This window comes from Soonwooa purpurea (genome assembly GCF_053891095.1).
Genome location: NZ_JBSSMA010000001.1, coordinates 57,672 through 115,342 on the forward strand (window position 1 = coordinate 57,672; position 57,671 = coordinate 115,342).

General features: G+C 35.5%; 52 protein-coding genes and 1 pseudogene (1 of these 53 only partly in view). 27 read left to right on the plus strand and 26 right to left on the minus strand.

Going from position 1 to position 57,671, the window contains the following annotated elements; genetic code table 11:
• Both ACVFVN_RS00225 and ACVFVN_RS00230 read right to left on the minus strand, forming a co-directional pair.
• Positions 1-325, minus strand: partial view of an argininosuccinate synthase gene (locus ACVFVN_RS00225; RefSeq protein ID WP_456233682.1) — the 5' portion only. 866 nt of this gene lie to the left of the window's left edge; the window shows 325 of its 1,191 coding nt (coding positions 1-325); the start codon lies at positions 323-325; the stop codon falls past the left edge of the window.
• Positions 297-893, minus strand: a complete 597-nt coding sequence (locus ACVFVN_RS00230) for a GNAT family N-acetyltransferase (RefSeq protein ID WP_456233683.1) — start codon at positions 891-893, stop codon at positions 297-299. Before ACVFVN_RS00230 ends, ACVFVN_RS00225 begins: the two co-directional genes overlap by 29 nt.
• A gap of 169 nt (positions 894-1,062) precedes the next feature.
• Here ACVFVN_RS00230 and ACVFVN_RS00235 point away from each other — a divergent pair, with 169 nt between their 5' ends.
• The 9 genes from ACVFVN_RS00235 to ACVFVN_RS00275 all read left to right on the plus strand — a co-directional run bounded on the left by ACVFVN_RS00235 (position 1,063) and on the right by ACVFVN_RS00275 (position 12,377).
• On the plus strand, positions 1,063-1,476 hold the full coding sequence (locus tag ACVFVN_RS00235; protein WP_456233684.1) for a transposase: 414 nt from the start codon (positions 1,063-1,065) through the stop codon (positions 1,474-1,476).
• 125 nt (positions 1,477-1,601) lie between these two features.
• On the plus strand, positions 1,602-2,921 hold the full coding sequence (locus ACVFVN_RS00240) for a hypothetical protein (protein WP_456233685.1): 1,320 nt from the start codon (positions 1,602-1,604) through the stop codon (positions 2,919-2,921).
• Between the two features lie 40 nt (positions 2,922-2,961).
• Positions 2,962-4,539 carry an MFS transporter gene (locus ACVFVN_RS00245; RefSeq protein WP_456233686.1) on the plus strand — a complete coding sequence of 526 codons (1,578 nt, stop codon included), beginning with the start codon at positions 2,962-2,964 and terminating at the stop codon, positions 4,537-4,539.
• A 53-nt stretch (positions 4,540-4,592) separates the two neighbouring features.
• On the plus strand, positions 4,593-4,820 hold the full coding sequence (locus tag ACVFVN_RS00250) for a DUF6814 family protein (RefSeq protein ID WP_456233687.1): 228 nt from the start codon (positions 4,593-4,595) through the stop codon (positions 4,818-4,820).
• 250 nt (positions 4,821-5,070) lie between these two features.
• The gene (locus tag ACVFVN_RS00255; protein WP_456233688.1) at positions 5,071-7,737 is read left to right on the plus strand and encodes an ATP-binding protein; all 2,667 of its coding nucleotides are present in this window, start codon (positions 5,071-5,073) and stop codon (positions 7,735-7,737) included.
• 18 nt (positions 7,738-7,755) lie between these two features.
• Complete coding sequence (locus ACVFVN_RS00260) at positions 7,756-8,130, plus strand: response regulator (protein WP_456233689.1); 375 nt, start codon at positions 7,756-7,758, stop codon at positions 8,128-8,130.
• A gap of 11 nt (positions 8,131-8,141) precedes the next feature.
• Complete coding sequence (locus tag ACVFVN_RS00265; RefSeq protein WP_456233690.1) at positions 8,142-10,028, plus strand: AMP-binding protein; 1,887 nt, start codon at positions 8,142-8,144, stop codon at positions 10,026-10,028.
• 9 nt (positions 10,029-10,037) lie between these two features.
• Complete coding sequence (acs, locus tag ACVFVN_RS00270; RefSeq protein WP_165132438.1) at positions 10,038-11,945, plus strand: acetate--CoA ligase; 1,908 nt, start codon at positions 10,038-10,040, stop codon at positions 11,943-11,945.
• 66 nt (positions 11,946-12,011) lie between these two features.
• Positions 12,012-12,377, plus strand: coding sequence for a hypothetical protein (locus tag ACVFVN_RS00275; protein ID WP_456233691.1), 366 nt, complete (start codon positions 12,012-12,014; stop codon positions 12,375-12,377).
• A gap of 63 nt (positions 12,378-12,440) precedes the next feature.
• Here ACVFVN_RS00275 and pheT read toward each other — a convergent pair whose 3' ends face one another.
• The gene (pheT, locus tag ACVFVN_RS00280; RefSeq protein WP_456233692.1) at positions 12,441-14,840 is read right to left on the minus strand and encodes a phenylalanine--tRNA ligase subunit beta; all 2,400 of its coding nucleotides are present in this window, start codon (positions 14,838-14,840) and stop codon (positions 12,441-12,443) included.
• 149 nt (positions 14,841-14,989) lie between these two features.
• The gene (gene dnaN, locus ACVFVN_RS00285; protein ID WP_456233693.1) at positions 14,990-16,120 is read right to left on the minus strand and encodes a DNA polymerase III subunit beta; all 1,131 of its coding nucleotides are present in this window, start codon (positions 16,118-16,120) and stop codon (positions 14,990-14,992) included.
• Positions 16,121-16,261: 141 nt separating this feature from the next.
• Between dnaN and ACVFVN_RS00290 the strand changes: the two genes are divergently transcribed.
• The gene (locus tag ACVFVN_RS00290) at positions 16,262-16,618 is read left to right on the plus strand and encodes a diacylglycerol kinase (protein WP_456233694.1); all 357 of its coding nucleotides are present in this window, start codon (positions 16,262-16,264) and stop codon (positions 16,616-16,618) included.
• Between the two features lie 8 nt (positions 16,619-16,626).
• On the opposite strand, the gene ACVFVN_RS00295 is transcribed toward ACVFVN_RS00290, so the two are convergent.
• Positions 16,627-17,520, minus strand: a complete 894-nt coding sequence (locus ACVFVN_RS00295; RefSeq protein ID WP_456233695.1) for a T9SS type A sorting domain-containing protein — start codon at positions 17,518-17,520, stop codon at positions 16,627-16,629.
• 154 nt (positions 17,521-17,674) lie between these two features.
• Here ACVFVN_RS00295 and ACVFVN_RS00300 point away from each other — a divergent pair, with 154 nt between their 5' ends.
• The 5 genes from ACVFVN_RS00300 (at position 17,675) to ACVFVN_RS00320 (ending at position 21,766) form a co-directional block, all read left to right on the plus strand.
• Positions 17,675-18,229 carry a phosphoribosyltransferase gene (locus ACVFVN_RS00300; RefSeq protein ID WP_165132455.1) on the plus strand — a complete coding sequence of 185 codons (555 nt, stop codon included), beginning with the start codon at positions 17,675-17,677 and terminating at the stop codon, positions 18,227-18,229.
• A 51-nt stretch (positions 18,230-18,280) separates the two neighbouring features.
• Positions 18,281-18,859 carry an adenylate kinase gene (locus tag ACVFVN_RS00305; RefSeq protein ID WP_165132458.1) on the plus strand — a complete coding sequence of 193 codons (579 nt, stop codon included), beginning with the start codon at positions 18,281-18,283 and terminating at the stop codon, positions 18,857-18,859.
• 78 nt (positions 18,860-18,937) lie between these two features.
• On the plus strand, positions 18,938-19,921 hold the full coding sequence (gene obgE / locus ACVFVN_RS00310) for a GTPase ObgE (protein WP_165132461.1): 984 nt from the start codon (positions 18,938-18,940) through the stop codon (positions 19,919-19,921).
• 7 nt (positions 19,922-19,928) lie between these two features.
• The gene (locus ACVFVN_RS00315) at positions 19,929-20,417 is read left to right on the plus strand and encodes a DUF6438 domain-containing protein (RefSeq protein WP_456233696.1); all 489 of its coding nucleotides are present in this window, start codon (positions 19,929-19,931) and stop codon (positions 20,415-20,417) included.
• A gap of 86 nt (positions 20,418-20,503) precedes the next feature.
• Positions 20,504-21,766 (plus strand): DEAD/DEAH box helicase, encoded by a 1,263-nt coding sequence (locus ACVFVN_RS00320; protein WP_456233697.1) that lies wholly within the window; start codon positions 20,504-20,506, stop codon positions 21,764-21,766.
• 47 nt (positions 21,767-21,813) lie between these two features.
• Here ACVFVN_RS00320 and ACVFVN_RS00325 read toward each other — a convergent pair whose 3' ends face one another.
• From ACVFVN_RS00325 to ACVFVN_RS00355, 7 genes are all read right to left on the minus strand, one after another.
• Complete coding sequence (locus tag ACVFVN_RS00325) at positions 21,814-22,953, minus strand: 1-acyl-sn-glycerol-3-phosphate acyltransferase (RefSeq protein ID WP_456233698.1); 1,140 nt, start codon at positions 22,951-22,953, stop codon at positions 21,814-21,816.
• A 2-nt stretch (positions 22,954-22,955) separates the two neighbouring features.
• Positions 22,956-23,726, minus strand: a complete 771-nt coding sequence (locus tag ACVFVN_RS00330; protein WP_456233699.1) for a TatD family hydrolase — start codon at positions 23,724-23,726, stop codon at positions 22,956-22,958.
• Positions 23,727-23,877: 151 nt separating this feature from the next.
• Positions 23,878-24,843 carry a GSCFA domain-containing protein gene (locus ACVFVN_RS00335; protein ID WP_165132477.1) on the minus strand — a complete coding sequence of 322 codons (966 nt, stop codon included), beginning with the start codon at positions 24,841-24,843 and terminating at the stop codon, positions 23,878-23,880.
• A gap of 3 nt (positions 24,844-24,846) precedes the next feature.
• Positions 24,847-25,818, minus strand: coding sequence for a polyprenyl synthetase family protein (locus tag ACVFVN_RS00340; protein WP_456233700.1), 972 nt, complete (start codon positions 25,816-25,818; stop codon positions 24,847-24,849).
• Positions 25,819-25,952: 134 nt separating this feature from the next.
• Positions 25,953-27,089, minus strand: coding sequence for an anion permease (locus tag ACVFVN_RS00345; protein WP_456233701.1), 1,137 nt, complete (start codon positions 27,087-27,089; stop codon positions 25,953-25,955).
• 28 nt (positions 27,090-27,117) lie between these two features.
• A complete protein-coding gene (locus ACVFVN_RS00350) occupies positions 27,118-27,756 on the minus strand; it encodes a DUF47 domain-containing protein (protein ID WP_165132486.1) in 639 nt (212 codons plus the stop codon).
• Between the two features lie 141 nt (positions 27,757-27,897).
• On the minus strand, positions 27,898-29,583 hold the full coding sequence (locus ACVFVN_RS00355) for a DEAD/DEAH box helicase (RefSeq protein WP_165132489.1): 1,686 nt from the start codon (positions 29,581-29,583) through the stop codon (positions 27,898-27,900).
• 193 nt (positions 29,584-29,776) lie between these two features.
• Between ACVFVN_RS00355 and ACVFVN_RS00360 the strand changes: the two genes are divergently transcribed.
• Both ACVFVN_RS00360 and ACVFVN_RS00365 read left to right on the plus strand, forming a co-directional pair.
• On the plus strand, positions 29,777-30,562 hold the full coding sequence (locus tag ACVFVN_RS00360) for an FkbM family methyltransferase (RefSeq protein ID WP_456233702.1): 786 nt from the start codon (positions 29,777-29,779) through the stop codon (positions 30,560-30,562).
• Positions 30,563-30,574: 12 nt separating this feature from the next.
• Positions 30,575-32,056 carry a lipopolysaccharide biosynthesis protein gene (locus ACVFVN_RS00365; RefSeq protein ID WP_165132495.1) on the plus strand — a complete coding sequence of 494 codons (1,482 nt, stop codon included), beginning with the start codon at positions 30,575-30,577 and terminating at the stop codon, positions 32,054-32,056.
• A gap of 173 nt (positions 32,057-32,229) precedes the next feature.
• On the opposite strand, the gene ACVFVN_RS00370 is transcribed toward ACVFVN_RS00365, so the two are convergent.
• The gene (locus ACVFVN_RS00370; RefSeq protein ID WP_456233703.1) at positions 32,230-33,168 is read right to left on the minus strand and encodes a sulfate/molybdate ABC transporter ATP-binding protein; all 939 of its coding nucleotides are present in this window, start codon (positions 33,166-33,168) and stop codon (positions 32,230-32,232) included.
• Between the two features lie 77 nt (positions 33,169-33,245).
• Here ACVFVN_RS00370 and ACVFVN_RS00375 point away from each other — a divergent pair, with 77 nt between their 5' ends.
• The gene (locus ACVFVN_RS00375; protein WP_456233930.1) at positions 33,246-33,905 is read left to right on the plus strand and encodes a YceI family protein; all 660 of its coding nucleotides are present in this window, start codon (positions 33,246-33,248) and stop codon (positions 33,903-33,905) included.
• A gap of 105 nt (positions 33,906-34,010) precedes the next feature.
• Positions 34,011-35,021, plus strand: coding sequence for a phenylalanine--tRNA ligase subunit alpha (pheS, locus tag ACVFVN_RS00380; protein WP_165132501.1), 1,011 nt, complete (start codon positions 34,011-34,013; stop codon positions 35,019-35,021).
• A 166-nt stretch (positions 35,022-35,187) separates the two neighbouring features.
• Here pheS and ACVFVN_RS00385 read toward each other — a convergent pair whose 3' ends face one another.
• The 5 genes and pseudogenes from ACVFVN_RS00385 to glgB form a co-directional block, all read right to left on the minus strand.
• Positions 35,188-35,955 carry a DUF3108 domain-containing protein gene (locus ACVFVN_RS00385; RefSeq protein WP_456233704.1) on the minus strand — a complete coding sequence of 256 codons (768 nt, stop codon included), beginning with the start codon at positions 35,953-35,955 and terminating at the stop codon, positions 35,188-35,190.
• Between the two features lie 122 nt (positions 35,956-36,077).
• The gene (locus ACVFVN_RS00390; RefSeq protein WP_456233705.1) at positions 36,078-37,883 is read right to left on the minus strand and encodes a hypothetical protein; all 1,806 of its coding nucleotides are present in this window, start codon (positions 37,881-37,883) and stop codon (positions 36,078-36,080) included.
• Positions 37,884-38,064: 181 nt separating this feature from the next.
• Positions 38,065-39,323: pseudogene (locus ACVFVN_RS00395) on the minus strand (glucose-1-phosphate adenylyltransferase).
• A gap of 62 nt (positions 39,324-39,385) precedes the next feature.
• The gene (locus ACVFVN_RS00400; protein ID WP_456233706.1) at positions 39,386-40,807 is read right to left on the minus strand and encodes a glycogen synthase; all 1,422 of its coding nucleotides are present in this window, start codon (positions 40,805-40,807) and stop codon (positions 39,386-39,388) included.
• 19 nt (positions 40,808-40,826) lie between these two features.
• On the minus strand, positions 40,827-42,626 hold the full coding sequence (glgB, locus tag ACVFVN_RS00405) for a 1,4-alpha-glucan branching protein GlgB (protein ID WP_456233931.1): 1,800 nt from the start codon (positions 42,624-42,626) through the stop codon (positions 40,827-40,829).
• Positions 42,627-43,039: 413 nt separating this feature from the next.
• Here glgB and ACVFVN_RS00410 point away from each other — a divergent pair, with 413 nt between their 5' ends.
• Positions 43,040-44,221, plus strand: a complete 1,182-nt coding sequence (locus ACVFVN_RS00410; RefSeq protein ID WP_165132516.1) for a hypothetical protein — start codon at positions 43,040-43,042, stop codon at positions 44,219-44,221.
• A gap of 217 nt (positions 44,222-44,438) precedes the next feature.
• On the opposite strand, the gene ACVFVN_RS00415 is transcribed toward ACVFVN_RS00410, so the two are convergent.
• The 3 genes from ACVFVN_RS00415 to queD are packed head-to-tail and all read right to left on the minus strand — an operon-like array spanning position 44,439 to position 46,722.
• Positions 44,439-45,446 carry a LuxE/PaaK family acyltransferase gene (locus ACVFVN_RS00415; RefSeq protein WP_456233707.1) on the minus strand — a complete coding sequence of 336 codons (1,008 nt, stop codon included), beginning with the start codon at positions 45,444-45,446 and terminating at the stop codon, positions 44,439-44,441.
• A gap of 11 nt (positions 45,447-45,457) precedes the next feature.
• A complete protein-coding gene (locus ACVFVN_RS00420) occupies positions 45,458-46,222 on the minus strand; it encodes a UDP-2,3-diacylglucosamine diphosphatase (protein ID WP_456233708.1) in 765 nt (254 codons plus the stop codon).
• A 56-nt stretch (positions 46,223-46,278) separates the two neighbouring features.
• Complete coding sequence (gene queD / locus ACVFVN_RS00425) at positions 46,279-46,722, minus strand: 6-carboxytetrahydropterin synthase QueD (RefSeq protein WP_165132525.1); 444 nt, start codon at positions 46,720-46,722, stop codon at positions 46,279-46,281.
• A gap of 131 nt (positions 46,723-46,853) precedes the next feature.
• On the opposite strand from queD, the gene hppD reads away from it, so the two are divergent.
• From hppD to ACVFVN_RS00450, 5 genes are all read left to right on the plus strand, one after another.
• Positions 46,854-47,984, plus strand: a complete 1,131-nt coding sequence (gene hppD, locus ACVFVN_RS00430; RefSeq protein WP_165132528.1) for a 4-hydroxyphenylpyruvate dioxygenase — start codon at positions 46,854-46,856, stop codon at positions 47,982-47,984.
• Between the two features lie 72 nt (positions 47,985-48,056).
• Positions 48,057-48,524, plus strand: a complete 468-nt coding sequence (locus tag ACVFVN_RS00435; protein WP_456233709.1) for a hypothetical protein — start codon at positions 48,057-48,059, stop codon at positions 48,522-48,524.
• Positions 48,525-48,536: 12 nt separating this feature from the next.
• Positions 48,537-49,790 carry a fumarylacetoacetase gene (gene fahA / locus ACVFVN_RS00440; protein WP_165132534.1) on the plus strand — a complete coding sequence of 418 codons (1,254 nt, stop codon included), beginning with the start codon at positions 48,537-48,539 and terminating at the stop codon, positions 49,788-49,790.
• A gap of 63 nt (positions 49,791-49,853) precedes the next feature.
• On the plus strand, positions 49,854-50,678 hold the full coding sequence (locus ACVFVN_RS00445) for a flavin reductase family protein (RefSeq protein WP_456233710.1): 825 nt from the start codon (positions 49,854-49,856) through the stop codon (positions 50,676-50,678).
• On the plus strand, positions 50,678-51,598 hold the full coding sequence (locus tag ACVFVN_RS00450; protein ID WP_456233711.1) for a M28 family peptidase: 921 nt from the start codon (positions 50,678-50,680) through the stop codon (positions 51,596-51,598). The genes ACVFVN_RS00445 and ACVFVN_RS00450 overlap by 1 nt, the downstream gene beginning before the upstream one ends.
• A 53-nt stretch (positions 51,599-51,651) precedes the next feature.
• On the opposite strand, the gene ACVFVN_RS00455 is transcribed toward ACVFVN_RS00450, so the two are convergent.
• Together ACVFVN_RS00455 and ACVFVN_RS00460 are read right to left on the minus strand one after the other, a co-directional pair.
• Positions 51,652-52,125: a Dps family protein gene (locus tag ACVFVN_RS00455; RefSeq protein WP_456233712.1), complete on the minus strand. Its 474-nt coding sequence runs from the start codon at positions 52,123-52,125 to the stop codon at positions 51,652-51,654.
• A gap of 138 nt (positions 52,126-52,263) precedes the next feature.
• Positions 52,264-53,109, minus strand: coding sequence for an alpha/beta hydrolase family protein (locus ACVFVN_RS00460; protein WP_456233713.1), 846 nt, complete (start codon positions 53,107-53,109; stop codon positions 52,264-52,266).
• A gap of 118 nt (positions 53,110-53,227) precedes the next feature.
• On the opposite strand from ACVFVN_RS00460, the gene ACVFVN_RS00465 reads away from it, so the two are divergent.
• Complete coding sequence (locus ACVFVN_RS00465; RefSeq protein WP_456233714.1) at positions 53,228-53,905, plus strand: DUF4197 family protein; 678 nt, start codon at positions 53,228-53,230, stop codon at positions 53,903-53,905.
• 162 nt (positions 53,906-54,067) lie between these two features.
• Positions 54,068-54,373: a DUF493 family protein gene (locus ACVFVN_RS00470; protein WP_456233715.1), complete on the plus strand. Its 306-nt coding sequence runs from the start codon at positions 54,068-54,070 to the stop codon at positions 54,371-54,373.
• A 97-nt stretch (positions 54,374-54,470) separates the two neighbouring features.
• Here the strand turns inward: ACVFVN_RS00470 and ACVFVN_RS00475 are convergent, their stop codons facing one another.
• The 3 genes from ACVFVN_RS00475 to ACVFVN_RS00485 all read right to left on the minus strand — a co-directional run bounded on the left by ACVFVN_RS00475 (position 54,471) and on the right by ACVFVN_RS00485 (position 57,587).
• Positions 54,471-55,367, minus strand: a complete 897-nt coding sequence (locus tag ACVFVN_RS00475; protein WP_165132554.1) for a hypothetical protein — start codon at positions 55,365-55,367, stop codon at positions 54,471-54,473.
• A gap of 382 nt (positions 55,368-55,749) precedes the next feature.
• Complete coding sequence (locus ACVFVN_RS00480) at positions 55,750-56,406, minus strand: helix-turn-helix transcriptional regulator (protein ID WP_456233716.1); 657 nt, start codon at positions 56,404-56,406, stop codon at positions 55,750-55,752.
• A 203-nt stretch (positions 56,407-56,609) separates the two neighbouring features.
• The gene (locus tag ACVFVN_RS00485) at positions 56,610-57,587 is read right to left on the minus strand and encodes a deoxyhypusine synthase family protein (RefSeq protein WP_374329535.1); all 978 of its coding nucleotides are present in this window, start codon (positions 57,585-57,587) and stop codon (positions 56,610-56,612) included.
• Between the last annotated feature and the right edge of the window lie 84 nt (positions 57,588-57,671).

Genomic DNA, 57,671 nt, shown 5'->3' on the forward strand with positions numbered 1-57,671 from the left:
CCTTAGCATATTTTGCAATATTTTGCGCTTGTACAGTACGTTCTGCACTTACCGACAATGGATATGTATTATTTTTAAGGACATTCCCGAAGATTAAATATTTCACACAATCTTCGTAATATTCCTTTTCCGCGTTAATAAATGCATAAGTTGTAACACCTAGTTTTTCGGCGCGAGATTTTAATTCAGCTTCATCAGCTTCTGAAAAACCTCCAGTATTAACAGTAACGGCGTGAACTTCGTAACCCAAAGTTTCGCTTAAATATTTTGCACAATATGAAGTGTCTAATCCGCCACTAAACGCCAATACTACACTTTTCTTCATTTTTTGTATTTTTTTCTGTTATTGTATTAAATGGAAATGCCTCTTGTTTTGACGTGTACAACATTGCCGTACACAGACAATTTTCTCTGTTTTTACTTTGCAAAACCTTATAATTTACACAACTTTTACAACCTTCCCAAAATGTTTCATCTTTTGTAATTTCGGAATAAGTTACTGGCTTATACCCCAAATCCGAATTGATTTTCATAATCGCAAGGCCAGTTGTCAAACTAAATATTTTAGCATCAGGATATTTGGTTCGAGACAATTCAAAAATTTTATCTTTCATCATTTTTGCCAGACCTCTATTCCTGAAATTAGGAGAAACAATCATCCCAGAATTTGCCACATATTCACCATCGCTCCATGATGACAAATAACAAAATCCGGCCCAACAACCATCGTCATCAGTTGCTACAACCGCATTGCCTTCCAACATTTTATAACGCAAAAACTCTACTGTTCTTTGCGCAATACCTGTTCCTCTTTTTAAGGCCGAGTCCGCCATCTCCTGCTTGATTTCCTCCGCGTAATGCAAATGTTTTTCTGAGGAAATTTCTATCTTCATTGACTTATATCTAATTAAAGCAGCAAATTTAAAACATATTTTCTTTATAAAGCAAATTTTTCAGATATTTTTTATTGTTATTAAATTTAATTAAGGTTATTTATCTACAAATGTTAAAATATACATATTTGCTAAATTATTATATATTTGCTATATTAATATAGTTATTATGAAATCTTGTCCAAAATGCGATCAAAAGAATGTGGTAAAAAGCGGAATTATTAACAACAAACAACGCTTCTATTGCAAAAACTGCAATTATTATTTTACTGTTAAAAAATTAGGAAAACAAATTGATGATTATTATGTTACAAAGGCTTTACAGCTATATTTGGAAGGTTTAAGCTTTCGAGAGATTGAAAGAATTATTGGCGTTTCTCATGTAACAATAAGTTCGTGGATTAAGAAATACAATATCACAAGACCACCTCATTCGGATTTTCATCCTGTATACAAAATATTAAAACAAAATGAACTTATTGACTATCTTTCTAAAGAGGACAATATTAAAAATTCAGGTTTAATTATCACTGAATTTGCTGATAAATACATGCTTATTAAATGGGAGAGATTTAAAAAATAGAAAAAATAATTATTTTAAAATTTACAAAACTATACTATTAGCATAAATATATATTAAATTTTTGTGAACAGATTAATAATTTCATTTTAGCATCATCAAAAATGAAAATAAAAAATTATTAATCCATGAACAATATCCTAAAATACTTATCAATATCACTTTTAACAAGCATAAGTTCTCAGGTTTTTTCTCAAGATACCATCAGCAATGCTGATCTTCTGAAACGTATTGAAGCTTTAGAAGCTGAAAAAACCCAACCCAAAGAATGGGATATTTCGCTTTACGGCTGGGTTCGTACAGAATATAATTTTGACAGTCGACAATCTGCGTATTCTAGAGAATACAATCTAAATCTTTATCCTTTGAATGAAAAACTCGATGCCAATGGAAAAGATATCAACGGTGCTGGCGCAAGTAACTTTTTGTCAATCACAACCCGAACAGGTATCAATTTCAAAGGGCCAGATGTTTGGGGTGCTAAAGCTAGCGGAAAAATAGAAGCGGATTTCTTCGGAAACACCGAAATTAATAAAAGCTCAGCAGGTTCTGGAAGTATGGGACTTCTACGCCTAAGACACGCATACGCGACATTAGCATGGCCCCACACCTCAGTCACATTTGGTCAAACTTGGTATCCCGCATTTATCCCAGAAGTTTTTCCCGGCGTCGCCAATTTTAATACGGGAATTCTTTTCAATCCTTTTGGATGGGCAGGACAAATTAAAGTTACACAAAAACTAAGCGATCAATTCTCTTTCATAGCGGTTGCCTATAAAGATCGCGAATTTCAGACTGCAAATGCAATCGGCGCTTTTACCAACAGCGCAACAATCAACTCTTCGGTCCCTACATTCCATGGACAACTTCAGTTTAAAAATAAAAACATTATGGCTGGCATCGCCGCCGAATATCAATCCTTAAAACCAGTGATTGAAAGCAATAATCTCGCTTCTACAGAAAAACTAAATTCAGTGGCTTATTTGGCTTACTTCAAATATTCTGATGCCAAATTCAGTGCTAAACTCTACGGGATAACAGGTGAAAATCTTCATCATTTGGTTATGATTGGTGGTTTTGCAGGCTACACAGAAGCCAACGGACAAGAAAGTTACAAGCCGACCAAAACTTCATCGTTTTGGGTAGATCTTGCCAGCAACAACGACAAAATTGCGCCTGGCATTTTCTTCGGTTACACCAAAAATTCTGGTGTTGATGAAGGTTTTAAAAATTTATACATCCGTGGCACTTCCGGAACAAGAATTCTTGACCATGTTTGGCGTGCTTCTGCAAGAGTGGAATTTAAACAAAACAAATTCAATATTGCGCCAGAATTAGAATACACAGCTGCAAAATATGGCGACACACAAGCCGACGCCACAGCAGGAGGCAACATCACCAATGTCGGGAATTTCCGCGCGATGCTAAGAGTGATATATTCTTTCTAAACTCCAAATTTCAAAACACGACACCAAAAATCAAATTAATATGAGCGAATTACATCACGAAAACTATGAAAACCTGAGTGATAAGCAGAAAAACAGAACCATCTGGGGCGTTATCACAGCCTCGTCACTCGGCACACTTATCGAATGGTACGATTTCTACATCTTTGGAAGTCTTGCTGTAGTTTTGGCAACCAAATTTTTCCCAGCCGATAATCCTACCGCGGCCTTTCTTTCAACATTAGCAACTTTTGCAGCTGGTTTTGTGGTAAGACCTTTCGGGGCATTATTCTTCGGAAGATTGGGCGACATCATCGGCAGAAAATACACATTCTTGGTTACTTTATTAATCATGGGGTTCTCAACTTTTCTTATTGGTTGTGTTCCAAGTTACGAGACTATTGGCTTCATGGCGCCTGTTTTAGTTTTAATCTTAAGACTTCTACAAGGTTTGGCATTAGGCGGCGAATATGGCGGTGCCGCAACTTACGTGGCAGAATATGCGCAAGCTAATCGCCGTGGATATTGGACATCATGGATACAGACAACAGCAACAGCCGGTCTATTCATTTCTTTGATTGTAATATTAATTACAAAAACAACTTTATCAGCAGAAGAATTCGATGCTTGGGGTTGGCGTGTTCCGTTTTGGATTTCAATTCTCATGGTTGCCGTATCCTATGTTATTCGTAAAAATATGAAAGAATCTCCTTTGTTTGCTAAAGCAAAAAGCGAAGGAAAAACCTCTAAAAATCCGCTTAAAGAAAGCTTCGGAAACCGTTTTAATTTCAAATTCGTTTTGTTAGCATTATTCGGAGCGGCTATGGGGCAAGGCGTTGTGTGGTACACTGGACAGTTCTATGCGATGAGTTTCCTTCAAAAAGTTATGGAGGTTGATTCTGCGCAAGTGGATGCATTAATGGCAACCGCCTTATTTTTAGGAACGCCATTTTTCGTTCTCTTTGGTTGGCTATCCGACAAAATTGGCCGAAAAGTCATTATGATGGTCGGGATGCTGGTCGCCATATTATCTTACAGACCAATCTATGATGCCATGTACAAAAGCATCGATCTTGAATCAAAAACTGTAGCTACCAACGGAATTACTGAAAAACGCTTTGCTAAAATTCATGATAAAATCGTTACAGATAGTCTTATAAGTTTTCATAAAGAAATCACCTTTACAGATGGTACGATTTTGAAAAAAGACAGTCTTATCCACTGGACGCCAGCCGCCAATACAAATCTTGATAAAAAAATTGAAGCACCAAAAGTGTCACAACATGTCACGGTAAATGATGGTACAAAATGGAAACTGATTTTCCTCATCTTCATCCAAGTTATTTTCGTAACCATGGTATATGGCCCAATTGCAGCCTTCTTGGTGGAGATGTTCCCAGTGCGTATCCGTTACACATCGATGTCTTTACCTTACCATATCGGGAATGGCGTTTTTGGAGGATTACTCCCAGCAGTTGCCACCTATCTAGTAACCACAGGAAAAGACGCAGGTCATGCAAGTTGGTATCTGGAGGGACTTTGGTATCCTATAATTGTTGCAGGTGTCTGTCTTATTATCGGAACCATTTATTTAAAAAACAAAAACAGCATCAAAGAATAATTCAATTTTAAATATTGAAACTCAAAAATTCTTAACTTTAAAAAACAATCATTATGAACGTATTAAAAAAAATATTAGGTTTCGTGTGGATTGCTCTAGCAGTTGTAGTTGGCTATTTTGGCATCACCGAAATGGGTCTTCCAAAAATAACATCGGGCAAACAAGAAGATTTGGTATTTGGGATTATCATTTTGTTTATCCTTATGCCAATCATTTCGGGCGGATTAGCCGTATTTGGATATTATGCATTGTCGGGAGATTATGCTGACGAAAATATGTAAACATTCATTTTCATTGAAAACCATGCAAGGGCTTTTGTCTTTGTATGGTTTTATATAAAAAATATGAAAAAAAGACACGAACAAAAATTAGTTTTACTCAGCGTCGCGTTGCTCTTACTTTTTAGCGCGCCACTTTTGTTGCTATTCAATTCTGCGGATAAAATCTTCGGATTGCCGATGGTGTATATCTATTTGTTCGGCGTTTGGCTTTTCTCGATAATTTTTTCTTTAGTTGTTATAAAAAAGTACGATGAATAGTTTTATTTTGTTTGCTGTTGTTATGCTGTATTTGACTTTACTTTTTTTCGTTGCCCATCGCGCCGAGAAGAAGAAAAGTAAAATATGGATTAACAATCCTTACATCTATGCACTGTCCATCGCAGTTTATTGTACAGCATGGACGTATTATGGCAGCATTGGCGTTGCGGTCAACCAAGGTCTTAATTATCTTGCCATCTATATTGGTCCGGTGATTATCATTCCGGCTTGGATTTATATTAATACTAAAATTATTCGCATTGCAAGAGTCAACAAAATAAGCAGCATTGCAGATTTTATTTCTTTAAGATATGGCAACCGTCGAGGCTTTGCAGCCTTGATAACTTTGGTTTGTCTTTTTGCCATCATCCCTTACATTGGATTACAAATAAAAGCAATATCAGAAACCTTTCATCTTTTAACAAACACACCTGTTTCTAAAAATATACTTACAGACAACGCTACTTACGTTGTGATTCTTATAGCGGTTTTCTCAGGATATTACGGTACGCGCTATGTTGACGCTTCCGAAAAAAGACTCGGCATCATCGCTGCTGTTGCATTAGAAAGTTTATTAAAATTAATCTTTCTCGTTCTGCTAGGCATTTTTGTTACTTACTTTGTTTTTAATGGTTTTGAAGATATTTATAATCAAGCTTCAAAAATTAAAGATTTCAGTTCCAAAAATACATTTAAAGGTTTGGAAGGAAGTCTTAACTGGATTATTCTTTGTCTTATTTCCATCTCGGCATTTTTCCTTTTGCCACGACAATTCCACACAAGTATTGTTGAAAATCGTCAGGAAAAACATTTGAAAACTGCTATTTGGTTTTTGCCATTGTACCTTTTAATTTTCAATTTGTTTGTCTTTCCGATTGCTTGGGGTGGGCGCGTTATTTTTGATGGTCAAGATGTCAATCCCGAATTCTACTCGATTCTTATTCCACAGTATTTTAATAAAGAATGGATTAGCGTTTTGGTATTTTTGGGCGGACTTAGCTCCTCGATTTCAATGATCATCATTTCGTCAATCAGCTTATCGATTATGCTTTCTAACAACCTGATTATTCCATTTGGCTGGATTGGAAAATTTAAAGAAAATCAAGAAGCCGAAAACACACGAAGTATCACCAACATTAGAAAAATAAGTATTTTCATTTTGATTGTTGTATCGTTTATTTTTTACAAATATTTCATTTTAGAAACTTCTCTATACTCGGTTGGACTTATTTCGTTTGTCATTATTTCACAATTGGCACCCGCTTTTTTTGGGACTATATTTTGGAAAAGAGGCAGGTCCAAAGCAGCAGTTATTGGACTCGTTGCAGGACTGATTATTTGTTATTTTGGACTAATTCTTCCGCAATATTATTTCTCTTACAACCACGAGTTCAAAGGATTTTTGAGAGGATTGTATGAGGCTTTTGCGTTTTTCAACATTCCGTATTTTGATCGCGTTAATCAGATTTTCTTTTGGTCAATTTTGGTCAATGCTGGATTGTTCACCTTTATTTCTGTAAGTGTAAAAGGTGACTACCGCGAGCGCAATTTTGCAGAATTGTATGTTGATATTAACAAATACATTCAGAATCACGAAAACGCTTTTATCTGGCGAGGAACGGCCTATGTATCGGATATTAAAAATATTCTTGAACGATTTCTTGGCACACAAAAAACCGAACAAGCATTGCGAGTTTTTAATTTGAAATATAATATTGAAACAAATGTGGAAACGGCAGATTCTCGTTTTATAAAATTCTCCGAAAATCTTTTAGCAGGAAGAATCGGGACAGCTTCCGCAAAAATTTTGATAGAAGGCGTTACCAAGGAAGACAAAATATCTTTACCCGAAGTTCTTAACATTCTTGAAGAATCCAAGGAAAATATTAGTCTTAATAAAAAGCTAATCGAAAAATCTAATGAACTGAGATCGCTCTCTGAAAAATTACAAGTTGCGAACGAGCATCTTATTGTAAAAGACAGACAGAAAGATGACTTTCTGGACAGTGTGGCGCACGAACTTCGCACGCCGATTACAGCAATACGCGCGGCTGGAGAGATATTAGCTGACGACGACGATATGCCTATTGAGATTAAAAAAGAATTTCTTAACAACATCATCACCGAATCGGATAGGTTGAGTGAAATTATCAACGATATTCTATATCTTGACAAATTAGAACACGGCAAAACGCCATTAAACATCGGTCGTTACAACATCATCGAAACTTATCAAAAAGCGATAAAACCTTTGCTACATTTGATAAAAAATAACGATATTCATTTGAGTTTGGTCAATCTTCTTTCTGATGAATTTTTCAATTATGATGAAGCCAGAATGATACAAGTTTTTCAGAATATTTATGGCAACGCGCTAAAATTCACAGACGAGCAAGGCATGATACAAACCAAGTTTTTGACACAGCAAGAAGATTTAATTATAAAAATATTTAATACTGGAAAACATATTCCAGAAAATGATTTGGATTCAATTTTTGATAAATTTTACCAATCGAATAATCAAAATATTATTAAACCAATGGGCAGCGGACTTGGCCTTGCGATTTGTAAAAATATCATGTTCGCACATAACGGTAACATAAGTGCAGAAAATAGCGGACTGGGAGTGACATTTAATTTGACACTTCCAAGGATTTAAAAACAGAAAAGAGGAGATATGAAAACGATTTTAATTGCAGATGACGAACACAAAATATTGATGTCTTTAGAATATAGTTTCAGGAAAAATGGCTACAATGTTTACATTGCCCGAGATGGTACAGAAGTGCTGGAAATCCTAAATAATCTGACGCCAGATGTTATTCTATTGGATATTATGATGCCAAAACTAGATGGCTACTCTACTTTGGAAGAAATTAAAAAATTAGAAAAACTTAAATCAACCAAAGTCGCTTTCGTCTCCGCCAAAAACAATCCTGAAGATATTAAAAAAGCTTATGATATGGGAGCCCACGCATATTTTACCAAACCATATTCCGTAAAACAAATTATACAACAAATCGATGAACTGGTGGGTTCTACAAATAATTAATATGTAAAAAGATGAATGCAGAAACATTAACCCAAAGAAGTCTAGACAACAAAGAAGAATTCTGGAAAGAACAAGCTGAACAAATTAGCTGGTACAAATTTCCAAAAACCATAACATCTCTTGACGAAAACAACTATAACCAATGGTTTGCAGATGGCGAACTGAATATGTGTTATTTGTGCATCGACAAACATATCGAAGATGGTTATGGTGACCAAGTGGCCATCATCTATGATTCTCCAGTTACAGACCAGAAAAAAAGCTACACCTTCAACCAAGCTAAAGAAGAAATTTCTCGCCTGGCTGGCGGATTAAAATCTCTTGGATTAAAAAAAGGCGATACCGCCGTTATCTACATGCCGATGATTCCACAAACGCTTTTCTCCATGCTAGCCTGTGCAAGGATTGGCGTGATACATAATGTCGTTTTTGGAGGTTTTGCGCCACAAGAGTTGGTCGTGCGTATCGACGATTGCAAACCAAAAATTTTAATTACCGCAACGGCAGGTGTTGAGATTGCACGCCGTATCCCTTATTTGCCTTTGGTTGAAAAAGCGATTGAACTTTCTCAAGACAAAGTAGATCATATCCTCGTTTATAATCGTCAATTGGTTGAAAATAAAAACGAATATTTTGAAGGAACTTTAGATTACGAAGAACTTATCAAAAACTCTGAAGCTACAGATTGTATCGCTGTAGAATCTATCCATCCGCTCTATTTGCTTTATACATCTGGCACAACTGGAAAACCAAAAGGTATTGTCCGTGACACCGGCGGTTACGCAACAGCTCTTAAATTCTCCATGAAATATATATACGCTATAGAACCTGGAGAAACATTTTGGGCGGCATCGGATTTCGGTTGGGCTGTTGGACATAGTTACAGCGTTTATGCGCCTTTAATTAACAGAAATGCAACAGTTATTTTTGAAGGCAAACCTGTTATGACACCCGATGCAGGAACTTTTTGGCGCGTTATTTCCGAGCACAATGTCGTATCGATGTTCACAGCGCCAACTGCCATCAGAGCTATTAAAAAGGAAGATCCCAATGGCGAATTGGTGAAAAAATACGATTTATCTTGTTTAAAAAAACAATTCCTAGCTGGCGAACGTTGCGATGTTGCTACTTTGGATTGGTTTAATGAACATATCGGTGTTCCGGCAATTGACCATTGGTGGCAGACAGAATCGGGCTCACCAATGCTCGGACTTATGACTGGATTTGATGATTATAAAATTAAACGTGCTTCCGCAGGAAAACCTATTCCAGGTTATGATATCAAAATTTTTGATGAAAACGGCTACCAACTCGACGCACACCACGAAGGTTATTTAGCAATAAAACTTCCTTTACCTCCTGGCGCACTACTTGGGGTTTGGAAAGATTTTGAAAGATTTCAGGACAGTTATTTGTCTCAATTCGATGGTTATTACTTTTCGGGAGATGGTGCCATAATTGACGAAGACGGTTATGTTTTTATCACAGGTCGTGTGGATGACGTTATTAATGTTGCGGGACATCGCTTATCAACATCCGAGATGGAAGAAGTGGTATCCTCACATCCCGACGTGGCAGAATGCGCCGTTGTTGGCATTGAAGATGAACTTAAAGGCCAAATTCCATTTGCGACAGTCGTTATTAAAAACGGTTCCGAAATTACAGACGAACAAGTCGAAAAAGAAGTTGTCCAAAAGGTTCGCGAAAAAATCGGCGCTGTAGCAAGTCTTAAAAATGTAATGGTCGTAAAACGACTTCCTAAAACACGTTCTGGAAAAACACTCCGAAAACTAATACGAACTATCCTTGACGGAAAAGAATTCAGCATCCCTTCTACCATAGATGACGAAACGATTATTGAGGAAATTATAGAAAAATTTAAAACCTACAACAAATAACATTTAACAATGAATACCTACCAAATAAAAAACCTCCCAGATTATTTTAAACAATATAAAAAGTCCATTAAAAATCCTAAGAAATTCTGGGACAAAATCGCGGATGAAAATTTTGCTTGGTACCAACGTTGGAGCAAAGTGGTAGAATTTGACATGGAAGAAGCCAATATCAAATGGTTCAAAAATGCAAAAATGAACATCACAAAAAACTGCCTCGACAGACATCTTGAAACGCGTGGTGACAAAACAGCCATCATCTGGGAGCCTAACGATCCTAAAGAAGAAGCACAACACATCAGCTACCGCGACCTTCATGAACGGGTTTGTAAAATGGCAAACGTCCTCGAAGAAATGGGTGTACAACGTGGTGACCGCGTCTGCATCTATCTTCCGATGATCCCAGAATTGGCGATTACCATGTTGGCATGTGCCAAAATGGGCGCAGTACATTCGGTGATATTCGCAGGATTTTCGGCTTCTGCTATTTCTTCTAGAGCTAATGACTGCGGTGCAAAAATTATTGTTTGTTCAGACGGAAGTTATCGCGGCAATAAAGCTTTAGATCTAAAATCCATTGTGGATGAAGCTTTAATACAATGCGACACTGTTGAAAAAACTTTGGTTGTCAAAAGAACACACAATGAAGTCAACATGAAAGAAGGACGTGATTTTTGGCTAGATGACTATTTTCACAAAGCTTCTTCGGATTATGTTACTAAAATCATGGATGCCGAAGATCCATTATTCATCCTTTACACATCAGGCTCGACTGGCAAACCAAAAGGCATGTTGCACACATGCGCAGGATATATGGTCTATACAGGATATACGTTTAAAAATGTTTTTGATTATCAAGAAAATGATATCTTTTGGTGCACGGCGGACATCGGTTGGATCACTGGTCATTCCTATATTCTTTATGGTCCATTAATTAACGGTGCCACAACACTTATTTTTGAAGGTGTACCAACTTATCCAGAGCCCGATCGCTTTTGGGAAGTTATCGAAAAACACAAAGTTACGCAATTCTACACCGCACCTACAGCGATTCGTTCTCTTGCGAAGGAAAGTGTAGAATGGGTGGACAAACACGATTTATCAAGCCTTAAAGTTATTGGCTCTGTTGGAGAACCTATTAATGACGAAGCTTGGCATTGGTTCAACGATCATGTTGGACAAAAAAAATGCCCTGTCGTTGATACTTGGTGGCAAACAGAAACTGGCGGAATTTTAATTTCCCCTTTGCCATTTGTTACACCAACCAAACCTACTTATGCAACACTTCCCTTGCCTGGCGTGCAGCCTGTTTTAATGGATGACAAACGCAATGAAATTACAGGAAATCAAGTTACAGGAAATCTTTGTATCCGCTTTCCATGGCCGGGAATTGCGAGAAGTATCTGGGGTGATCATCAACGCTACAAAGAAACCTATTTTACGGCTTTTCCAGGAAAATATTTCACAGGCGATGGCGCTTTGAGAGACGAAGTTGGTTATTACAGAATTACAGGTCGTGTGGATGATGTGATTATCGTATCTGGTCACAATCTAGGCACGGCGCCAATCGAAGACAGCATCAACCAACATCCGGCTGTTGCAGAATCTGCGATTGTTGGCTACCCTCACGATATCAAAGGTAATGCACTTTATGGTTATGTGATTCTGAAAGAAACTGGAGAAGGCCGAGATCGTGAAAATCTTAAAAAAGAAATCAATCAGTTAATCTCAGACCAAATAGGACCTATCGCCAAGCTGGACAAAATCCAATTTGTATCGGCACTTCCGAAAACCAGATCTGGCAAAATTATGCGTAGAATTTTGAGAAAAATTGCAGAAGGCGACTTTAGCAATTTTGGGGATACATCAACATTATTAAACCCAGAAATTGTCGACGAAATTAAAAACGAGAAAATTTAACATTCTTTAGCTTATTGCTTGTTCGGTTTTTGATATCTCTATAGTTAAACACCAAAATATTTAATTATGTCAAGTATTATCACAGGATTGTTTACCAATCAAAGCAACTACGGAGGTCTAGAAAAAGATTTAGAAGCAAAAGGAATATCTAGCTCGCGCTACATTGTATATTTGGATAAAAATAACCTTAACAATTACGCCGCAAGTGTCGAAGTAGAAGATGATGTGGAAGCTGAAAAAGTTTCGGAAGTATTTAATAAAAACGAAGTCAAAAAGACCTATTTGTTTAATAACATGACGATTAAAGATGCGACGAACTACGACGATTTAAAAAAAACAATCGAGAGAAGAGCAGCCGCAGAAATCCCGAATACACCAGATGTCAAAATCAAAGAAACCGATTCGGGAATTGATTCTCAAGTAAAATTTTAGTCGAAAATAAATCCGCCCAAAATCTAAAGATTTTGGGCGGATTTTAATTTTATGTAAAAAAGGCTAAGCTCTCAGCTCTGCACCGAATTCTTTTTGAAAAGACTTAATCAACGCATTCATCACCTCGTTAATATCTTTATCTTCGAGAGTTTTTTCTTCGTTTAGCAAAGCAAAACTCATCGCGTAAGACTTCTTAGCTTCTGGCAAATTTTTCCCTTCGTAAACGTCAAACAAATTAATCTCTTTCAAAAAAGGCGACTTATTTTTCTTAGCAACCTCGTACAACTCCGCATACGTAATCGATTTGTCAACCAATAATGCAAGATCTCTACGGATTTTATTAAATTTAGGAATGTCAACAAATTTGAAGTTCTCGTTGCTTCTCAAAGACTGACAATTTTCTAATTCGATTTCCGCATAGAAAGCCTCTTGGTCAACATCTGCATCTTTCAATAAAGCTGGTGCAACTTTTCCGATTCTTGCTAAAGTTTTACCTTCCGAAAGGATTTCTAAGGCATCAGAAAAACGACTATCTTCTAAAGCTTTTTCTTCCAGTTTAAGATTTAATCTCTCTAAAAGAAGCATCAAATAAGCTTTTAATTTAAAGAAATCCGAAGTGCTTTTTGGTTGCAACCAATTTTCAGCAAAATCGCGTCCTGTTGTTAAAATAGCCAATTGTTTTCTTTCTTCATATTTCTCAAATTTATGATATATTTTACCCAATTCGAAAAACTTAATATCTGGATGTTTTCTGTTAATATTGTAAGCAGCATTCGCCAAAAGTCCTTCCAACAAAGACGTTCTCATTGTAGAAAGCTCGTTGCTTAAAGGATTAAGAAGTTTTACCGCATTGGTTACGTCTTTTACAGAAGTTAAAGAATTGTTCATCACCTCGTGGAAACCTTGGCTTTGCAGCGTTCTTGCCCAAGCGTTTTCTAAAGCATCTTGATCGTCTAGACTTAATCGTACCGTTGTAAAAGATGTTTTTTGAGGCGCTTCGATTTTGTTATAACCATATATTCTTAAGATTTCTTCGATGACATCAATCTCTCTGGTAACGTCTGCGCGATAAGCAGGCACCGACAATTCCAGACCATTTGTAATCTCGTTAAGAACCGTAATTTCTAGAGATTTTAAAATTTCTTTAATCTTTTCTCTATGAATTTTAACACCCAAAATTTGATCCAATTTAGAATAACGCAAAACCACATAGAAAGGTTCAATCTTAGTTGGATAAGATTCTAAAAGATCTCCAACAAGTTTTCCACCAGCAATATCCTGAAGCATTTTAACAGCATGTGTCAAAATTGTTTTTGTATTGTTAGGATCCACACCTCTCTCGAAACGGAAAGATGCATCGGTATTAAGTCCATGGAATTTTGAAGCTTTTCTTACCGCAACTGGGTTAAAGTAAGCGCTTTCCAAAAATATTTTAGTCGTCGCCACAGACACGCCGCTATTTTCACCACCCAAAACGCCTGCGATACACATTGGATTTTGGTTGCCATCTTTAATCATGATTTCGTTGCCGCTAAGCTTACGCTCTACCCCATCCAAAGTTTTGAACAAAGTTCCTTCTGGCGATGTCCCAACTACCACTTTGTGACCAGCAATTTTGTCCGCATCAAAAGCGTGCAAAGGCTGACCATAACTGTGTAAAATATAATTCGTAATATCGACAACATTGTTAATTGGTGCAAGACCAATCGCCTTGATTCTGTCTTTTAACCATGCTGGCGAATCTGTAACTTTAAGATCTTCCACAACAGCACCTAGATAACGTGGTGTTAGTGCTGTATCTTCTATTTCTATACTAAAATTATGAGTCGCTTCAGAAGTCAATGCTACGGTTTCAACTTTTGAGAATTCTGATCCTAAATTATTGGAGGACAAATAAGAATGAAGATCTCTCGCAACGCCATAATGCGACATCGCATCGGTACGGTTTGGCGTTAATCCGATTTCAAAAACTTCATCATTTATCAATTCAAAATAATCGGCGAAGTTTTCTCCGACTTTATATTTTGTTTCGTCCAAAACCATGATTCCAGCATGATCGTCTGACAGACCAAGTTCGTCCTCGGCACATATCATCCCTTCCGAAACTTCACCGCGGATTTTAGCTTTTTTAATTTCAAAAAAGTTTCCTGTTTTATCATAGATTTTGGTTCCTACAACGGCAACAGGAACAACTTGTCCTGCAGCAACATTGGGCGCACCACAAACAATGTCCAGAACTTTTCCACCTACATCTACCGTTGTTTTGCTAAGTTTATCAGCATTAGGATGTTTCTCACAAGTCAAAACTTTTCCAACAACGATACCTACTAGACTGCCTTTGATGCTTTCGTACTTGTCGATACCTTCTACTTCCAGACCGATGTCTGTTAAAAACATACCGATTTTCTCCGTAGTCAAATTGGTTTTAATGTAATCTTTAAGCCAATTATTTGAAATTTTCATTTTTCTGAATTTGAAATTTTAGAATGCTGACATTTTAATTTCTATTTTAATAAAAATTTGTCAAAAATCCTTTAGTAAAATCTTTATTTAAACAAAATTTGAGACCTGAATTTCAAATCTCAAATTATAAATTTATTATTTATCAATGCTTATAATCCGATTACCGGCATAGAAAGCATCAAAATATTTTCGTTGTCTTCCAAACCGTCGATTGGCTCAATAATACCTGGGCGATTGGGTTGTGACATTTTGAAAGTGATATCGTCTGCTCCTAAAACCGATAACATCTCTGTCAAAAATTTGGAACTGAATCCGATATTAATGTCTTCTCCATTATAATCGCACGGAATCTGCATATCTGCTTTGTTTGCAAATTCTGTATCTTCTGCATGAAGGTGAAGCACATTGCCTGATAATTTGAAACGAACTTGGTTAGTCGATTTGTTTGACATAATAGACGCTCTGCGGATAGAACTCAACAACAAGCTTCTGTTAATGGTCAATACATTTGGATTTTCTTTTGGAATAACTGCGTTGTAGTTAGGATATTTTCCATCGATCAAACGGCAAATCCAAACATTGTTACCAAATGTAAATTGCGCCATGTTTTCGTTGAACTCGATGGCTACTTCCTCCGCCGAATTGTTCAAAATATTTTTGAAAATCGCTAAAGGTTTTTTTGGCATGATGAACTCCATTGGCTCAGCATTCTGCAAATCGGTTCTTTTGTAAACCACCAATCTGTGAGAATCTGTTGATACGAAATTGGTTTCGTTTTCTGCAAACTGGAACAGAACGCCTGTCATTACTGGACGAAGCGAGTCGTTGCTTGTCGCAAACAACGTATTGCTAAGGGCATCAGCCAAAACACCGCCGGGCATTACCACTTTTTGAGACGCATCGAATTCTGGCAACTCCGGATAATCTTCTGCATTGTCTAGTGCTACAGAGAAATTATCTTTCTCGTCCAAAATTTCTAAAACGCTACCATTGCCTTCTGGCGCATCTTTCACAACCAAAGTCAAAGGCTGTTCGCCATAAGTTTTCAAAAAATCCTGAAAAATTTTAGCAGGCACAGCTATCTTTCCTGTATCATCCGACATAACCTCGATAGACGTTATCAAAGTTGTTTCTCCGTCTGACGCAGTCACTTTCAAGTTATTTTGCTCTAACTCAAAAAGATAGTTTTCCAAAATTGGTCTGGATTGCGAACCAGAAATTACACCACTAACAGTTTGTAAGGCTTTTTGCAATTCGCCACTGGCAACAATAAATCTCATAAAAGCTAATTATTTCGATTCACAAAGATAAAAAATTATGGCAAATTGGCAGTCTGATTTCTAATTAATTATCAACAATTACCGTATTAAAGTAATTTTATTTTACTTTTGGAAAGAAATTACTCAAAAATCCAAAGCTTTATGAAAAAACCGCCTTTACACCAAAGTTTCAAATATACTTTTCAAGGTTTTTTTTGGCTTTTACGTAACGAAAGAAATTTCCAAATCCATATTGCAGGATTGTTAATTAATTTGGCGTTGGTCACTATTTTACCTCTTCAGCCTTTAGAAATTATAGTTGTAATTGGCGTTTCATTTTTGGTTTTAATCACAGAAGCGCTTAATACATGCATCGAAAAAATCTGTGACTACATCCAACCTAACTTCGACTCCAGAATCGGAATTATCAAAGACATCGCTGGCGCCGCTGTTTTATTGTCTGCAATATTTGCTGTTGTAGTTGGGCTTTTGGTGTACTGGAAATATATATTTAATTAAAAATTAAATTAGTTTTTCAAAAACTTATTGATAAATTCTGATGTTTTGGTTTTAATTTTTACCACATACAAGCCAGACTTCCAGGATTTAACATCAATTGGAGAAAGCGATTGCGATTGGTAAACTAATTTTCCACTTGCATCGAAAACAGAAAGCACGTCAAGCTCTTTAACACCTTTAATATTCAAAACATCGGCAGTTGGATTTGGATACAACTGAATTTGTACTTTATCAACATTATGAATATCTAAATTGTCTAAATTTTGGATTTTAACATTATCGACTTTAAAGCCGGATTGGTAATTATCGAACTCAAAATCAAACTCTTTAATAGAAGTAACTTGACTATTGAATGTGGAGGTTAAAACTTTCACCTGATCAATAAAATACTCGATTTTTTTGGTACTAAAATCGACATTCACTTTCAGATTATACCATTTGTTTGCTTGCCAATTTTTGGTCGTTATACTGGTGAAATCTCCAACTTCGAGTGTCGAATCAAAATTATAATAAAAGCCACCAAGACGCTCATACTCCTCAACATCCATACTATATAATGTTAGCATATCATAATCCGAAGCACCAACCGAATCCATGTAAACATCTGCAGAGATGGACATTCTTGGATAGTTGGGAACATCGTAAAAAATACCGCCCCAATTTTCTTCCTGCTCCGCATTTGCGGTTATTGACACCGAGTTATTGCCCAAACTCGCAATGGTATTAACAACCTGAGAATGTGACGCATCGACATAGCCCCAATTGCTCCATCCTTTTTGACCATTGAAATTACCCAAAGTAAAGCCTTCGGAAGTTTCAAAAGAAAATTTAGTTTCTTGTGAAAAAATATGCTTTGTTGCTAAGAATACTATAAACGCGGAAAGAAGTAGTTTTTTCTTCATATTATTATTTAAAGGGGAACAAAAATAAACAATCTTTTAAAACAATGATTATATTTTTAAACAATTTACAATATTTAAGATTATTACATAAGTCATATTTTCAAATGATTGTTAATTAATTAAAATCCTTAATTTTGTACTTTCTCAAAAAATTATGGAAAGTATCAAAGTACACGACAAAACTTTTGTCCCTTATCTAAAACATGACGAAATTATTGAAATCGTAAACCGAGTAGCAGCCGATGTCTACGAAGATTACAAAGATGAAAGACCCGTTTTCATCGGTGTACTGAGTGGTGTTATTCAGTTTTTCTCAGATTTCATAAAAGCCTATCCCGGCGAATGCGAAATCGGTTTTATCAAGATGAGTTCTTATGTTGGAACAGAATCCTCCGGTATCGTTTTCAAAGAAATGGAACTTACCAAAGACATCAAAGACCGCCACATCATTCTTATGGAAGACATCGTGGACACAGGTAACACCATCGAAAATCTCTTCACTTACTTCAAAGAGACACAACGTCCAAAATCAATAAGAGTAGCCTCGTTGTTATTAAAACCTGACGTTTATAAAAAAGAATTCAAGATTGATTATGTTGGAAAAGAAATTCCAAACAAATTTGTTTTAGGCTATGGACTGGATTATGATGAATTGGGCAGAAATCTAAAAGATCTTTATCAACTAGAAGAAGGAAACATCAACCATTAATTATAAAAAGTAGAAATCCTTCAAGGTTTCTGAAAAATAAATCTATTAAAAATGATTAACATCGTATTATTTGGTCCTCCGGGAAGTGGAAAAGGGACACAAGCACAACATCTAATTGAAAAGTTCAACCTTCAACAAATTTCCACGGGCGATTTATTTCGTTTCAATATTAAAAACGAAACAGAATTGGGAAAACTCGCTAAATCTTACATCGACAAAGGCGAATTGGTACCAGACCAAGTAACTATCGACATGTTAGTTGACGAACTTAGAAAACCATCAACTGCAGCAGGTTATATATTCGACGGTTTCCCAAGAACAGCTAATCAAACACAAGCTTTGGAACAAATCGTAAAAGACGAACTAAATTCTGAAATTAGCATTTGCCTTTCTTTAGTTGTTAAAGATGAAGTTCTTGTCGAAAGATTACTAAAAAGAGGCGAAACCAGCGGTAGAACAGACGATAGCAACGAAGCTATTATCAGCAACCGTATTAAAGAATATTATGCTAAAACCGCTGAAGTTGCAGAACTATACAAGCAACAAGGCAAATATGTAGAAGTTAACGGCATCGGCGAAATTTCAGAAATTTCTGAAAAGCTTTTCGCAGAAGTCGAAAAAATAAAATAGTTGTCAGTTGTTTGTTGTTAGTTGATAGTTTAACTAAGAGCCGACAACCACCAACCAACAACCATCAACTAAAAAATTATGAGCAATTTTGTAGATTACGTTAAAATTCATTGTACATCCGGTCATGGAGGTGCTGGTTCCGCCCACCTTCGTCGCGAAAAATACATTCCAAAAGGTGGTCCCGATGGTGGCGACGGTGGACGTGGTGGTAGCATTATCATGAAAGGTAACGCACACGAATGGACCTTGCTTCCACTTCGTTACACGCGACATGTTAAAGCTGGTCGTGGCGAAAATGGAGGAAAAAACCAATTAACTGGAGCTGCGGGAGACGATATTTACATTCAGGTTCCTATTGGTACCATTGCAAAAAATGAAGAAGGCGAAATTATCGGAGAAATCCTTGAAGACAAGCAAGAAATCGTTCTTATGCAAGGTGGAAAAGGTGGACTTGGAAATGAGCATTTCAAATCAGCAACCAACCAAACGCCAAGATATGCACAACCTGGGCTTCCAGGCGAAGAAGGTTATGTTGTTTTCGAACTAAAAATCCTTGCAGATGTTGGTTTAGTAGGTTTTCCTAATGCTGGAAAATCCACACTTTTGGCATCTATTTCGGCAGCGAAACCAAAGATTGCTAATTATGCCTTCACCACATTAACACCTAATTTGGGGATTGTAGATTACAGAAATTACAAATCTTTTGTAATGGCAGATATCCCTGGAATTATCGAAGGTGCAGCCGAAGGAAAAGGTCTTGGACATCGTTTTTTACGCCATATAGAACGTAACTCTATCTTACTTTTTTTAATTCCGGCAGATTCTGAAAATCATTTTAAAGAATTCCAAATTTTGGAAAACGAACTAAAAGAATATAATCCGGAACTTTTGGAGAAAGATTATATTATTTCTGTTTCGAAAGCCGATCTTTTGGATGACGAATTAAAAACTGAAGTTTCCGCAGAATTTCCAGAAGGTAAAAAACCAATATTTTTTTCAGGCGTTACTGGTGAAGGACTTATGGAATTGAAAGATGCAATTTGGAAACAACTTCACGGTTAATAATAGTATGAAATACCTATTAAGTCTTTTTAGCATTTTGTTGCTGACGGCTTGTCAGTCTCAAAAATCGGTATCCAAATATCAGACATTAGAATATGAGACAACGCCATGTTTCGGATTTTGTCCAATATTTAAAATTACAATTAATGCCGACAAAAGTGCAACTTTCGAAGCAGAACGTTTTAATTTTGGAGAAAACCATACAAAAACAAATTTTTCAGCAGAACGTGAAGGTACTTTTAAAACCACTATTAAAGCTAAAGATTATAACAAATTGGTCGCTTTGATTGATGAGCTAGATCCAAAACAACTCAATGATTTCTATGGTGATAAAAACATCATGGATATGCCAACTTCTTTTTTAAGAATTAATTATGCCGATGGAACATCAAAAATTATTGAGGATTACGGAAAAAGAGGAACTCCAAAACTAAAAGAAGTTTATAAGTTTTTTGCGGATTTACGCTTAAATCAAACTTGGAAAAAAGTAAAATAGCAGACTTAATTTTATTTAAGCTAACTTTGCAATATCAAATTCCTTCTACATGAGGGAATTATTTTTTTTAAATATAAATCATCAATTTGAATTTCACAGACCTCCAACTTATAGAACCTATCGTTAAATCGATTCACGAATTAGGATACACCAACCCAACACCCATTCAGCAAAAAGCCATTCCAGAAGTCCTAAAAGGCTGCGACGTACTAGGTTGCGCCCAAACCGGAACGGGAAAAACAGCAGCTTTTGCGATTCCGATGTTACAAAATCTTTCGCATTCGAAGTATAAAAACAATAAAAAAATAAAAGCCTTAATCTTGACACCAACACGAGAATTGGCCATTCAGATAGAGGAAAATTTTAAAGAATACGGCAAACGTCTTCCACTGAAATCGTTGGTAATTTTTGGTGGTGTTAAACAAGGCGCACAGGAAGCTGCGATCCGAAAAGGTGTTGACATATTAATCGCCACGCCTGGACGATTGTTGGATTTTATAAATCAAAGAATCATTAATCTGCAAGATTTAGAAGTTTTCGTTTTGGACGAAGCCGACCGTATGTTGGACATGGGATTTGTACATGATGTGAAACGAATTATCAAACTTATTCCTCAAAAAAGACAAACATTATTTTTCTCGGCGACAATGCCAAAAGAAATTAGCGCCTTAGCCAACAGCATTCTTCAGAATCCTGTGAAAGTCGAAGTAACGCCCGTTTCATCAACAGCAGATACCATTCAGCAAAGTGTATTTTTGGTTGAAAAAGATGATAAACTGGAACTTTTGATTCACGTTTTACAAGACCAAAAGATTGATCAATTGTTGGTCTTTTCGAGAACCAAACACGGCGCAGACAAAATTGCAAGACGACTTCATAAAGCCAACATCTCTGCGGAAGCGATACATGGTAACAAATCTCAGAATGCCAGACAAAATGCCTTAAACAATTTTAAATCTAAAAAAACGCGTGTTCTGGTTGCAACCGATATCGCTGCGCGAGGCATTGACATTGATGAGCTAAAATACGTCCTGAACTTCGAATTGTCAGATGTTTCGGAAACTTACGTTCACCGTATCGGAAGAACGGGACGCGCAGGTAATGATGGGACGTCGTTCTCTTTCGTTGACGGTTTGGACTTGGTGAATCTTCGTAATACCGAAAAATTAATTGGTAAAAAAATCCCTATCAATCGCGATCATCCTTATCATACAGATAATCTTATCGAGCAAAAACGCGATAGCAATAATAAGGCTGCTGCCAACACAAGACCTTCCAAAACACAGGAAAAAGAAAAAGTCGCCAAAAAGAATTATTATAAAAAAAGTTCTAGACAAGGCAAAAAATAAACAAAAAAAACGTCATAAGATTGATACTTATGACGTTTTTTTATAAACTAAAACTCGAAGCCTAATTTCTCTTTATTAACCACTGGATTGGCGTAGTGACTTAGAAAATGCGTCTTGAGTTCGACATCATTTTTATCGATACTTAAAGCCATTCTACGTTCAAACAATTCCTTTTCATCTTGCGTGTAATATGCAGAATAACGATTTGCCTCGTTAAGAATATCCAACGCGATGAAACTGTTTGGGAATAATCTATAATTACTAATAATCGCTTTATCAATCGACTCTGCAATCATTTGGATTTGCTGATTATTGTTTTCAGATTTCGATTTTATCTCATCCAAAGTCTCGCTAAGCACTTCTCCAAAATGGATGTGGATTCTTTTCTTTTGTCCCAACACGCCAGCCATCACATTTTCAAAATCTTCATTTTTCGACTTTACAAGCACTTCAGAATTTTTGGACTGAATTGCTTTATAGGTTTTCAGTTTATCCGTCGGATCATATTCGTAAGAAATGCTGACAGGAACTATATTCAAGCTTTTAAAATAATCACAAACATCAGACTTTCCATTGGTCATTGCAATCATTTTGAGAACGCCAGGATGTGTGGTATCGTTACCATCTTTTGTACGACCTTCACGCTGTGCAATCCAAACCGATTGATGCCGATTTAGAATTAAATCTTTGATATAATCTGACATCAATTGACTACTTTTCAAAAGTTCGCGCGGCGAAACATCACGTTTAACCAAAAAATTTCTGTTAAGCTTCGCCAAAACCATAAAAATATCGCGCTGTACCAGATTATCACCAATAGCGGAAGCCGTCAACTGAAATCCATTTTCTAGCAAAGCCAAATTGATCAAACTCGTATCCAGAACAATATCTCTATGATTGGAAATGAAAAGATAGGTTTTATTTTTATCCAAATGTTCTAAACCTGAAATCGTCAAACCATCCGAAGATTGTTTTAAAATATTACGAATACAATGGCTGATGACTTTATCCTGAAAATCTTCGATACTATCAATTGATGCTAAAATATTTGAAATTTCGTTTTCGGACTTTCCCGGAAAAGCGAACTGTAACAAAGCCATCATCATCGGATGTTTTGCCATCGATTGTAACGCAGGATGTACTTCTTCCCTATTATAAAATCGAATTGAATCTAAACAAGAATCCATAATTAATTATTAATTCCAAAAATTTTTAATGCTGTTTCTGTTGTCCTTTTGTTAATGTCCTCAAACGAAACGCCATAGATATCTACCAGTTTTCCGGCAACCAATTCTACATAAGCACTTTCGTTACGTTTGCCACGATGAGGAACGGGCGCAAGATAAGGCGAATCTGTCTCCAAAACTATTTTATCTAAAGGAATTTGATTCAAAAACTGATCGACTTTTCCGTTTTTAAACGTTGCTACGCCGCCAATTCCTAAAACAAAACCTAAATCCAAAGCATGATTCGCTTGCTCTAGATCTCCTGAGAAACAATGAAAAACACCTCTAAGTTTCGGATGTTTTTTTCGTTCTAAAACCTCGAATGTTTCATCAAAACTGTCGCGGGTGTGGATGACAATTGGCCAATCTTTCTCAATCGCCCAATCTATTTGTTGTTCAAAAGCTTTAACCTGAATATCCAAAGTTGACTTGTCCCAATAAAGATCAATCCCAATTTCGCCAATCGCAACAAAATCGCGTTGATCGATGTATTTTTTCACCAAATTCAATTCGTTCTCCCAAGATTCTGGCTTAACAGAACATGGATGAAGTCCCATCATAGCGAACATCTTATTGGGATAATTAGATTCTAAAGCGAGCATTTTTTCATGCGTTTCCGAATCGATGGCTGGCAAGATAAATTTTTCTACGCCTTTGTCTAAAGCGCGCTGAATCATTTCTGCTCGATCGACATCGAATTGTTCCGAATATAAATGAGTATGTGTGTCTATCATTTTTAAAATTTTGTAAAACTGTTTTATAAACTCTTAATGAGGATGTATTTAACAGTTAGTGGCTGTGTTGCACAACTTTTTTCGAGATGGAAATATTCTGCACAAATATTGGTGGAAATAGCTCCTAAAAAACTACAAATCAAAAAATCTTCTAAAGATCAACATTTTCAAAAATTGAATGTTTGGCTTTTTGGCGCTGATTTTCTATTTTCTGTTTTAAGTTTTCCAAAAATTTTTGATGTTTTGGACTTTCCTCATCGGAAGATTTATGCTTGAGCGCAGCTTGGATTTTGTTATTTTCATTAATGAACAATTTGGTATCATCGGCGAAAAAAGCTTGTCCAAATTTCTCCCAAATATATTGCACCGCTTGCTCATTCGGGTGAATAAGATCGTCTTTATAAAAGCGATAATCCCGCAAATCGTCCATTAAAATTTCGTAAATCGGAAGATAATAGCAATTGTTATAATTGGGGATAACATCATGCATTGCCGATAAGAGTTTGGCTTTGCTCAGACTATTTTCGGTCATGCCATCTTTGGTGTGACGAACGGGCGATAAACTGAACAAAATCTGAACATCCTCTGGACAGATATCCTTGATGCATTCTATACTTTCCGCAATATTTTGGCGAAGTTCTTCATCTGTCAAGAATCTTTTGTTAAAAAACTTTTGTGGAATTTTATGACAGTTGGCAGCAATTTTATTTTTTGGTAAAAATTCATAAACGAAAGCACTTCCGTAGGTGATAATCACCCATTTTGTGGTTTGTAAAAAGTCGTTAGCAGCTTGTAACTGGCTATTGATTTTTTCCAAAATCTTATGTGCAAATCTGGAATCAAAAGAGGAGTGATGATCCAAACTCATGAACAAGTCATTGGCCAAAATCAAGTCAATCTCCGAGTAATCTTTCCCTTTATAAATCCTTTGCAAGGCAGTGTTAATCGCATACGGATTGAACAAAGTCCCAAACGGATTATTAAAAGTCTGGAGTTGACCCTCCTTTAATTTAGTATGAATCTCGGTTGCAAAACAAGAGCCGATCGAAAATATAGAATCTTCGATATCTATGTTTTTTTCTACAGCATTAATGTCAACTTCTGTTCTGAAAATCATAATCTATTTTTCTCTTTTCAACAAATATTCTGCAAGTTCTAAAAGGGCTTGTTTTTTCTCTGGCGCAACCTTTATTTTTTCTAAATGTTCTAAAGCTGTTTCGCTATGTTGATGTACCAGGCGAAGCACTTTTTCTTCAACTTTGGTACGTCTAAAGATTTTTTCTACACCATAGATTTTATCAACATTATCGGTTTTTTTGGAATACCAATAATCGAGTTCTGCACGTTCTTCATCATTAGCATGTTCCAAGGCTGTTAAATAGAGAATTGTTTTTTTGTTTTCGTATATATCGCCCGCATGTTTCTTACCTACTGCTTCTTGGTCGCCATAGACATCAAGATAATCATCCATAATCTGGAAAGCTATACCAATATGTTTTCCAAAGTTATAAATTGATTCGGCATCTTCATCGCTTGCGCCAGCTATTAAAGCTCCAATTTGTAAAGAAGCCGCACTTAGAGATCCTGTTTTGTAAGTAATCATCTTGATGTAATCGTCATGGCTTACATTGCTCATGCTTTCGAAATTAACATCGTATTGTTGACCTTCACAAATGACAATTCCTGTATCTGTAAATATTTTTAAACATTTTTTAAATAATATGGGCTCTAGATCCAAGAAAAACTGATAGGCTTTAAAAAGCAAATTATCCCCCGACAATATCCCTACATTAAGGCCATATAAAGTATGAATTGTTGCTTTGTTACGACGAAGTGGCGCTTCATCCATAATATCATCATGAATCAAGGTGAAGTTGTGAAAAAACTCAATGGCTAAAGCGGGTTTTATCGCATCATCCAAATTACCATCAAAAAGCTCGCAAGCCATAAGTACCATAATAGGGCGCATCCTTTTGCCACCATGCGCCATAATGTAGTTCATGGGTGTATAAAGTTCTCCTGGTTGATCATTAAAACGATAGTTTTCTACGGCTTCGGAAACGATGTTCTGGTATTTATCTAAAAAGTTCATAAACAAATTTGATTTATGCAAAAATACAATTTTTAAACGGTTTTAGTCCATCAAGAAGTTATGCAAAACCGTTTAAAAAAAAAAACTTTGTCTTAAGAAAGACAAAGTTTAATGATATTTAAAATTCTAAAATTTTAGAATGCAATAACGATAAGATAAGTAATCCCTGCAACAATGGCACTAATAGGAATTGTTAAAATCCAAGCCCAAAGAAGACTTACCGTAACACCCCAACGTACAGCAGAAATTCTTTTTGTCAAACCAACACCAATGATAGAACCTGTCACCGTGTGCGTTGTAGAAACAGGAATACCAAAGTGGTCTGTAATAAATAATGTAATTGCACCTGCTGTTTCAGCACTTACACCTTCCAAAGGCGTTACTTTTGTGATACGCGTTCCCATGGTTTTGATGATCTTCCAACCACCGCTCATCGTCCCCAAAGCAATTGCTAAGAACGATACCAAAGGCACCCAAATATAATGTTCTGTAAAGAAGTTGAAACGCTCACTAGATTCCATTAACGCATATTGGTCATTCAGGATATTAACATGGTAATAGATAACCGCTGCCCCGATGATCCCCATAACTTTTTGAGCATCATTAAGACCATGTCCAAGACTGAATAACGCTGAAGATACCAACTGCATTTTCTTAAATTGTCTTTCAGCTTTGTGAGGATTTGATCTCTTATATATCTGAATGATAATGAGGGTAATGATAATTGAAATTATCATACCGATTAAAGGCGCCAAGAAAATAAATAGAAAAATAGGAATAACAACCTTAAACTTCACAACATCTTGCGAAAAGAGTTGTTTAAAAGCTTCTCCCAAAACTTTCACCGTCGAATAATCTGGATGCGCCGCACTTACCGCTTGATAATCTAAAGCCAAAGCATGCATCAAAGCAGCTCCGATAAATCCACCAATTAAGGTATGAGACGATGAGGACGGGATCCCAAACCACCATGTTAAAAGATTCCAAGCAATTGCCGCGATAAGTCCCGCAAAAATCACTTCCAGGTTGATATAATTTTCGTTGACCGTTTTGGCAATGGTGTTACCAATTTTAAACTCGCCAATAATATAAGCTGCGATAAAGAAAGCAGCAAAGTTCCAAACTGCGGCCCATAATACGGCCTGAAACGGGGTTAATACTTTTGTGGAAACGATGGTTGCAATAGAGTTAGCTGCATCGTGAAACCCGTTGATATAATCAAATATTAAAGCTAATGCAATAATAACAATCAGTAAAATTGGAAAATCCATTCTTTTTTATTTTGTTATGTGAATAGATTTAGGCGTATTTAATGACAATACTTTCCATTGTGTTAGCAACATCTTCTGCTTTATCTGTAACCACTTCAAGATAATCAAGAATTGACTTTTGCTTGATAATTAAAATCGCATCGTTGGTCTCGAAAAGCTTAACTGTCGCTTGGCTCAATACATCGTCGGCAATATTTTCGTACGAATTAATTTTAATACACGATTCTTTAACCTCGTTTGGATTTTTGAAATCTTTGAGATTTGCTAATGCATGTTTGATCTCCACGCAAGATTTGTAAATTAATAAAGAAAATTCTGAATATACTTTGTTTTCTGGGGTTTTGTAAAGATAAATATACTTAGCCGATGCATAAATATAATCTGCAATATCGTCTAATCCTGCTGCAAGAAGGCTGATGTCTTCTCTGTCGAAAGGTGTGATAAAATTCTCTCCCAACTGCACGAAAATCTCGTGTGTTAAGTCATCCATTTTATGCTCGTAATCGCTCATTTGATTTAGCATTGACTCGTCATTTACATCAAATTCTAAAAGACCATCATGAAAGGTTTTTGACATTTCAACTAATGTGTCTGCTACTTTTTCGAACAAATCAAAGAAGATTTTGTCTTTTGGCTGGAATGCTCTGAAAATATTTCCAATTCCCATTTTATTTTTATTTACAGTTTTTGTGACCACAAATATCGTTAAATAGGTTAAGCTTAATAACAATGCAATGTTAATAAATTATTAACAATCAAAAAGCCTGCATCACTTGGATACAGGCTTTTTATTATTATTTTGAGATGTTTAGTTTGCGACTTCTGCGCGCATCTCTTTTCCTTTAAACTTCTGTGTTTGAAGGCCTTTAACAACTTCATCTTTAAAAGATTTTTCGATTTCGAAGAATGAGAATTTCTCTAAAATCTCAATATCTCCAATATCTGCTCTTTTCTTAGACTTAGAAGTGGCTTTGTTAATAATCTCTAACATATCAACTTTCTTCAACTGGTCGCGTTTTCCAAGGTTAAAGAAGAAACGCACCATATCTTCGTTATTTCTTCTTCTACCGCCTTCGCGTCTTCCGCCTTCTCTTCTCTCACGAGGTTCGCCTCTTCTTTCGCGCTCTCTACCTCTTTCTCGACGGCTTCCTCTGTCATCTCCACCATTAAATTTGGCTTCAACCAAATCGTTACGATCTTTGTAATACAAAGCCAATTCTTTCAACTGGAACTGTAACAACTTGTGCACCAATTCCTCTTTTGAGAATTGGGACAAATCTGGAATCAACGCATCATCAAAAGCGAAAATATCTTCAGAATTCTCGGTTAATAGTTTTTCAAAAACACCATTAACCTGGGCCTTCACAATATCATCACCTGTCGGGATTTTCCCTTCTGTGATTTCTATCTTTGTAGAGGCTTTTATTTGTTTTAGTTTTCTACTTTCTTCAGGTTTTATTAAAGATAGAGAAATACCATCTTTACCTGCACGTCCTGTACGACCACTTCTGTGTACAAAAACTTCTGGATCATCTGGTAAAGAGAAATGAATAACATGCGTTAAAGAATCTACGTCTAATCCTCTAGCAGCAACATCTGTCGCTACCAAAATATCGATATTCTTCAAACGGAACTTCTTCATAACCGTATCACGTTGCGCTTGTGACAAGTCGCCATGAAGTGCATCTGCTGCATAGCCGTTTTGCATTAAGAAATCTGCAACTTCTTGCGTTTCCATTCTTGTACGGCAAAAGATAATCGAATACTGATTAGGATTCGCATCGATCATTCTCTTCAAAGCTTCTTTCTTTTGACGGTAACCCACTACGAAATATTCGTGCTTGATGTTCTTTTTAACTTCGTTAATAGAACCAACCGAAATACGGTGCGGATTTGTCAAATAGTTTTTAGAAATTCTTTCTACCTCTTTGTTCATCGTTGCCGAGAACAAAAATGTCTGTTTGGTTTCTGGTGTTTCACTGATAATCGTTTCCAAATCATCTTTGAAACCCATAGACAACATTTCGTCAGCCTCATCCAACACCAACCAATGGATGCTAGAAAAATCTAAAGCTTTTCTGTTGATAAGGTCAATCACACGTCCTGGAGTCCCCACAATAATTTGTGGTTTCTCTCTCAAAGAACGGATCTGCTCCATAATACTACTACCTCCATACACCGCAGTTGTTTTGATGTTTGGTAAATACTTGGAGTAAGTTTTTATGTCTTTTGTAATTTGAAGACATAATTCTCGCGTCGGACAAAGCACCAAAAATTGGATTTTGCGACTCGTATCGTCAATCATATCCAAAATCGGAAGCGAAAACGCCGCTGTTTTGCCTGTCCCGGTCTGCGCAAGTGCGATAAGATCGCGGATATCTGATAAGATAAATGGGATAGTCTGTTTTTGGATTTCTGTAGGGCTTTCGTAGCCCATCTCGCCAATTGCCTTCTGTATGTCAGGACTTAAACTGGACTCGGAAAATAACTTCATTAAGTTGTATAAAATTTTTGCAAAGATACAATTTTATTTTTGACAATTTTTATAAACTTTTGTTAACAAATATATATTGGGATAAAAGCAATCAAAATTAAATAGAAAACTGACACTCAATTTTTTTTAAAAAAAATCTGCAAAATACGGGAGAAAAACATCATATTTACTACTTCAAATCTATTATGCTTCCATGGGTTTATATAGTGACATCGCCGAATATCTACAGTACATATCGCCTCGTTTTTATAAGTCGCGCTATTTTAAAAAACTAAAAAACCTTAGTCCAAACAATATTATCGAACGAAATGTGGAACCCGAATTTTGGTGGGTTAAAAACTATCTTAAAAAAGATGCTGTATTTATTGATATTGGGGCAAATGTTGGCGCTTATCTTTATTTATTACAAAATCATTTGAAGCCCAAAAATATATTTGGTTTCGAGCCCAATCCAGAGCTCAATTCACGTTTGAAAAGACTATTTCCAAATATGCACATTTTCTCATCAGCTTTGTCCGACGAAAACCTGAATGCGGAATTCAAAATCCCAGTGATTAATGGTCAAAAAGTACATAGCCGTGGAACCTTGCAAACACAAATTAAAGAAAAAGATGAGGAAAAAATTATTCTGCAAACAGTACAAGTGGTGAAAATGGACGACCTAAATCTCAATACTTCAAAAATTGATTTTATAAAAATTGATGTCGAAGGCAATGAAATGAAAACACTTCGAGGCGCCCAGAAAACTATTCTACAACACCGACCAACACTCATGGTGGAGATGGAACAACGCCATCATAAAGAACCAATTTGGAGTTTGATATCTGAGATTGAAAGTTGGGGATTTACAGCGAATTATCTCGACCGAGAAAGTTTGAGTTTAAAAAAATTAACAGAAGAATTCATACTTTTGCAAGATTCGACTAATGTTAAGAATTATCAATTTTACATTAATAATATTATTTTCATTCCAAATTAACAAGAACACAACATGAGCGTTGTTGCACGTCAAGGCATAAAATATTCAATTATAGGTTATCTGGGGACATTATTGGGAATTATTTCCTCAATTTTCATATTTCCACATGACATGGAGTTTTATGGGAAATTGCGATTTATCCTTCCTACAGCCGAAATGTTTATCCCAATAGTTGTTTTTGGATTGTCATTTTCTAATGTGAAATTTTTTTTAAAAACCAAGGAAGATGGCAAACATCACAATTTCCTCAGCTTATCTTTGCTTGGCGTTGTCATCAATTTCATCATTTTTTGTGCGCTATATTTTTTAGCAGCCACCCTTTTTCCAAACTTAAAAAATTCCGAAACATGGCAAATGAAAAATCTTATTTTTCCCATGATTTTGGTTTTAGCGTTATCATCGATTTTTAATAAATATATTACCAATTATAAACGGATTGTTGTCTCCAATATTTTTGAAAATCTGGTGCCAAAACTGGCTAATCTTGGTGCTTTTATCATTTTTGTATATCTATGTTTCTCCGAAAAAATAGCTTATGCCTTTTTCTTCGGAATGTTTGTATTAACACTTCTTGGTTATGCATTTTATGCTAATAAGCTCGAAAAAATCCAACCCGATTTCAGTACAAATTATATTAAAAAAGACCAATTTTGGAAACAAATTTTCTTTTACAGCTTGTTTGGATTTTTGGGAAATATCGGTAATTATCTCGCCGTAAGGATTGACAATTATATGATCGGCGAATTTATCGACTTCGAGGCCAACGGCGTTTACAGCACTATTCTCGCTATTATTGGTATTATTAATGTGCCACAAATGGGGCTTTTCAATATTTCGGCGCCGATTATCAACAAAAGTATTAGCGAACATAATTTCGAAGAACTCGACCACTTTCACAAAAAAACATCACTAAGTTTGTTTTTCTTAGGTTTGTCTTTATATTCGTGTATTTTGGTAGGATTTCCCTATTTAACAGACCTTATCAAAAATGGCGATTTGTTAAAACAAGCGGAACCTGTGGTTTGGATTCTCGGCTCCGCATTTATTTTTGATCTAGCGACAGGTTTCAACGGCCATATTATCTCGTTGTCAAAATATTATCGTTTTAATATTGTCATCATGTTAATCTTGGCAAGTTTAACTATTGGGCTTAATTTTGTTTTTTTAAAATACACCGATTTAGGAATTATTGGCATTGCGATGGCAACGGCTATTTCTCTTTCTATTTTCAACAGTATTAAAATCATTTTTAATTATCAAAAATTCAAAGTTTTCCCTTTGAGTATGCCGATGCTTTATGCGTTGGTATTAAGCTTTTGTGCGATTAACATTGCGATCCTAACACCCAACTTTTCAAACAGTTTACTGAATTTATTTTTAAAACCAAGTATTGTTATAGCCATTTTATTAATCGGAAATCACTTTATGAAAATCTACCCTTTGGATAAATATCTGAACAAAAACTTCTTCAGAAGCCTTACAAAATTCAAATAAAAAAAAGGAAAAGTTTGGCAGGGTAAACTTTCATAAAGATTTATATTGCAAATGCTAATATTAACCTCAGGAGGCAGAAAGAGAATTAACCAAAAATTTCCTTATTTGTTACTCAAATATAACAAAATTAATTCTTAACCAGCTCATTTTCAGAAGATGAAGTTATCCACATTCTATTCACAAAAGATGAACCTTTCTGGCTCCTCGAGTTTTTCTAAAGAATAGATAATCAATATTTTATCTTGTAATTTAATTTTATTCCAATAGAAAGCGCCAGCAAAACGACTTTCCAAAATTTCCCCTTCTAGACCATGATCTGAGCGTTTTATCTGATGAGGAAAGTAGAAATTTTTATTAAGATTAAACTTATGCTTTTCAAAATCCGTAAAGACATTTACTTCGCCTAAAAGTTTGGCAACATATTCATTCGTAGGCTGTTGATAAGTTTCTTTCGGCGTGTCATATTGTAATAATTCACCTTGTTCAAGAATAGCAACTTTGTCAACCCAAGGTATAATCTCCTCCAAATTATGGGTCGAAATAATAACCGACAAACCCATATTTTTAACCAAAGAAAAAAACTTATCACGAAGATCAAATTTCCGAGAAGTATCCAAATTGCTGAACGGCTCATCCAACAATAACAGCTTGGGCGTAACTGCCAAAGCACGCGCAATAGCAACACGCTGTTGTTGTCCTCCACTGAGATTTTTGGGAAGCACTTTGGAAAAATCCGCCATGCCCACCGCTTCCAAAAGCATATTAACTTTATCCTTTTTTTCACAAAGATTAATATTCGAAATAAACTTTCCGACATTGTCAAAAACATTGGCATAAGGCATAAGATCGTATTGTTGCGCCACCAATTTCATATCCGCTTCTCCAGGAACAAGATTCGCTTTTAGTCCTTTAAGCCTTCTTCCATCAAAAATAATGTCGCCTTGTCGCCAATCGTACAAACCATAAATAAGGCTCAACAAAGTTGATTTTCCACAACCACTTTCTCCTGCTAAAGCAATAACTTGGGCATTTTCCATTGAAAAACTGAAGTTTTGAAAGAGTTTTTGTTCGGGTAAATAACTGAATTCTAAATCGTTTATTTCTAAAAGCATAATGCAAAATTACAGATTTTAAAATACTGATATTATTTGTTATATTAGCACAATAATGTCTTAATTATAATTTTATGATGAAAACAAATCTGTTATTTGGAGGATTGGCAGCTTTAGCAATTTCTTTTACCATAATCTCTTGTGGAAAAGACAAACCTGTGACAAGCGAAAGTAACGAAGTTTTAACCACTACAAACGGCCGACTTTACGTTGTTGATACGATGAACAGCAAGGTAGAATGGAAAGGTTTTAAAGTTTTCAAAACAGATAACACCAGCCATATTGGTTCTATAAAATTCGAAAGTGGCGAAGTTACAATCAACGAAAACAAACTTGAAAGCGGAAAATTTGTGGTGGCCTTAACAACTTTAGCCAATAGCGATATCAAAGATGCTGAAGAATCCGCTAAGCTGGATGGCCATCTTAAAAGCGCCGATTTTTTCGATGTTGAAAAGTTCCCAACCGCTTCTTATGAAATTACGAAAGTTACTGAAGCTACAGAAGGCAGCGATTACAACACGATATTAGACGGAAACCTAACTATTAAAGGTATTACAAAACCTATCAGCTTCAATGCTAATGTTAAAATGGGTGAAGGCGAACTACAAATTGCTACCGAACCGAAAGACATTAGCCGTGATGAGTTTGGCATTAAATTCCAAATCCCAGCAGCCAACGGCTTGATAAAAGACGAAATCAATATCCAAATGTTGATGAAAGCCATCGAGAAAAAATAAATTATTTTTCAATACATAACGAAATCTGCCCATAGTTGGCAGATTTTTTTATTAAGAATAGCGATAAAATTTGTAATTTTGCAACTTATAATTATATCCTAAGTAATGACAGAAAGAATTGATGAATTATTGGTAGAAGTAGAACAATTCAATTCCACAGCAAAGGAAGAGATTGAGCAATTCCGCATCAAATTCAATGGTAAAAAAGGCGTTTTAAATGATTTTTTTGAACAATTCAAAGAAGTTCCCAATGACCAGAAAAAAGCTTTTGGTCAAAAAATCAACAGCCTAAAACAAGCCGTTGCAGCGAAATTAGACCATCTTAAAAACGCTACAGAAAACCAAACAAGCATCATAAAAGATGATCTTACAAAACCCGCTTTTCCTTTAGAATTAGGAACAAGACATCCGATTAATCTTGTTAAAAACAGAATTATCGAGATTTTCCGTTCTATAGGTTTTGCCATTGCCGACGGACCAGAAATCGAGGACGATTGGCACAACTTCACGGCGCTTAACTTACCAGAATATCACCCGGCGAGAGATATGCAGGACACGTTCTTTATCGATACCAATCCTGACACGTTGCTTCGTACGCACACTTCGTCTGTACAAGTGCGTTATATGGAAGAGAACGAACCGCCAATTCGTATTTTATCCCCAGGTCGCGTATTCCGTAACGAGGCTATTTCGTCGCGTTCGCATTGTATTTTCCATCAAATCGAAGGTTTGTATATCGATGAAAATGTAAGTTTTGCGGATTTGAAACAAACCATTCAATTCTTCACAACAGAATTATTTGGAAAGTCAAAAATCAGAATGCGTCCATCGTACTTCCCTTTCACAGAGCCAAGCGCAGAAGTTGATGTGTATTGGGGACTTAACTCCGAAACGGACTACCGAATTACAAAAGGTACAGGCTGGCTAGAGATTATGGGTTGCGGAATGGTGGATCCTGCTGTTCTTAAAAATGTAAATATTGATGCTGACAAATACAGCGGATTTGCATTCGGAATGGGAATCGAGAGAATTGTAATGTTGCTTTATCAAATGAGCGATATCCGCATGTTCTTTGAAAATGATGTCCGAATGTTGAATCAATTCAAATCTTTATAAAAAAATAAATCCACCGAAATGGTGGATTTTTTATGGATTAAATCTAAGTATAATCCATTTTCATTCTATTGATTTTACAGTTTTATGATTTTTAAAACACGAATTTACAAACAAAAAAAGCCCAAATATTTGGACTTTTTAGATTATGATTTTATGATTTAAAATCTTATTTTGTGAAATTTACCGGATATTTTGTTCCAGAAATCTTGTCGATACTTGCCTTTAACGAGCCTACTTTTAATTCAGCTTTTATAGCTATCGGAATTCTATTTTTATCATTGGAAACCCAAAGTGTAACACCTTCTTTTTCTTTGAAAACGCGTCCACTCATTACCGATGGAATAATTCTAAGACAATTAATAGTCCCAAATTTTGTCGAGACTCTCTCTGTCCCGGAAATACGCAACTGAAACGGAAACAACTCATCATCAATCCAAATATTCATCTTGATTACATTTCCAATCTTTAATTGATTGTCGTCAAGATTTCTCAAATAATAGAAACTCGACAACATATCTTGTACACCTTTAACTGTGTTAATAATCTTTGGCTCTCTATCTGTATTTTTTTTATCGACTAAATAAATGGTATTGTTAGCATGATTGAATGTGCTTTGCAAATGCTGACGATAGCTACCTTCCGCCACATTTCTCACATAAAAATAAGGTTGTCCATAAAGATTGATATAACTCTCATAGACATCATCCACTTTGAAAAACGCTCGCACGGCTCCAGAAGTTTTACCAACACCTTTCACGTAAAAATAAGGTTTTCCGTTGAGCGTGGCATTGGACGTAGAAAGCGTGGCAGAACCAGCAGTCAATATACCATAATGGATTCTATAAGTAAGACTTTCACCCGCTGCAATGTTATCATATTGGGCAGATGACATCATAAAACAAAACATTGCAAACAACAACATTATTTTCTTCATTTCTGTAATTTTGATATCAGTTAGACAAAAACGTTGCCAAATATAAGACAATAAATTAAAGCCTTTAAATTCTGGGAATCTAAAGGCTATATTTTTTAGTAATTTCTATTAATTTTTCTTAATTAACTTAATGTTGGGATGTTTATCGCGTTAATATTAATTTTAAAGTTGGATAATTGTGATTTAATTTTAGAAAAATTAGATTTAAAAAAGTGAGTCTGCTCAAACAAATCTTCGTAATAAGAAATTCCTTTTAATAGGTTTTCTTTAAAACTTTCCCATTTTTTGATTTGTGATTTTGTCAAATCTTCTGAAAAATCAAAAATGTCGTTTCTTAAATATTCAACATACAATTTCAGTTCATTAATAAAGATATTTGGACGCTTATTGTCTGGCAAAATATTTTCATAACCATAAATATGGCGCACCATTTCTGCCAAAGACACTTCTTTATCAAAATAGCTAAGATTAGGCCCTGGACAGACGACAACGCCTTGCTTCTCGCCTTTTATCGTCATACCTTGTTCCAGATATGCCGAATTTACCAAGCCTACGCACAGACAAGATTTATCCGTAATTGCATTTCGTTTTCTTTGAAATTGCTCGGGTGAGAAAGTCTCTTTTGTCGCTTCCAAATCTGCCAGTTTGATATCTTGGTATTTTTTGGACGCCGTACAAGTTCCTTTTGGAGAGAGTTCTTTACTTAGCGCCAACAATTTTTTAGGACAAGAACTTCCGAATTTGTTTTTAGAAATATTCTGCTCTTTAATCAACTCGTTGGTCGTACCTTTTACCGAATTGAACGGAACCCCCAATGGCGAAATATGACTTAAATAGAAATCGGTTTCGGTTGCTTTTGCTAACAAATTTCTTGTTTCGCTATCTACAGAAGTCGCTTCTGGAACCAGCAAAAACGGCGATCCCCAACCGGCGCTGTCCACCTTGTAATTCGATAATAAAAACTCGTGTTCTTCGGCTGTGCCAATTCCGCCTTGTACAGATATTTTGATTTCTAAAGGCTGTGCTAAAGTCGGACGAGATTTTTGTTCCAGAGCAGTTTGCATCAGTGCATGAGCAGAATTTTGCAACTCAGTTTTCTTTTGTTTGAATTCTTCCATAATTGGGCCTAGCAAAATACCTTCGGTTGCAAAAGCATGTCCGCCACAGTTGAGCCCAGACTCTATACGATATTCTGAAACCCAAAGACCTTTTTTTGCAAGAAAATTCCCTTGTATCATCGCAGAACGAAAGTCGCTAACTTTAAGAATAATTTTCTTTTTCAGCTCGCCATTTTCGTTTGGATAAAAATCGTCAAACTCCTCCAAATAGCTGTAAAGTCTGGGATTCATCCCCGCAGAAAAGATAACCGAGGAAGTCAATTTGCTTTTTGCAAAACCTCTTAAGGATGCATGTGCGTCGTTGTACATCGTTGGCAAAGCTGTATTTTTAACATAGTTATCTTTGTCTACTTTTGTCATAATATTGACATCGATTTCGCCTGGTGTCAATTTGGTTTCCAAAAGATTTTTAAGATTGTTTTTCCAATCATCTTTTTTATTAATCGCGTTTTGCAAAGCATCTTTCAGCTCCGAAGTGCCAGGCAACATTCCTACAAAATTTTTAAGGGATTCTGTATTCTTGTTAAGCTCTTCTTTAAAGCTATTAAACTTTTCTTTAACGACATCGTCCATCATGTTAAGATAAGCCGTGATTCTTTCTGCGCGGTAATCTTCGGCTTTTATAGAAATTGCCTGAAAATCGAAATTAAATTTTTTACTGTAAAACTCTCTCATTCGTTCGACAATCTCATCATCGATAATCGACACTACAGAAGAGATTCCGTATTGTGCTACCCGAATTGGGCTGTCAATAGTGTAAGCCAAACCCATTACTGGAATATGGAAATTATGCACAAGTTTGTTACTCATTAATTATTGTTTTGGTTAGATTTTTAATTATAAACTCAATGAAATTTTAGGAAAATCTCACTGAAAACACAAATTTATTCGTTTCCACATAGTTATGCAAAGAATAACACCTGCTATTTCGCAGGAAAATCTAATTTAAACTCTTGAAAAATAAGTTTTGAATTTTTATAAAATCTATAATTTAAGAAATTTGTGTTCCTGTTTTAATGACTGCATTTTTCTTAACAACGATGAGTCCGTCTTTTACAGAATAGGTATCGTAGTCGCCATCGGGTATGTGTTTTCCGCCAATATACGAACATTGTCGCCTATTTGGCAGTTTTTATCAATAATAGCGCGTTCGATATAGCAGAATTTCCCAATGCCAATGTTAGGAATATCGTGACGTTCGTTTTCAAGAATTTCGGCGGTGCTTTGATAATAATCTGCTCCCATAATATAAGAACTCACAATGGTACTTCCTTTATCTATTCGGGTTCTGTTACCAATAATGGAATTTTCAATTTTCGTTGCTAAAATGATACAACCATCACCGAAAACAGCTTTACTAACGAAAGATCCATTAATTTTTGAAGGTGGCAACATTCTCGCTCTTGTATAAATCGGTGATGCACTGAAAAGGTTAAACTGTGGAAGGTCTTGTGCCAAATCCAGATTGGCTTCGTAGAAAGACTCGATGGTTCCGATATCTGTCCAATAGCCATCATACTGAAAACTAAGGGTATTGTATTTACCAATAGCTTTGGGAATAAAATCTTTACCAAAGTCGTCACCGTCATTTTCTTCGAATAATTTTTTCAGGACATTTTTAGAAAAAACATAAATCCCCATGGATGCGAGATAATTTTTGCCTTCGCGTTTGTTAGCATCTGAAACTTCGGATTTCCAATTGGGAAGGATTTCGGAACTTGGTTTTTCGATAAAATTGGTAATATTACCAGCTTCATCGGATTTTAGAATTCCGAAACCTGTAGCATCTTTTGCATTAACCGGAATACTTGCAATGCTAATGTCGCCGTTGTTTTTTTCATGAAAGTCGATCATCTCACGAAAATTCATTTGGTATAATTGATCGCCTGACAAAATTAAAATATAGTCGTACTCATACTTTGCAAGATGCTTCATCGATTGACGTACGGCATCCGCAGTCCCTTGGTACCATTGGTCGTTTTCAATATTTTGCTCGGCGGCCAAAATATCGACAAAACCACGACTAAAAATATCAAAATGATAGGTGTTTTTGATATGTGAATTAAGCGAAGCTGAGTTAAATTGTGTCAAAACTAAAATCCTGTTATAGCCAGAATTAAGACAATTGGATATTGGGATATCAACCAATCGGTATTTTCCTGCGATAGATACAGCAGGTTTTGAACGAGAGTCGGTCAATGGAAACAATCTTGTCCCACGTCCGCCTCCCAGAACTACCGAAAATAACATTTGCTTTCATATTAATAAGTCGTGTTTTAGTGTCAAGAAACTAAGTTTCTGAAAATGTTTTGTTATTGATTTTCAGCTCCGTATTTGTATAAATGTAAGTAATTTTCTGCAGATTTCTCCCATGAAAAATTAAAATTCATGTTATTTTCTATTAACATTTTTATCCGTTTTTTATCCTGATAAACAGACAATGCACGTTTTATTGCATGAATTGCACTTTCTTCATTAGCTTCTGTAAAATTAAAACCACTTCCGCCACTTGAAATATCCTCAACAGTATCTTTCAATCCACCAGTATAACGTACAATCGGAATTGTTCCGTAGCGCATAGCATACATTTGGTTTAATCCGCAAGGCTCAACCCGCGATGGCATAAGTAGAAAATCTGCAGCTGCATATATCTGGTGCGACAAATATTCTTTATATCCCAAATCCAATGCAAAATTGAAATGATATATTTTTTGTAAATCTTTTAAAAGGTGTTCCACATGAGAATCGCCAGAACCCAACACAATAATATTAAATTGACCATTGGTTTCTGTTATTGACTTGCTAATAATCCCTGGAAGAAGGTCCGCTCCTTTTTCACCAGCGAATCTTCCGATGAATCCAACAAGTGGCAAATCTACATCCAGACCATATTTTTTACAGATTTCAGATTTGTTTTTCGATTTTCCGATTTCGGCATTTTTAAGGGAATAATGCTGCTTAATCATTGGATCTGTTTCTGGATTCCAAACTTCTGTATCTATACCGTTAATTATTCCAAAAGCTTTTTGTCGCTCTTGAAATATTAAAGCTTCAAGCCCTTGAAAGCTCGTAAACAATTCTTCCAAATAACCTTTAGAAACTGTATTAAAAACATGACAAGATTTTATCATCGCCGCCATTGGATTAATTCTGGAATCCCAATCCAACAAACCATATTGACTTGCGTCAAAAAAAGGAAGGTACTTCGACATCGACCAATCCATACTTCCTTGATATTCTCCATTATGAACGGTGCCAACTGTTTTTACACCTTTTAAAAACTGAAATTCTGGACAATTTTCTATCATAAAAGGCACCAATCCTGTGTGATAATCGTGACAATGTAAAATATCTGGACGAATCTCCATAGCGGATAACCAATGTAAAACAGCATGTTGAAAAGCAATAAATTGCTCTGACTCATCCCAATATCCATAGACTTTCTCTCGATCAAGAAGTCCTGGAATTTTCACCAAATACAAATCAAAACCCAAATCTTGAGATTTCTCTTTATAGACAATTACGTCATACATCTGCTCTGCTTGATGAATAAATCCCTCCAAAACGATTTCAAAATCATGATTATAAACAAAAGCATTGTTATACCAAGGCATTATAACACTTGCTTCTAATCTCATTTTGTTTTGATATTTTTGCAAAGCGCCCACAACATCAGCTAATCCACCAACTTTTGCAATGGGATAACATTCCATAGAGAGATGAAAAATTCTCATATTATTTTATTGTTTTTTTTTAAATGATTCTTTTCAAAATAAGTCCTGACAATGGTGGTAAACGAAGTTCTAAAGCAAAGTTTCGTCCCATACATTTATTATTCTCGACTTTATTAACATTAGGAATTATGCCACTTCCGCCATATTTTTTGTCATCCGAATTAAGAATAATTTCCCAAAATTCCCAGTCCACACCAATTTGATAATCCATGCTATTCGGCGTAAGATTAAGAATCACCATTAGCTGATTCGCCTGATTTTTTGCTTTTCTTAAATATATAAAGACCGAATGATTGCTGTCCTCGCCACTCACCCATTCAAAGCCATTTTTATCAAAATTAAAATCATGTAAAGCCGATTCTGTTTTATATAAAATATTAAGATCTTTTACAAAATCTTGCAATTGTCGATGAATAGGATATTCTAAAAGATGCCAATCCAATTGACTTTCAAAATTCCATTCGTTGGTTTGTGCAAATTCGCTGCCCATGAACAAAAGTTTAGTACCTGGATTTGTAAACATATAAAGATACAAGGCGCGTAGATTAGCAAATTTTTGCCACTCGTCACCATTCATTTTGTAGATTAAACTGCTTTTACCATGCACAACTTCGTCATGTGATAAGGGCATCATGTATTTTTCGTTGAACATATAAAGGCTCGTAAAAGTCAATAAATTTTGATGGTATTTGCGATAAACAGGATCTTTTTTAAAATAGTTAAGCGTATCATGCATCCCACCCATCATCCATTTCATATCGAATCCGATGCCGCCCTCCGAAATGGGATGCGTTAATTTGGGAAAATCTGAACTCTCTTCCGCAATCGTTATTACATCTGGAAATGCCTCATGAACAGCCCAATTGAAATCTTGCAGAAATTTTTTAGCTTCCAGATTGACATTTCCTCCAAAAACATTGGGTTCCCACTCGCCTTCATTCCGCGAATAATCCAAATGCAAAATAGAAGTTACAGCATCAACACGAAGGCCATCTACATGATAGCGATCGAGCCAGAATAGCGCATTGCTAATCAAAAAGGATTTGACTTCGGGACGGGCATAATTGAAAATATAGGATTTCCAATCTGGATGAAAACCTTTTTTGGGGTCTTCATATTCATATAAAAAGCTACCATCAAAACAATGCAAAGCATTGGCATCTCCAGGAAAATGTGAAGGCACCCAATCGAGAATAACGCCAATATTATTTTGATGAAGCTGATCTATCAAAAACATCAAATCTGTAGGTGCGCCAAAACGAGAAGAAGCTGCAAAAAAGCCTGTAATTTGATAGCCCCAACTCGGATTGTATGGATACTCCATCACGAGCATAAATTCCACGTGTGTGAAATTCATTTCTTTAATATAATCAATTAATTCGGGAGCTAGTTCTCTGTAAGTTAAATATTGGTTGGGCTTATTTTCGCTCTTTTTCCAAGAGGCCAGATGAAGTTCGTAAACGGAAATTGGAGAATTATTAATGGATTTTTCCATACGGTCTGCCATCCATTTTTTGTCATGCCAAACATACCAAGTGGATGTAATAATAGAGCTTGCCTGGATCGCTTGCTCCATCTTTACGGCAAAAGGATCGCTTTTTTCAAGCAACGCACCTTTTGACGTTCGGATGCTGTATTTATAAATTTCAGAAATTGTAAGACCGGGAATAAAAGTTTCCCAAATTCCCGATTGATCCTCTCTATTTAATAAAGGATGTTTGTAATGACTCCAATTATTAAAATCACCAATTACAGAAACTTCCGAAGCATTGGGCGCCCAAACGGAGAAATAAATGCCAGATTCGCCATCTACAACAATCTCATGTGAGCCAAATTTTTCATAAAGCTTAAAGTGATTACCGCCAGAAAGAGGTAAATATCATATTCTGTCCAAAGAGAAAAAGCTTTGGCTTTTGGCATAAACAAGCTGTTATAAGACATTAAGAACCATAGCAAGTTAAACAATAATTAGGAATTGGCAAGTTAAATTTTAGACATTCAGCTAAGTTTTAATTATTAATTAAACGTAATGATAAAAACATTCTACATTGCTCAATCAAAATAAAATCATGAAAGCGCTTCGCTTTTGAAATTAGTTAATATTTGCGTAACTTAGTAAAAGATTTTGCATTATTAATCAAAGCATTAGACATTGTTACGTTTTTTGCAACATATTAACGACTACTAAAAATCCGAATTGGATTGTTTATAAATTAAAAAAACAAAAACACAATGGTACATAAATATCGAGAACTTTTCAATCAGGAATTCACCGACGAAAAATACGCGTTGATGAAAGAGATGATTTACGAAAAAACTGGTCAATATACTGGTTTTCGTCTTTGCGAAACGCCTGTATTCTTACCTTATTCTTTTAGGGAAAAAATATTATATGCGGCAGAATCTATTCTTTATCAAATTAATAAAATCCCGAAAGAGATTTTTGACAAAGCTGTTCCTGCCCATCGTATTGTACCACATGACACCGAAAAACCACATTTTTTGTGCATCGACTTCGGGATTTGTCGTGGTGCCGACGGCAAGCCCATTCCACAGTTGATAGAGCTACAAGCTTTTCCTTCGCTTTATGCTTTTGAGGAATTACACCGCGATGTTGTTTTCGAGGTTTTTCCATTTTTGTCAGAGTTGTCACAAAGGATTCCTTATGACCAACTCATCGAAATTATGAAAGAGGTCATCGTAGGTGATGAAGATCCAAAACATGTTATCCTCATGGATATTTTTCCGGAACAACAAAAAACAAAAATCGATTTTAAAATCACCGAAGATCTTTTGGGAATCAAAACCGTTTGCCTAAGCAAAATCAAAAAATATAACCGTAAAATATATTATGAAAACGATGGCGAACTGATCCAAATTAAACGTATCTATAACCGCGTGGTCCTAGACGAGTTGGACAGAATTGAAGATTTTCATCCCGAATTTAACATTCGTGAGGAAGTTGATGTGGATTGGGTAGCGCACCCGAATTGGTATTATAAAATCTCGAAATACATTTTGCCGCTTTTGGAACATACTTACATCCCGGAAAGTTATTATGCTAACGAATTCCCAGCTGATGAGAATATTGAAGACTATGTCTTAAAGTCGCTATATACCCTCAGCGGTGTTGGTATTAATCTAAATCCTACCAAAGAAGACCTTGACAATTTAAAAGATCCTTCGCAATATATTTTGCAGAAAAAAGTAGAATATGCAAATGTCTTTAAAGATCCAAATGGTGATTTTGCCAAAGGAGAAATCCGAATGTTATTTATATGGAAGCCAGGCGATGAGTTCCCAACTTTTCTTAACAATATGGTAACGCTCACAAAATCCGATCGGATGAATGAGGATTTTAATATCGCCAATAAAATATGGACAGGAAATTCTTTTGCCTTGTTTGTGAAGTAGTTGATATTTTTTAATAAATAGGTATAGAGCGTTGTTAGGGTTTTGAACCCTAACAACGGTTCTGTTTTATGACAACACCAAAATAGCATCGAGAATCTGCGGCCGGGATAGTAAGGGCGCGAGTACAGCGAGCGGTCTGAAGAATGGCGACGGAACAAGCCAAGGCTTCTGAAGACGAACCCCCTGAATAGCCCGAAATGCCGCCCAAATTATAAAACTAAGACACCAAAAGACTACACCCGCGGATGTCGGAATGGTCTATCCTACCGAGAACTTGGAAGCTTTTGCTAAGTATGTGAGGCGTAGAATTCACAATGAATTTTCCCAAATCCTGCGTGGCGATAAAACTGCACGAATGGCGGTTGGCAAGATCGATAATGTTAATCGCGCCAGTTCTGCCCGCCTCCATGTACGAAAAAGGATCTTCGGTATTTCGGATTAAAATCCGCATCCAATTGGGACAATCGTAAATATTTCCGCCCAACGAGTAGGCCTGCGACAGCAACTCAGTCATCGAATATTCTGAGTAGATTTTTTCGGTTTTGAAGCCTTCTTGAAAAATGGCCAGTAATTCATCTTTCGTCATTTCTTCTTTGCGACCTTTCATACCGCCCGTTTCGATAATGATGAGATTTTCGGTTGAATTAAGTTTTAAGTGTTTTGATTTTAAAGTATCCAAAAAATCGAGCAAGGCAAACGAAACGCCGAAAAGAATGACTTTTTTGTCAGAAATACGATTTAGCAATTCTATTAAATCCTCGTGATTGTAGAGAAAATAGCCATTTTCTGGTTTTCCAGATTTTTCGATGAGATAATTGACCATATAGATTAACGACGAATTTTCGCGTTCCAAATAACTTGGCAATAATCCTAAAAATATAAAATCTTCTGGCTTTCCTATAAACTCTTTAAAACTTTTATAAATACTTTCCTCATACAAATTAAAATCGGCAATCCAATGTTTGGAAAGATTCTTTTGGGTAGTGCCCGAACTTTGAAAATATTGTTGGCTTGTTTTGTTTTGATTTAAAACCTTGTGATTTTTGAACATCTCAATCGGCAAAAACGGTATGGCTTCTATGCTATTAACTTCAGAAGGATCAATATTGAGATAATCGACAAACTTTTTATAAACCTCAACATTTTGATATTGATAACGAAAACAATCCAAAGCTTCTTTTAGAAAATCAGCTTCGGTTTTAATATTAAAAATAGGATTTGACATGTCAGAAAAATTTACGCTTCGTAGGTTTTAAGATGAAATTCACCATCGAAAACGCCGTAAGTAAAATAGGAAATCCAATCGCCAAGGTTGATATATTTCGAAGATTTTGGCAAATCCAAAACCATGGGCAAATGGCGGTGTCCATAGATGAAATAGTCGATATCTTCGGTCTCCAATTTCTTTTTAGAATAGACGATTAAAAACTCGCGTTCTTCCCCCAAAAAGGCTTTATCTTCTTCGCCAGAAATCATTTTATTTTTCTGAGACATGTAAAGCGCAACACGCATTGCGATATCGGGATGCAACCATTTGAAAGCCCATTGTGCAATAGGATTGGTAAAAAGTTTTTTCATTCTTTTGTAGCCTTTATCACCAGGCCCAAGCCCGTCACCATGTGCTAGAAGCATGGTTTTTCCTCTTGCCATAAAATATTGTTTTGAAAAGAAAACCGTACAACCAATCTCCTCTTCTAAGTAGTTTTTCATCCAGAGATCATGATTTCCGACAAAGAAATAAATATCGATGCCATTATCTTTCAGCTCTGCTAATTTTCCAAGAACACGGACATAACCTTTCGGGATGACGTATTGCCACTCGTGCCAAAAATCAAACAAATCTCCCATTAAGAAAAGTACCTGCGCATCGGCTTTAATCTCGTTAAGCCAACGGATGAATTTCTCTTCACGAACTTTACTAGATTTTGGATCGGGTGCACCAAAATGTTGATCCGAAGCAAAATAAATTTTCTTATTAGGAAGCAGATTAATTTCCGTCATGTGTACTTTGGTTTACGAAAAAAAAATAGTTTTTTGAAATTTTGGCGGGGTAAAAACTAGTTCTCCTCAGCCAACCATTCGCCATAAGAATTCTCTGTCTCATGCAGTTTTAGATAAGCTAATTCGATATTATTAGGAAGTTTATTTTTGATTTTAGCTGCGATATCGTACAACATGTTTTCGCAAGTGGGTTGATAATCACAAAAAATCACTTTATGACCTTCTGCTTCCAACTTTTGCCCTAGATCTTTGTGCGGCGAAGCGCCATTCACCAAAACAGCATGATCCCAACTATCAACAATCTCTTGTTTTACAATGCGTTTGATATCACCAAAATCAACGACCATACCATTTTTAACATTATCAATATCATTAATAGGTTCGCCTTTTACGGTCACAAAAAGCTTGTACGAGTGGCCATGCATATTTTTGCATTTTCCATCGTAATTATAAAGCACATGTGCGGTCTCAAAAGTGAAAATTTTAGTAATTCGAATCATATGGCAAAGATAAGAATTTTCGATTCTAAAAATAAAGATTGTGACATCTACAAGTGTTAATAACTTTTCTTTTCATAAAAACTTTAAAATTCGTAATTTGGCACATAATATTTAAAAAGTAAAATCAAATCATGTCAACATTAACATTCGCTGAAAAAATCGCACAGGCAGAGAATTTTCTTCCTATTAACGGAACGGATTATATTGAATTTTATGTAGGAAATGCGAAACAAGCAGCACATTATTATAAAACAGCTTTCGGCTTCCAGTCGGTAGCTTATGCAGGTCCAGAAACTGGTGTTAAAGATCGAGCGTCTTATGTTTTGCAACAAGGGAAAATCCGTTTGGTTTTAACAACAGGACTTAAGTCTGATTCGCCAATTAATGAGCACGTTATTAAACATGGAGATGGTGTTAAAATTTTAGCACTTTGGGTAGATGATGCTTATAAAGCTTTTGAAGAAACAACGAAAAGAGGTGGAAAAGCCTATCTGGAACCAATGACAATTACTGACGAATTTGGAGAAGTTAAAATGTCTGGTATTTATACATATGGTGAAACGGTTCACATGTTTGTAGAGCGCAAAAATTACAATGGTGCTTTTATGCCAGGCTATGAGAAATGGGAATCGGACTACAATCCAGAAGAAACAGGTCTTTTGTATGTTGACCACTGCGTTGGAAATGTTGGATGGGACAGAATGTTGCCAGTTGTTAAATGGTATGAAGAGGTTATGGGCTTTGTAAATATTCTTTCTTTTGACGATAAACAAATTAATACAGAATATTCTGCGTTGATGTCTAAAGTAATGTCCAACGGAAATGGTTTTGCCAAATTTCCAATTAACGAACCCGCTGAAGGAAAGAAAAAATCACAAGTTGAAGAATATTTGGACTTTTATGAAGAAGAAGGTGTGCAACACATTGCCGTAGCAACCAAAGATATTATCCACACCGTTACCGAACTTAAAAAACGCGGTGTAGAATTTCTTTCTGCGCCACCAGAAGCTTATTACAATATGATCCCTGAACGAGTTGGAGAAATTGATGAAGACATCAAAAAACTTCAAGATTTAGGAATTCTTGTTGATTGTGATGAAGAAGGCTATCTGCTTCAGATTTTCACCAAACCTGTCGAAGACCGTCCTACTCTATTCTTCGAAATCATCGAAAGACATGGGGCGCAAAGCTTCGGTGCGGGTAATTTCAAAGCATTATTCGAAGCCTTAGAAAGAGAGCAAGAAAGAAGAGGAAATCTTTAAAATAATCACTTACGAATTTGTCAAAGTTTTACAGCTTTGGCAAATTCTTTTTTTTATTCAAAACACACTTTAATGAAAAAAATTATTTTATTATGTACATTAATTTTTGCTTCCGCAAGTTTTAGTGCACAAAATTACAACCAGCTTAACGACATCATTTCGAAAATTGAAAAACGTGCAAAACAAAATAGAAATGCCACAGATTTTCAGATTCAAAACAAAAAATTTGTTCTTATACAGACTTTTGAAGATCATGATGAAAGACATGTCGTAGAATTTAATGGGGACAATACTGTAACCTTAATCGAGCTTTTTGATGATAAAGCAACCAAGCAAACTTCATCTAACATTTTCACAGGTGATTATGTCAGAAAAAACAATGTGATATCCATACGAGCGGATAAGTTGGAAGGCAAAAAAATCGGAATGCCACTCACTTATACATTATATCTCATGAATGCCAAAAACATTTGGTATCTTAAGGACTTAAGCAACGATACACGTTGGATTGAAAACAAAAACCTCGGTAAGAAAAAATAAAATTTAAAAATTATGAAATCTTTTATAGAATACAATCCTGATAGTGACTTCTCGATACACAATATACCTTTCGGCGTAGCGGTATTTAATAGAGAATATATTGCATGTGCCACAAGAATTGGCGATATCGTCATCGATCTTGCAAGCTTATACGACTTTGGTTATTTTGAAAATATAAAAGGTCTGGAAGACAATATTTTTGAAGCCTATACGCTTAACGAATTTATTGAATTAGGAAAACCAATTACAAATACGGTACGATTAAAAATCCAGGAACTTTTCCTTGAAGATTCAGCATTATCAAACGACGAAAAAACCAAAGAAGCCTGTTTCTTCAATCTTGATGAAATACAAATGATGATGCCTGTCCACATCCCTAACTATACCGATTTTTACAGTAGTATAGAACATGCAACCAACGTGGGAAAACTTTTCCGAGATCCAGAAAACGCGCTACTTCCCAATTGGAAACATCTTCCGGTAGGTTATCACGGTAGAGCTTCTTCAATCGTTGTTTCTGGCATCGATATCCAACGTCCTGTTGGACAAATAAAACCGCCAACTGCGGAAAAACCTTTCTTTAGTCCAAGTTTACAATTAGACTTTGAACTCGAAATGGCTTTTGTAGTCAATAAAAATACAGAACTTGGTGAGCACATTCCAGTTTCAGAAACGGAAGACGCTATTTTCGGAATGATGATCTTCAATGATTGGTCTGCAAGAGATATCCAGTCTTGGGAATATGTACCACTTGGACCATTTTTAGGAAAGAATTTCGGATCCTCAATTTCGCCATGGATTGTTACTTTAGAAGCTTTAGAACCATTCAGAACCACATCGCCAAAACAAGAACCAGAAGTTTTAGATTATTTAAAATTTGAAGGGGATAAAAATTACGACATTAATCTTGAAGTTTATCTCAAACCAGAAAATGGTGAAGACAATTTAATTAGCGAAAGCAATTACAAATTCATGTATTGGAATATGTCACAACAATTGGCGCATCATACCGTGAATGGTTGCAATGTTGAAGTTGGCGATGTCTATGCCAGCGGAACCATTTCTGGCAAAGACCAAAAATCTTTCGGATCGATGCTAGAGCTAACATGGAGAGGACAAAATCCATTAAAACTTAGCAACGGCGAGGAACGAAAATTTATTGAAGATAATGACACCATCACTATGAAAGCTTGGTCAGAAAAAGATGGTATCCGTGTAGGTTTTGGGGAAGTTACAGGAAAAATATTACCTGCAAGATCAATATAAACCTTGAAAGCATTTTAAACTTTAATAACAAATTTTTGAATCCTTCTCTGATTCAGAATTAATATGAAAATAATTGATCCTAAAGAACTCTCGAGTCCCCAATTACAATTGGTCATGCAGTCGGCAATTGCGCCACGTCCAATTGCTTTGGCTAGTACAATAAACGCTAAAGGCGAAATCAATCTTTCGCCCTTTAGCTTTTTCAATATGTTCAGCACCAAACCACCGATTCTCATATTTTCACCAAGCCGTCGCGTTCGTGACAATACGACCAAACATACACTTCATAACCTGTTAGAAGTTCCGGAAGTAGTCATCGGAAATGTCAATTATAACATGGTACAACAAGTCTCTTTGGCGAGTACAGAATACGAAGATGGCGTTAACGAATTTGTAAAATCTGGCTTAACAATGAAGCCCGCCGAATTGGTAAAACCACCATTAATAGCTGAATCTCCCGTTAATTTTGAATGCAAAGTTTTAGAAATAAAAGCTTTGGGCGATGTTGGCGGATCAGGAAATTTAATCATTTGCGAAGTTGTAAAAATCCATATCCAAGAAGAATTTTTGGGTGAAGATGGTAATTTGGATCAAAACAAATTGGATCTTGTGGCAAGACTTGGCGCTAACTATTATTCAAGAAGCAATGCTGGAAGTCTTTTCGAAGTTCCAAAACCTTTGGTTACAAAAGGTATTGGCTACGACCAACTTCCTGATGTTATCAAAAACAGCAGCATCTTTACAGGAAATAATCTCGGAATGTTAGCGAATGTTGAAAGCTTGCCTGGAACTGATTTTTCTAGTGAAGAAAATATCCATATCAAAGCTCAAAAAGAACTTCATCAAAACAATATTGCCAAAGCTTGGGAAATTTTAAAATTAGATTAATGAAAAAAATAACTGCACTATTATTGGCTTGTTCCGCAAGTTTGATATTCGCTCAATCCATTTCTGAAAATCGAATTAAAGAAATTGTCACCACTTTATCCTCGGATGACATGAAAGGTCGAAAAGTCGGAACGCCTGAAAACGAAAAAGCGGCTGAATATATTGCTGAGCAATTCAAAAAGAACAAATTGGATTACTGTTATGGACAATCGTATTTGGTTCCTTTTCATTACAAAGACGAAATGTATTTTAACGTTTGCGCTATCAAGAAAGGAAAAACAGATAAGCTTATCGCATTCGGGGCGCACTTTGACCACATCGGAGAAAAAAAATCTGGCGATGACAACATCTATAATGGCGCCGATGATAATGCTAGCGGAACCTCTGCGGTAATCGCACTTTCGGATTATTACAAAGACCGAAACGATGAGTATTCTTATATGTTTTTAGGCTTCAATGCTGAAGAAATTGGATTGGTAGGTTCTCGCAATCTAGCAGATAATGGTGAATTCAAAAAATATCTCCCGAATATTAAAGCGCTTTTTAACTTCGAAATGATTGGTACCAAGTCAGAATTTGGTGCTAACAAAATGTTTATGACGGGCGATAACGTTTCAGATTTGGACGAGTTAATCAATGCTAACGCGGTTGATGATTTTAAAATCGTTGCCGATCCTTATCTTAGTCAAGGCTTGTTCTACCGTTCGGACAATGCTTCTTTTGTAAAGAAAAATGTCGTGGCACACTCGTTTTCTACAGTCGATATGAACAATCAAAATCATTATCACAAAGTGAATGACGATATTTCTGTCATTGATTTTAAAAACCTAACACAACTGGTGAATAGTTTTGCAAAAACGCTTGACAATACTTTGAAAAAAGATTTTAAGCCTACGTATAACGATCAACTTAAAAAATAAAAAAAAGCAGTCTCAATTATCTTGAGACTGCTTTTTCTTTTATTTGCATTCAATTATTTTACAAGATGTGCGCGAAGCATCCAAGCCATTTTTTCGTGTTTTTCTAAAAGTCCAACCAAGAAATCTTCGGTTCCGAAATCTTTGGAATCTTCCATTTTCGCAACAGCATCACGAATGTATTTGATGATGGATTCTTGATCTTCTAACAAAGCTTTTATAAAATTTTGACTATCGTTTTTCGCAATTTTTTTCTCTGTTAATCGACTGAGTTGCAAAAATTCTTTCAAAGTTGCTGGCGCCGATTGTCCCAATTGACGAATGCGTTCTGCAACCTCATCAATTACTTCCGCCAACTCATCATATTGACTTTCAAAAAAAACATGCATACTGTGAAAATCTGTGCCTTCGACATTCCAATGTGCATTTCTGGTTTTGGTGTACAAAATATGTTCGTCTGCCAAAATTACGGACAAGATCTCTGTATTATCTTTAATTTGTTTTGCTTCGATTCCGATTGAACTTTTCATATTTTTATTTTTTTAATTATTTAAATTTTATTTGACAAAACTAATGCAAAAAGTCAACCAATAAAGCTTTTTTAAATTTATAAAAGAGTTTATCGCGTTTTATAAAATCTATCATACATTAATTTTTAATTCGTAAAATCAATTTAAAATATTTCTTAAAAACTCGATAATTTCTTCTGTTGCTAAAGCCAAATCTTCTGGCATTTGAGATTTTGTCCAAGGCTCAGAACTTCCAAAACCATGATCTGCATCTTCAATAATAATTAATTCCGATTGTTTGGACCACTCTTGCAGTTGTTCTGCTTCTTTTACTTTCACCGTATCATCCGCCGCGCCATGGATAATCAAATATGGAATTTCTAAACTCCTGACAGCTCTTTCGATATTAAAATGTTTTTCGTGTTGTTTAAAATCTTCAAAAAATTGGTAATAATGTGGCATCTGTTGTTTGGTCCTTTGATTTTCGATATACACAACGCCTGCTTTTTTGATATCTTCAATGACTTCAGCAGACGGAAAACGCGAGCCATAATCCGAAATACCTGCCAAACCGACTAAGGCTTTTACGCGAGAATCCTCACTCGCTTGGATGGCAATATTTCCATTGCCTCGGCTATGTGCCATTAAAGCTAAGCGCTCTGGATCAACTTCTTTTTGTTGTAGAAAATAATCGATAACCACTTTAAGATCAGACATTTCTTTAGAATAATTATTGTGTCCGAAAGCTTCCAAATCAGCAAAATTCGTTGTATCTTCTAAAGTGGTTCCGTTGTAAGAAAAATTAAATTTAACGACATAAAATCCAGCTTCTGCAATTTTTTGAACCATCAATTCCCAAGCGCCCCAATCTTTGTAACCTTTGTAGCCATGTACAAAAATTAGCAATGGCAAATTGCTTTCTCCTTTTGGGAAATAAGCATCTGCCAAAAAGGCTTTAGTTTCGGGATTTTTAAGGATAATATTCTTATTTATTTCTAATGACATGTTTTTATTTTTAAAGTTAAACAAAATCTCCTCAATGCTACAATATTTGGCACGTTGGCTTTTAAAATTTTCGATGGCTTAATTTTTGAGATCTCTTTATCCAGAATTTAAAAATATCATGAGACATAAATTTATCATCACAGCAACACTTGGCACCATTGCGATTGCAGGCGTTAGCCAATCTTGCGTGGCTTTGGCAACCTCAAGTATTGGACTTTCTATCATCAAGAGAATATTGGTTGGCGGAATTTCTAGCGGATTATCAACTTTTAAAGATAAAAATGCATTTTTGTCTAATAATCTTATCGACCAAGCTATGCCTTCGCAGTTGAGAAGTATCAACGCTACATTGAGTGGTCTTGGACTTTCCAGCTTGGTACAAAAAGAAAAAGAATATATTGCTGAAGCTGCGGCATTCACCTCAAATCTTGCAGAACCGATTTTGATAAATGGTGTTAATAGTCTTACCACGAACGATGCCGAAAGAATTGCGCAAGGCGGCTCTGGCATTGCAACTCAGATTTTGAGAGAGAAAACAGAATCCCAACTTATCGCTGCACTAGCGCCGAAAGTGGATGAAAAACTTAACGAATACGGCATTATTAAAACTATAAATACCGCTTTGAAAGGCAATAATCTACTAGGAAATCTTTTCGGTGGAAATTCTAGTAGCAATAATAACGCAAGCATGATAAGTAATTTAGCAACACAACAAATGGTAAATGGGCTTTTCGCGTTAATTTCTAATTATGAAAAACAAAATGCAGATGTCTTGAACAATGCTTTTAAAAAGTAAAGATTCCAAAGTTTTGACTTATTAAAGAAATAAAAACTTTATGAATATTAAACAGTTAGTTTTTTTTTAAAATAATGAGTTTGATATTCTAAAAATTAAATATCACTATCTTTGTATTTCCTATATTTTGGAAACTTTTTATTGATTTAAAAACTTAAATTTATGGCAGAAATTATCAATAGCAATTATAAAAGTCCTGATGAATTTTATAAATCGCTTCATGAGAAATTGACAGATCATCATAATTTTCCTGAAGAATATTTGTACAAATTTATCATTCCCAGTGATTCTGGAAAGATTACAGAAATTCTGAAAGTCTTTGACGGTCTCAAATTCACTTTTAGTAACCGCGAAAGCAAAAACGGAAACTATACAGCTTGTACGATACAATGTTTTGTACTAGACGCAGACCAAGTTATCAACATTTATAAAAAAGTTGCCGAAATAGAAGGCGTAGTAATGCTTTAAAAAATAAGCCTCTAGAAATTTCTAGAGGTTTACTTTTTTTAAACCTAAACTTAGTATTTTATCTTTTTATTAATATTTATAAAAGCTTTTGTTTGGTTTAATTTGAGATTTTATGAACTGATAACGAAGCCTCTCTATCTGTGAGCAAATTAAGATTTACTAAACCGCCTAATCGCACCGCGAAAGTAAGTTCATCATCTTTATTTAGTTTATAAATTGTATTGATTTCACTAGAGGAAATTATAAGATTAAGAACACCTAAGTTAAGTCCTCCGAGGAGTCCACCTATTAATTGCGTCAAACTAATATTAGCTCCAGAGAAATTTCTCCTATCAATCTCAGTACCATTTTTAAAAATTTTTATGCCAGCAAAACCTCCATTAAAAAGATCTAAAGCTGACAACTGTATTCCCGATCCGTAACGAAAATAATAACCTATGGAATACATGCCAGCTTCTTGGATTTTTAAAATGCCTGTTGCAATCATTGGAGATGTACTACCATTATGAAAAGTATTATTAGAGCCCGTAGCCGTAGAAAAATCAATATATTGATCATCTGCCAGTAGAGCAATATTCAATATACCGTTACCGCCACCTATTCGCGCTTTGTAAACTGTACTATTAACTGATCCAGAGCTGGAATTGTCAGTAGTTTGCATTCTTTTCCATACACTTCCATCAAAATAATAATATCCTACACTTGTCATATTAATTCGCTGATCATTGGCATTGCCTCCCGTAACGTCAGTAATATAGACCGAAGTACCTTGATGAGAAGCACCATAAGAAATACTTAGGTTGGTTAATTCTGCCCGCGTTAGTCTAGGTGTTTGCAAACCAACATATTGGTTGGTATCGACAATATTTCCACTTGCATCTCTTTTAGCACTTACATCTAAAGTTGCATTTGGTGAAGTTGTATTAATACCTACCTGTGCATTAACTATCATACCAAAAGATACAATAGCAAGTATATTGAATAAATATTTCATTTTTAAACCTATTAAATTATAAAATGTCATTAACACAATTGTATTGGTCTTTAGTAATTAATTAATAGACTTTTAATTAAGACTTAAACAATAAGAGAAAAAAATATAATTAAATAATAGGTGGCGCTCTCAACACCGATAAGAGGAATCTCTCAAGTAAAAGAATGAAAACTCGATGGAATGAAAAAATTCTGCTGTTAAGTTTCTTGCCTATCATGTTTATGTTTTATGTATCAAATATAAATCTCCCCCAATCAAAAACACTAATATTTCAATATGACATAGGTATGACAACCTATAATAAGAGTATGACATAAATAATACAAAAAAAACAGCATGGTACTTTAGGGGTATGACATCAATATCATATCAGAAATAAAATTTACATTTCTGAAAAGAATTCGTAAATATTAACATCATCTGGAATAGAAAATTTTTTCCTAATTCTGTTTTTTCTTCGTTGGACGGAAGTATGTTGAATCACTAAACATTGTGCAATTTCTTTTGAACTAAAATTCAACTTAATCATGGAACAAAAAACCAGTTCAGACTGTTCCAACTTAGGATTAATAGTTTTTAAATTACATATAAAATTAGGATACAAATCAGCAAAATGTGTCAAAAATGAAGCGTCATTCTTTTTTGCTAATTGTATTATATCTTGCAATGCCATCTTCGTATTTCGGTTTTGTAAATCATGATCCAATTGTTGAAGCTTGCTTTTTAACTCTTTATTTTTTTTATACTGAAAAGCTATTATCAGTATTAAAACAACAACAATAATAACATATAATTGAACATTTACAAGAATATCATGTTTAATAATTTTAGAAAAAGAATTTGTTATAAATATTCTTTTGTTAATAGAGTCTAATAAAAACAAATCTGAGTGTTGGGATAATAAATAATCGAGAGATACAAAATCCGATTGGAAAATCTTATTCATGCTTCCGCCATATAAATATTTTAAATGTTCAGGAAAAAGACTATTCGCGATGTCTTTTGTGCATCGAAAGATGATAGAAATAAAAGCGTTCATGTTATTTAGGTAGTTTTCATTATAAATATAATATTTTTTATAACAACACACACATAATAAAACAAAAACACTAACAACACACTTATAAGCCATTATTATTACAAATAATGTTTATTATTATTCAAAAAAAACAATAAAGATTTGACACAAAAAAAGCCTCCAGAATATTCTGAAGGCTTTTCAATTATCTAAAAATTCTTGAATTAAGAATTTTCTAAAATATAAGTAAACATCAATGGTGCACAGATAGTTGCATCTGATTCCACAATGTATTTAGGTGTATCGATATCCAGTTTTCCCCAAGTGATTTTTTCGTTCGGAACCGCTCCTGAATACGAACCGTAAGACGTTGTAGAATCGGAAATCTGACAGAAATACGACCAGAAAGGAACGTCTTCCCACTCTAAATCCTGATACATCATCGGAACTACACAAATGGGGAAATCTCCAGCGATACCGCCACCAATTTGGAAGAAACCAACGCCTTTTCCACCTGAATTGGCCCTGTACCATTCCGTTAAATAAATCATGTATTCGATACCTGATTTTACGGTGTGAACATTTAAGTTTCCTTTGATAACGTTAGAGGTGAAAATGTTTCCTGTTGTAGAATCTTCCCAACCTGGACAAACGATAGGCAAGTTTTTTTCAGCCGCCGCTACAATCCAAGAATCTTTAGGATCGATTTCGTAATACTGCTCTAGAACTCCAGAGTTTACTACTTGATACAAAAATTCGTGTGGGAAATATCTTTCTCCTTTTTCTTCAGCAGCATGCCAAACATCTTCCAAATGTTTTTGCAATCTTCTGAAAGCTTCTTCTTCCGGAATACAAGTATCGGTTACTCTATTATAATGCTGATCTAGCAATTCTCTTTCCTGCTCAGGCGTTAAATCTCTATAATTAGGAACTCTTTTATAATGTGAATGCGCCACCAAGTTCATTACATCTTCTTCAAGGTTTGCCCCTGTACAAGAGATAATATCTACTTTTCCCTGACGAATCATGTCGGCTAAAATTTTACCCATTTCTGCTGTAGACATTGCACCAGCAAGAGTAATCATCATTTTCCCGCCATCTTTTAGGTGGGCAACATAACCTTTAGACGCATCTACCAAAGCAGCCGCGTTAAAGTGTAAATAGTACTTTTCAAGAAATTCTGAAATTGGTCTATTGCTCATTTTGAAATTTATTTTTGCAAAGATAATAATATTGCAATGTAAAGCCGAAGTCTTCCTAGGAGAAAAGCGCTTTTTGTCATTTGT

Bases quoted from the DNA above. Each gene is read 5' to 3' on its own strand.
- ACVFVN_RS00460 (WP_456233713.1), bottom strand. From the start codon at position 53,109: ATGTCATTAGAAATAAATAAGAATATTATCCTTAAAAATCCCGAAACT.
- ACVFVN_RS00275 (WP_456233691.1), top strand. From the start codon at position 12,012: ATGTCAAGTATTATCACAGGATTGTTTACCAATCAAAGCAACTACGGA.
- dnaN (WP_456233693.1), bottom strand. From the start codon at position 16,120: ATGAGATTTATTGTTGCCAGTGGCGAATTGCAAAAAGCCTTACAAACT.
- pheS (WP_165132501.1), top strand. From the start codon at position 34,011: ATGACAGAAAGAATTGATGAATTATTGGTAGAAGTAGAACAATTCAAT.
- queD (WP_165132525.1), bottom strand. From the start codon at position 46,722: ATGATTCGAATTACTAAAATTTTCACTTTTGAGACCGCACATGTGCTT.
- hppD (WP_165132528.1), top strand. From the start codon at position 46,854: ATGTCAACATTAACATTCGCTGAAAAAATCGCACAGGCAGAGAATTTT.
- ACVFVN_RS00480 (WP_456233716.1), bottom strand. From the start codon at position 56,406: ATGAACGCTTTTATTTCTATCATCTTTCGATGCACAAAAGACATCGCG.
- ACVFVN_RS00350 (WP_165132486.1), bottom strand. From the start codon at position 27,756: ATGGGAATTGGAAATATTTTCAGAGCATTCCAGCCAAAAGACAAAATC.
- ACVFVN_RS00335 (WP_165132477.1), bottom strand. From the start codon at position 24,843: ATGATTTTCAGAACAGAAGTTGACATTAATGCTGTAGAAAAAAACATA.
- ACVFVN_RS00290 (WP_456233694.1), top strand. From the start codon at position 16,262: ATGAAAAAACCGCCTTTACACCAAAGTTTCAAATATACTTTTCAAGGT.
- ACVFVN_RS00415 (WP_456233707.1), bottom strand. From the start codon at position 45,446: ATGTCAAATCCTATTTTTAATATTAAAACCGAAGCTGATTTTCTAAAA.
- ACVFVN_RS00315 (WP_456233696.1), top strand. From the start codon at position 19,929: ATGAAATACCTATTAAGTCTTTTTAGCATTTTGTTGCTGACGGCTTGT.
- ACVFVN_RS00470 (WP_456233715.1), top strand. From the start codon at position 54,068: ATGGCAGAAATTATCAATAGCAATTATAAAAGTCCTGATGAATTTTAT.
- ACVFVN_RS00240 (WP_456233685.1), top strand. From the start codon at position 1,602: ATGAACAATATCCTAAAATACTTATCAATATCACTTTTAACAAGCATA.
- ACVFVN_RS00375 (WP_456233930.1), top strand. From the start codon at position 33,246: ATGAAAACAAATCTGTTATTTGGAGGATTGGCAGCTTTAGCAATTTCT.
- ACVFVN_RS00300 (WP_165132455.1), top strand. From the start codon at position 17,675: ATGGAAAGTATCAAAGTACACGACAAAACTTTTGTCCCTTATCTAAAA.
- ACVFVN_RS00345 (WP_456233701.1), bottom strand. From the start codon at position 27,089: ATGGATTTTCCAATTTTACTGATTGTTATTATTGCATTAGCTTTAATA.
- ACVFVN_RS00390 (WP_456233705.1), bottom strand. From the start codon at position 37,883: ATGAGTAACAAACTTGTGCATAATTTCCATATTCCAGTAATGGGTTTG.
- obgE (WP_165132461.1), top strand. From the start codon at position 18,938: ATGAGCAATTTTGTAGATTACGTTAAAATTCATTGTACATCCGGTCAT.
- ACVFVN_RS00370 (WP_456233703.1), bottom strand. From the start codon at position 33,168: ATGCTTTTAGAAATAAACGATTTAGAATTCAGTTATTTACCCGAACAA.
- ACVFVN_RS00295 (WP_456233695.1), bottom strand. From the start codon at position 17,520: ATGAAGAAAAAACTACTTCTTTCCGCGTTTATAGTATTCTTAGCAACA.
- fahA (WP_165132534.1), top strand. From the start codon at position 48,537: ATGAAATCTTTTATAGAATACAATCCTGATAGTGACTTCTCGATACAC.
- ACVFVN_RS00245 (WP_456233686.1), top strand. From the start codon at position 2,962: ATGAGCGAATTACATCACGAAAACTATGAAAACCTGAGTGATAAGCAG.
- ACVFVN_RS00410 (WP_165132516.1), top strand. From the start codon at position 43,040: ATGGTACATAAATATCGAGAACTTTTCAATCAGGAATTCACCGACGAA.
- ACVFVN_RS00340 (WP_456233700.1), bottom strand. From the start codon at position 25,818: ATGAACTTTTTAGATAAATACCAGAACATCGTTTCCGAAGCCGTAGAA.
- ACVFVN_RS00465 (WP_456233714.1), top strand. From the start codon at position 53,228: ATGAGACATAAATTTATCATCACAGCAACACTTGGCACCATTGCGATT.
- ACVFVN_RS00450 (WP_456233711.1), top strand. From the start codon at position 50,678: ATGAAAAAAATAACTGCACTATTATTGGCTTGTTCCGCAAGTTTGATA.
- ACVFVN_RS00260 (WP_456233689.1), top strand. From the start codon at position 7,756: ATGAAAACGATTTTAATTGCAGATGACGAACACAAAATATTGATGTCT.
- ACVFVN_RS00255 (WP_456233688.1), top strand. From the start codon at position 5,071: ATGAATAGTTTTATTTTGTTTGCTGTTGTTATGCTGTATTTGACTTTA.
- acs (WP_165132438.1), top strand. From the start codon at position 10,038: ATGAATACCTACCAAATAAAAAACCTCCCAGATTATTTTAAACAATAT.
- ACVFVN_RS00455 (WP_456233712.1), bottom strand. From the start codon at position 52,125: ATGAAAAGTTCAATCGGAATCGAAGCAAAACAAATTAAAGATAATACA.
- ACVFVN_RS00485 (WP_374329535.1), bottom strand. From the start codon at position 57,587: ATGAGCAATAGACCAATTTCAGAATTTCTTGAAAAGTACTATTTACAC.
- pheT (WP_456233692.1), bottom strand. From the start codon at position 14,840: ATGAAAATTTCAAATAATTGGCTTAAAGATTACATTAAAACCAATTTG.
- ACVFVN_RS00325 (WP_456233698.1), bottom strand. From the start codon at position 22,953: ATGGATTCTTGTTTAGATTCAATTCGATTTTATAATAGGGAAGAAGTA.
- ACVFVN_RS00445 (WP_456233710.1), top strand. From the start codon at position 49,854: ATGAAAATAATTGATCCTAAAGAACTCTCGAGTCCCCAATTACAATTG.
- ACVFVN_RS00330 (WP_456233699.1), bottom strand. From the start codon at position 23,726: ATGATAGACACACATACTCATTTATATTCGGAACAATTCGATGTCGAT.
- ACVFVN_RS00235 (WP_456233684.1), top strand. From the start codon at position 1,063: ATGAAATCTTGTCCAAAATGCGATCAAAAGAATGTGGTAAAAAGCGGA.
- ACVFVN_RS00360 (WP_456233702.1), top strand. From the start codon at position 29,777: ATGGGTTTATATAGTGACATCGCCGAATATCTACAGTACATATCGCCT.
- ACVFVN_RS00305 (WP_165132458.1), top strand. From the start codon at position 18,281: ATGATTAACATCGTATTATTTGGTCCTCCGGGAAGTGGAAAAGGGACA.
- ACVFVN_RS00435 (WP_456233709.1), top strand. From the start codon at position 48,057: ATGAAAAAAATTATTTTATTATGTACATTAATTTTTGCTTCCGCAAGT.
- ACVFVN_RS00265 (WP_456233690.1), top strand. From the start codon at position 8,142: ATGAATGCAGAAACATTAACCCAAAGAAGTCTAGACAACAAAGAAGAA.
- ACVFVN_RS00400 (WP_456233706.1), bottom strand. From the start codon at position 40,807: ATGAGAATTTTTCATCTCTCTATGGAATGTTATCCCATTGCAAAAGTT.
- ACVFVN_RS00420 (WP_456233708.1), bottom strand. From the start codon at position 46,222: ATGACGGAAATTAATCTGCTTCCTAATAAGAAAATTTATTTTGCTTCG.
- ACVFVN_RS00365 (WP_165132495.1), top strand. From the start codon at position 30,575: ATGAGCGTTGTTGCACGTCAAGGCATAAAATATTCAATTATAGGTTAT.
- ACVFVN_RS00385 (WP_456233704.1), bottom strand. From the start codon at position 35,955: ATGAAGAAAATAATGTTGTTGTTTGCAATGTTTTGTTTTATGATGTCA.
- ACVFVN_RS00250 (WP_456233687.1), top strand. From the start codon at position 4,593: ATGAACGTATTAAAAAAAATATTAGGTTTCGTGTGGATTGCTCTAGCA.
- ACVFVN_RS00230 (WP_456233683.1), bottom strand. From the start codon at position 893: ATGAAGATAGAAATTTCCTCAGAAAAACATTTGCATTACGCGGAGGAA.
- ACVFVN_RS00475 (WP_165132554.1), bottom strand. From the start codon at position 55,367: ATGAAATATTTATTCAATATACTTGCTATTGTATCTTTTGGTATGATA.
- ACVFVN_RS00355 (WP_165132489.1), bottom strand. From the start codon at position 29,583: ATGAAGTTATTTTCCGAGTCCAGTTTAAGTCCTGACATACAGAAGGCA.